Origin of the sequence: Streptomyces sp. NBC_01261, assembly GCF_036226385.1 — a bacterium.
Taxonomy (GTDB): Bacteria; Actinomycetota; Actinomycetes; order Streptomycetales; family Streptomycetaceae; genus Streptomyces.
Map to the genome: position 1 here is coordinate 11,532,754 of NZ_CP108463.1, position 53,084 is coordinate 11,585,837.

The following is a 53,084-nucleotide window of genomic DNA, read 5'->3' on the forward strand; positions in this document are numbered from 1 at the left end:
GACGTGGTGCTGTGCCGTACCAACGTCGGCGCCATGGCCCAGGTCATGGACCTGATGACTGCCGGATGCCGCGTTGCGCTGGTCGAGGTAGGAGACAGCCTGCGCGCCCTGGCCCTGGCCGCCCGCGACCTGAAAGACGGCCGCCGCACCACCCACCCCGAACTGATCCTGTTCCCCTCCTGGGGCGAACTGCAGGACTACGCCGCCCACGACCCCGCCGGCCGAGACCTGCAGCCCCTCGTTGACCTCGTCGACACCCACGGCACCGACGCCATCCTCGCCGCCGTCGCCCGGCTCGTGCCCGAACAGCACGCCCAGGTGACCGTATCGACCGCCCACAAAGCCAAAGGCCGCGAATGGCCCCGCGTGAAGATCGCGGACGATTTCACCCCGCCCAAGAACACCGACCAGCAAGACGCCGAAGGCCGGGCCGTACCCGGACCTATCCATGACACAGACGCCCGCCTCGCCTATGTCGCCGTCACGCGCACCCGCTCCCGACTCGACCTCGGAGGCCTGTCCTGGATCCACGACCATCCACACGGATCGCTATGACGTAGCCACGGCACGATCGGGCGCGACCAGTCCGTCTTCCGCAGAGCAGACACGTCTCGGCAGGCCGCCGCGGGAGTGCGTCGTTGAGCTGGGATGGTGTCCTTGGCCCGGTCAGCAGCGGGGGCTGGCCGCCTCGGTTACTCAGTGCTGGCTGGTGAAGCCAGCTGAAACTGGGGCAGGCCGCTGGCGACATCGCACTCGGCCACCGGTCCGTCGACATCCTCGCCCGCGTCCAGTCCTCCCGAGCCAAGGACTACGTCCGTGAGTTCATCCACCACACCCACACCGAACTCGGCATTTCTGCCTGAACTTGGCCAGCCGGTGTGTGACGTCACTCGATCGATCCGCCATCCGCGGCAACCCGGATGCAGAGATCACCCCGAGGACACCCGATGGGTCTGGGTAGACGTATCCAGATACCGCTTGCGCCACGTCCGAAGGCATAACCCACGCTGAGGCGGACGGCTGATGAGGAAGCCACGTCAAATTGGCGCATGCCCGACGGGGGCAACTCCGGGGCGTATCGCTCCCGATCTGCTGACGCCAGCGTCGTTGCCGACGGGTCTTCCCTGTTTGTCGGGGGATGCAGGTTGCCTAGAACACCGTCTTAGGGTGCAGATGCGGGAACATCGTTGCGCTCGCGGTGTTGGCGGCGGGGGAGCTTTTTGACGCTCCTAACGTCGGTGAGTGCAACGACCAGGGCAGCTGTGGCGGATCCGGCGGCGATGGCGATGACGAGGCTGAGGGCTCCTTGGGTCACGTGGGCAACTTTCGCCACGGCGATGGCCGCCCCGCCGGCAAACGCTCCGCGTGCCGCACCCAGAGTCCGGCGGCGAGAGACAGCAGTTGCCAACCGCGAGCGGCGTGACGGCCTGCGCTGTTCGGCACGCTGCTGGTCCTGTGCGTCCAGACGCGCCATGATCGCGTCGAATCGCTGGTCGAGGTCGTGTTCGTCGCTTGCCAGCCGCCGCTGCAGTGTGTGGTAGTGGCGGTAGAGCATGACTGCGAACCTATTCGTCGTAGTAGTACTCATTGTGCGTTCCTCCCCATTTGCATGAAAAAGGGCTTCAGTACGTCTAGGTTGACTTCTTCCGCAGCCAACTTGGCGAGCCCTTTTGCTTTTTGCACCCTTCTTGTCGAGGCCGCTCCGCCCACTGCCTGAGTCAGACCGTCCATGGTCAAGAGGTGAAGGCATTCAGCTTCCACTGCCCGCCGCTCGGCAAGACTGAGCCGGTCAATGGCCTGGAGCGCCCGACGTACCGGTTCAAGATCTTCAGTCAAGTACGGGTCGAAGACATCTTCGAGTCGGTACGTGGCATATGCGCGTGCGGCTCCACTCTCCCTGAGCGCACTGACGATTCCCTCTGCAGCCTTCCGCAGGTCACAGAAGCCGAATCCTTCGCCCTGCTGGTCGAACACCTGGAAGAACGCCTTGTCGGCGATGTCCAGCGGATCGATGGTCAGCGGCGCGCACTCCAGGAGGAGGAACAGGCGTAGCGGTCCCACATGAAGCTTGTACAGGCGACGCATTACCTCCTGTTGCTCGGCCGTCCTGCCGGCGACGCGCCGTGAACCGATCAAGGAGACCCCTCCTTTCAGAGGCATCCGCAGTCGGTGCCGGCAATCGGAGGCACCGTCACTTCGTGTTGCGGGTACGACAGTAGCGATGCCGGGTCCTTGGCGCGTTTACTTCTCTGCCATCCCACGCTCCTCGACAGTTGCGGCTCTTGGGACATACGCATGTCCAAAGCAGATGATTCAAAAGAAGATTCGATCAACGAAGATTAAGAGTGGCCTGTGCTTCCTTGAGGAATGGTTGTCCTGGTAGGGCAGCCATCTGGCTGCCCTGGTACGCAGAACACTGGTGACGAGGGGGAAACATGAGCATCGACGCGATCGCTGCGCTAGCGGCTGCAGGCGGTACCGCCGTCGTCCAGGCAGCCAGCACCGACACCTGGAACACAGTTAAAACGGCGCTGGCCCGCTTGCTCGCGCGCGGTGACTCCGCCGCCGAAACCGCTGAACTTGAGCGCCTCGACCGCACCCACGCGGCTCTGACGGGAGCTGCTCCCTCCGACCGGAACCGTATGGAAGGTGTCTGGCAGACCCGGCTCGAAGCGTTCTTGAGTGGCATTACCGACGTGGATGCCCGCACCACCGCCGCGCATCAGCTCGCAGCCATCCTCGATACCGTCCACGATGCTCACGGCCCGGTCGCCCATGTCGGGGGAGCAGCGGCCGGCGGCGACATCACTATCCGAGCCGATCACGGTGTGGCTGGCGCTGTCGTTAACGTTGAAGGCGGGGTGAACATCGGCTCCCCTTTACCCCCCCAGCGCCCCTGATGGCGCTTCCGGGTAGTGATCTTCCGCATCAGGCGCGAATCGTGGCGCAGAACGGGGCGCTGGCCGCCGGCCGCATCGATATTCAGCAGACCATCCTGCGTAGCGCCTCCGCCAGCCACCCCCTCACCCTGGCTGCGCCCCTGGGGCTGCGTGACCCTTCACTGCCGCTGCGAGGGAGAGAGGCACTTGTGGACTCCCTTACCCGCGTCCATCTCACCGGTTTGTCAGACGGCCGGGTACACGTCCTGCACGGTCTTAACGGATGCGGGAAGACGGCCATTGCTCTGGAAGCCGCCCACCGCGCGCAGCAGCACCTCGGCGAACGGCTTTCTCTGTGGTGGCTTAGTGCCCGCAGGCCGGAGCCCCTCGAAGAGAGTCTGCGCGCCTTGGCAGGCCGTCTGGGACTGCGCGGCCGTCAGACCCACGCTCACGAACTCGTCGATGTCCTGTGGCAGACGCTCAACCGTTCCCGAACCCCCTGGATGATGATCGTTGACGGTGCCGACGACCCCGCTGTCCTCGACGGCCCCGGACTCTTTGCCGCTGGCACGGGTTGGGCCCGTCCTCACACCTGCCCCTGCGGACTGGTCCTTGTCACCACCAGCGACGGCACCCCCAGTTTTTGGGGCGCCGTCTCCGCACTTCACCCTGTACACCCACTGAGTGATGACGACGCCTCCTGCATTTTGACGGATCATGCCGGCCCCTACGTCGGAACGCACTCCGCCGCCCGCAGTCTTGCTCGACGTCTGGGAGGGCTGCCTCTGGCTCTCAAGCTGGCGGGTGCCTACCTAGCCGAGGTGAATGCCATGCCCCGTGCCTTCCGTGAACCTGGCGCACCCGACGATTTCGCCGCCCTCAGACGAGCCCTGGACGGCCCTCAGGCGGATACCCTCAACCCGGCCCAAGCCATCGCTGGCACCTGGCGTCTCTCGCTCGACCTCCTTCACCACCGTGGCAGCGTCTATGCCCGCCCTCTGCTCGGTCTGCTGTCGGTTTTCGCCGAAGCGCCGATCCCGATTGCTCTGGTGCACCCTGCCACGCTGGCCGGGCACCCGGACTTCCAGGGCATCGACGGAAGGGTTCTGTGGCGCACCCTCAAAGCCCTCTCTGCTCTTCATCTGATCGATATGGCCACCGACACACCCGTCCATGACCCGCACACGACTGCCGGCTCCGAGACGCCTTCCGCACTGAGGGTCCACCCTCTTATCCGTGACGCGAGTCGCCAGATGCACTACTTAGCACTGGCCGTCGAACTCCTGCACCGGGCCTGCGACCTGCAACAAGCCGGACTGCCCGAGGAACCAGAAAACTGGCCGACCTGGCATCTCTTGGCGCCACACTCTCTCTTCCTCATCCGCCAGCAAGAAGCCCTGTCGGAGCTTCCCGGTGCCCTGCAGACAGCGGTTGCGAGAGGCTCGGAGAACGCCGCCCGCTACCTTCTGGCCCGTGGTCTTTTGCGACCCGCTCGCGATGAGTTCTCCCGTCTGCTCAAGTTCCATCGGCACCGGCACAGTCACGACAACGAGGACACCCTCTCCGTACGCCACAACCTTGCCGGCGTCCTGCACGAGCTCGGAGAGCTCGCCCAGGCGGAATCTGCCTACCGGCAGGTGGAACGCGGCTACCGGATCCTGCTGGGCGACCGTCATTCCCACACGCTGACCGCTCGCCACGAACTCGGGCGCGTTCTGCACGATCTGGGGCGCCTCGACGATGCGGAGGTCGAACTCACTGCCGTGGTCGCCCTACGTCGTGACACTCAGGGTGATGAGCATGCCCACACCCTGACCGCCCGCCATGAACTGGCGCGCGTCCTGCACGACTTAGGGCGTCTCGATGACGCGCACACTGAGTACCAGCACGTCCTCGCCTGGCGCCGTACGCATATGGGAGAAGAGCACCCTCGCACCCTGACCGCCCGCCACAACCTCGCGTGCTTAGTCCAGGACCGGGGACAACTGGGCGAGGCGCTGGCCGAGTACGAGCGCATCCACCGCGTCCGACAGCGTGTACTGGGCCCTCAGCACCCTCAGACACTGCACACCGCCTACCGGCTCGGATGCGCGATGCGCGACAGCGGCCAGATGGAACGGGCACATTCTCTGCTCACCGCCGTCCAGCAGGCGATGGCGGACACTCTTGGCCCGCATCACCCCCACAGCCAGCGGGTCGCTGCGGCTGTTGTCTCGTGCACGCCACCCGGTCAGACATCGACCGGCGGATAATCGAGTCCTCCGGTCATGGCTGGTGCATCGGCCGACCCCGATGCGCACAGCTGCACAGCTATGGCCAGCTCGGACAACGTAGCCACAAGGCGCGTTGCACCAGCATCCCGGAGCATGCGGGCCCTGCCGCGGGTGGCCGCGATCCCAATGAAGCTCACCCCGGCTGCGCGCGCAGCCAGCGCGTCCGCCACGGATTCTCCGATGAGGAGCGTTCGTGACCGCGTGCCTCCCAACTGACTGGCTGCGAGGGCGACCGCGTGCGGGTTCGGTTTCATCAGCCGGGGATCACGTGGCCGCCCGTACACTTCCAGGGTCCAAGTGGAGCGCTCCGTCTGTAGCGGAGACAAGAAGGCCTCTACCGCCGATCTGGCATGGTCAGTCACTACAGCCATACGCCACGGCCCTTTGGAGAGCGATTCCAGAAGCTGGACAACCCCAGGCAGAGGTACCGCACGCCGTGCTGCTTCCAGTTCGTAACCCGCCACTATCTCGTCCAGCTCACGGATTTGCTGGGCCGACCCCTGATCGACTACTGACCGGAGTAGGGCGACCGGGTCTGCAGGCGTTGCAGGGCTGGTGAACAGTTGTAGGTTGTGAGCTGCCTGCGCAATGTGACTCGTAATGGCACGGCCGTCACTGGTGAACAGGCGGCACAGGACTCCATCGAAACTGAACAGAATCGTCTCCGCCTCTGTGAACCGCTGTTGCAGCTGGGTCGTCAGCTCTGACCGGCCCGACAGCAATGACTGCTCGTAGGCTTCGTTCTCTTTTTGTATCCACGGATACTGCAGGTCGTACCATGACTTGAAGGATATGAAGTGCCGCTGTCCCTCCGCTGTAATGCCGACTGTCCGCTCGTCTTTTCCGGCAGCCTCTGCGAACGCGCCGATCTCCTGAGCAGCGGATGGACTGCAAAGCAGAGTCGGATTGGAAGATTTTCGGGACTGCCGCAGGTGAAGTTTCGCCAGCAGATGCCACGATTCTGCTGAGAGCTGAGAGCGGAAAAAAACATCCAGACGTTGCGCAAGGACGGTTTCCGCGTTGGCTAAGACTCGGTTTTCGGCGTTCATTCGCCGACTGGCGCGCGCCTGCTCTTCATGAGTTGTGCCATAGTGGGCGGTCGCCTTTTCGATCATGGCACGCCTGTGTGTCTCCCTGAGAGTGGAGATCTCATGCCCGAGAATCTTCGAAACGGCCAGTGCATGGCGACCTAGATGGGCACTTATTTGGCGGACGAGAGTCTCGTCGGCCTGGGGCATATTCAAGTTTCCGGGTCTCACGAAATTTTGCACCAGCTCGTATATTAGTGCAGAAATCTCTGTTATTCTGGAATGGTAGAGGGGCTCATTGGAGAGAGCGTTCTCCACGTCCTGCACCAGAACATTCATCATGGCAGCCAGGCGGGGAGTGACGCCATGGCAGTCTTGCCCTGTGAGTCCTGTGGACTCGATACGCCGGTAGACGTGTGGCTTTATTCTTAGTTCTTTGCACACGTCTGCAATGCGGAGACCGCTGGCGCGGCGTAATGAAGCCAGTGTCCATTCAGGCATCAGGGACTGGTCGGCCAGATCGAGAGGTGGAACTCCTAGTGCGGACGCCAGGTCCTTGATCCGGGGAGGCTCGGGAACCCGCAGGTCGTTCTCATAAGCGAGGATCTGGGACTTGCTGGTCCCGCTGAGACGGGCAAGCTCCTCGGCCGTCATCCCGCGGCCGGCGCGGGCGGCGATGCGCGCCTCCCGCAGTCGTCGGCCGCTGAACATCTGTGCCATGCCCCGCCCCACAACGTCCCCTCTCGCCGACGAGGTCCATTTTATATCCGCCGGACGGGTCACGTCAGAGGGAACTTCCCTCTGACGGATGCTTCTGACCAGGAGGGCCGTGCAAGCTGTATGGGTACCCTCTTCAATGCGGCAGCTGCGGCTGGCGGTATAGACCTGCGCAGAGCGGAAGCGACCTGCCGAGCGACGTGGAACCCCGCATCATCTTTTGAGTCTGTGACACGGGGCCCCACGTCAGGTGATCCACGTCAGGTGATCACTCCAGCACTGTTGTTCCCCCGTTGCAGCGGGGGCAGCGCCTAGAGCTGATCTCCGTCCTTGGGATCCGGAGGATCTCGGACAGACATGGCACCTCCCTCCGGTTGACGGCGGGCCGGGCCACACCGCAGAAGCGGTGTGGCCCGGCCCGCCGTCAACCGGTTTCAGCTGACAATACTCTGTCGTCACTCAGCCCCGTTTATGCCCACCCCTGTCGCGAAGAGCAGCGATAAGTAAGGCGTGGAGACGCCTATCTTTCGGTGGCGATCTTGAGACCGAACTGCCACCTTCTTTACTCTCGGTGCGCGTGCGCAGTGCCTCTTGCTACGTTCCGTGAGAGGGAGTGGGGGCGCAGGGGGCTCGCAAAGGGGCGTGCGTTGTGTGATGCGCCCCCGGAGTCCGCCTGCGCTTCGTGCGGCTGATTCGAATCGCTCCGGGAAGATCCCGGAGGAAGGCTGGCGCCAGCGTGTTGTGACGTTGGTGCCAGATGGGGATCCATGGAAGATCTTGTGGGATCTTGGTTGAAATTTCCGTTTCTGGAGAGAGTGGAGTCTCCGTTGGTGGAGTCTCAGAGACTCCACCAACGTTGAGCGGAGAGCTTCCACCGTAAAATAAGACGGACTTGCTGGGTGGCAGCGAGAGATCCGATCGACCTTCCGTCCGCATAATGGCCAAGCCGATAGCGCATTGTGTGAGGCTGGCGAGAATCTGTCCGTGTAGCTCGCTCTTTCGAAAGCGGAAAATTGAACTGTGCCACATTTGATCAGCGCCCCTGAGGGAAGCCTGAATGGTTGAGGTATTTAATCTCGCCGACGAATAATGCGAGTCCATTGCCTCAATGTGGTGTCGGAAGTCATGGGTGATCTGCGGAATCGAGCCCGTGCGCGCCTGTCGGAATTCAAACTCGTGTGCTTGAGTAGTAGCGGGTGGTGCACTGGGTGTGGGGGGAATGGGCCAAGCCTGTTTCAATGAAGTAGCAGTCATCGAATGCATTACCAGGAACTGCTATGTCGAAGTCGACGAAGGTGACCATCGCATCGGTGGAGACGGCCGTGCCGTTCGGACCGGGATCGTGACGGCAGATCGCAAGATGCTGACCGGCGAGGCGATTGCCGAAGGGCAGTCGCCTCGTGCATCGCTGGCGGCAGCAGTCTGGCAGCGTTGACATGGCCGTCAATTCCCTCTGGAAATGTGTAAGTACCCCGTTCAAGGGGGTAGTTGAGAACATTGAGCGCGACAGTGCCGGATCCTGGATAGCGCGATGCACCCGTGGACCCCTGGACTGCGAAGGTGGCAGAGGAGTTTCACAACTAAGGAGGAGGAACCGGTTGCAGGCCGTCGGGCCGTGTCGCGGACTTTGACGATACTTGGGTGAGACGACCGCCGGTCAACGCCTCTTCTTTCCCCAGCCTCCATCCCGTATGGTTCCGATGCTGTGCCGCCCGGCAGGTATGGGATGCGTACTCATGTGGGGTCTGTGAGATTGTGCAGGTCGTCGCGGACGAGGCGGTCGCGTTCGGGAGCGGTGAGCCAGCGTGCCTGGGAGCCGCGGTGGTCCTTTTCGACCCACAGCACGTCGTGCACCGTCTCGGCGACCGGACGCAGGTGGCTGATCACGGCCAGCAGTGTGTCGCTGCCGACGTGTGCGCGCAGGACCTGCAGGGCGCTGTCCAGGGTGGCGGAGTCCAGGGTGCCGAAACCTTCGTCGAGGAAGAGGCTTTCCATGCGCGTGCCGCTTCGGCCGTGCATCTCCATCAGCGCGAGGGAGAGGGCGAGCGAAGCCTGGAAGGTTTCCCCGCCGGAGAGCGTGCGTGAGCTGCGGCGGGTGTGGCTGGTGAGGCTGACGATGTCGAAGTCGTCGGCGAAACCCAGCCGTCCGCCGGAGAGTTGCTGCAGCAGCTCACTGCCGTGCGAGAGCAGAGCACGGGTGCGCAGGTCGGTGAGGTGGCCGAGGAACTTCCCGTCCGTCATGTGGGTGCTCACAGTCTGCCAGGCAGCCAGCTGGCGTTCGCCCGCGGCCAGAGCGTCTGCCAGTCGTTCCTTGTGGGGGATCTGAGACTCAGCCTTCTCCGCATCATCAAGGGCGTGCTCGGCTTCGCTGCGCAGTGTGCCGGCCTGGCTGCTCAGGCCGTCCAGGAGGGTGGGGTCCAGGGGATCCGTCTCATCGGTCATCTGCAGCATCGGGATGCCGGGGTAGGAGGCCGCCACCTCTTGGGCATGCGCGGCAAGCCGTGCGGTCAGCTCCGCCATGGCCGCGCGCGCCGCGGTGTCGTGTCCGTCCAGTGCCGCTAGCAGCAGGGCACTGGCGTTTTCCAGGGTTGTGGCGTGCTCCTCTGCGGCTGCAGGGTTGTTCGCCGTGGCCGAGGGTGGCAGTACGGGGCGTTCGGACTCCTCGACCAGCGCTGCTGCCCTGCTGATGCTGTCCGCCCAGCGCTGCAGCCGTACTTCGAGCTGGTGCAGGGGGTCGGCGACCTCGTACTGCTGGCGTTCGGCCAGTTCGCTCCGGTCGGTAAGCAGCTCCTGCACGCGTGTACGCAGTTGTTCTTGTCGTTCGGCCAGATTCTTCTGGCGGCTCTGTTCGCGTTGCACCGCCTCGGCCGTAGCTGCCAGGTGGTCGGCCGTGGGGAGTTGGGGAGGCCGGGGCAGCGCGACCTGTACGGGCTCGGGCACTGCGGACAGGCTTGCCAACAGGCTGCGCTGCTCGTTCGCCAGGCGCTCGGTCCGTTTTCCGGCCTGCTCGCGGGCCTTGCCTGAGGCCTGTGTGTCTTTTTCCAGCGAGATGTGCTCCGCGCCCAGCTGGGCTTCTGCCCGTGACAGCTCACTCCTGCTGGCGTCGGCCGCTTCCTGCAGCTGAACGACGCGACTGCGGGCGACCTGCAGGAGGTTAGCCGTCAGGACCTCCCGCTCGATGGCCGTCGGCTGTGTGCCGTCGGCCATGCGGGCAAGAGCTGTCGCGACCGTGGCTTCCAACTCCTCGGCGTACACCGCCGGTTGGGGGTGCTCCGTGCACGAGGCGAGTTTCAGCGCCTGCTCACGCACCGCAGGAAGGGACGCTCCGAACTGAGCGGCGGCTTCCTCGACCTGCTGCTCGTGTTCCTGCAGGGCCTGCTGAAGCCCTTCAGCCTCGTGCGCGTGGCGGGCGTGTTCCTGCTCGGCGCTGCTCAGCGCGGCGGAGGCCTTCTTCGCCGTGGTCGCGGCCTGGGCCAGAGCTTCGCCGTTCTGCGGCTGTGGCGGCTGGTAGTCCTCGGGCAGCGGCCGGGCGCAGACGGTGCAGCCGTCCCCGGGGCCCAGCCCACTGCCCGCCGTGTGTGCGGCCTCCCGGCGCCGGATGCCGTCCAGCACGCCCTGCGCCTCGGCCGCCGCGGTCCGCGCCTTCTCAGGGTCGCTGCCGGGAGGAGCCTGCATGAGGGCGCTGAGCTTGCTGCTGATGGTGGTGCGGTTGGCGCGCTGCTGGGCCAGCACGCCGGTCGCTTCGCCGGCGTGCCGGACGGCAGTCGTCAGTGCCTGCAGCACCTCGTCGGCAGCAGCAGCATCCGCGTCAGTGTCCTGCGCCTGCCCACGCAGCTCGACGATGTCTTTCTCGGCGTTCTCCAGTTCGTCGGCGCGCCGGGCCAGGACTTCTTCCTCGTTCGTGAGCTCGGCCAGGAACTGGGCGTGTGCCGCTTGTCCTTCCGCGAGGGCGCTGAGCCTGCCGGGCATGTCCCTGAGGACCTGGGCGGCTGCCGCAAGGGTGTCGGGGGCCAGGCCCGCTGCGACGGCCTTCTCCTGCTCGGCAGCTACAGCCGTGAGGCCGTCCTGGACGGCGCTCTCGGCTGCGGCGTTGGCCTCGTGCAACTGCAGTAGTTCGTCCTGGGCCTGCCGGACAGCGGCCGTGGTGCGGCCGTAGTCGGTCACGCGCCGCTCGGTGAGTTCGGCAGCGGCCTTCACACTGAGGCGGGCGTGCTGCGACGTCTGTGCGGCCTCGGTCTGCAGCCGACGCAGTTCGGCCAGCCGGTCGTTGAGGTCTGTGGCGCCGAGGGCGGCTCGTTCGTGCCGTTCCCGGTCCGCCTGGGCCTGCACGCCCGGGTCGGTGAGCAGCCGGGCGTCTTCCTGCCGGGCCTGGCTGATGAGGTCTTTGATCCGGCCGACGGCTCCGTCGGCGAGCTGGCGTACCCGCTGCAGTTCGTCGACGCCGAAGAGGGACTTCAGGATGCGGGCACGCTCGGCGTCGCGCGCGTTGAGCAGGTCGCCGAAGCGTCCTTGCGGGACCAGGACGGAGGATTTGAAGGTGATGTAGTCGATTCCCAGGAGCACCCGGATGACTGCGTCGACGGCTCGTGTGCCGTCGGTGTGCCTGCCGTCCGGGTCCGTCAACCGTGCCTGGGTGCCGCGGGTGGCGTGGAAGACGCGGTGCACCCGCCATTCCCGGCCGTCCACGCGGAACGCGAGGTCGACGGTCATGGCCTGGCAGTCGTCGGAGCGCAGCTGGGCGACCTGGTCGGTGAAGGAACACCTGCCGTACAGGGCGACGCTGATGGCTTCCAGGATGCTGGTCTTTCCCGCGCCGGTGTCGCCGAGGATGCCGACGAGGGTCTTGCCGGTGAAGTCGATCTCGCAGGTGCCGGGGTAGCTGCGGACCCCTGAGAAGGTCAGGCGGACGATCTTCATGGGGTCGTCTCCGTTCCGCTGTGTGCGGCACTGGTCCAGGGGGCGGCGATGGCTTGGGCGAGCAGATGCTCGGCGGGGGAGTGAGGCAGCACGGTGTCGGGGGTGTTCAGCAGGTCGGCGAAGGCGGCCACGACCTCGTCGGCGTGCTGCCCGGGGGTGCCGGTATCGGAGAGATAGGCGCTGAACGCGGCGGTGACGTCGAGTTGCCCGTCGCCGGCCGCGTCGGAGCCCGTCAGGACGGTGGCCCGGGTGGCCGCGCACTCTTCATCGACGTCCACCAGGACGGCGTCCGGCACCAGTTCGGCGACCCGCTCCCCGAGCCGGGGAATCGGGTCGTCGCTGTGGATGAGCACCTTGAGGTAGGCGTCGGTGTACTGGGCTGCTGCGGCGCCGAGTTCATCGAGGGTGCCGCGGAAGTGGGCCAGGCGCCGTCCGGAGTGCAGCGTGTGCGGAGTGGTGAGAGTGCGCCGGCCGGGGCTTGCCTCGATGACGGTGACGCTCTTGGTCTCCTCGCTCTCGCCGAAATCCATCTGCAGGGGGCTGCCGGCGTAGCCGGCCAAGCGCCGCCCGATGCCGACAGGCTGGGGTTTGTGAATGTGCCCCAGCGCGCAGTAGGCGACCTGCGGCAGGGCGTCGGCGGCGGTGGCGTAGGGCTCGCGCACCTCCCACATCCGCTCACTGTTCGCGGGCTCGGCGCCGGCCACGTACTGGTGGGCGGTGAACAGCAGCACGTCACGGCCGGCGTCGTAGCCGTCGCTGAGCCGGGTGAACAGCTGCTCCTGCAGATCGCGCAGACCGGTCGCATAGGCGCCTGCGGTGGTCCCGAAACCTGGGAACAGGTGCAGGTAGCGGTTGGGATGCACATATGGCAGAGCGGCCAGACGGATGCGCTCGTGTCCGTCTCGGCTGCCGAAGTCGAGCACGGTACCCGGTTCCGTGTCGCCCCGGCTGTGCACGAAGTGCAGGCGGCCCTGGTGGGCTTCCGGCCGCAGCGTGCACACGTAGCCCAGCAGGTCGAAGAGTTCGGGGGAGTCGTGGTTGCCGCCCAGCACCACGGTGGGCGCGATGCACGCGAGGCTGTCGAGGCAGCGCATCGCGCGCAGGATGTCCTTGTGCGCGGGCCGGTAGGTGTCGAACAGGTCGCCGCTGTGCACGATCAGATCCGGCTGCACCGTCTCGGCTATGGCGATGATCTCGGCCAGGACGGCGTCGAACTCTGCGTCCCGGGAGCGGCGCCCCAGAGTACGGCCCAGATGCCAGTCGGATGTGTGCAGGGCTTTCATGAACGGCTCTCCTCGGTAAGGCAGGACTGCCCGATTGCCTGATGCGCAGCGGCAGTTGGCGGAGTGCCGACGACTCTACAACAGCAATCACAGGAGAAAACTGGAAAACCTTGGAATGCGGTAGAGTGGTTGCCATGCACGAGCACCTGGACGCACTCGAACAACGCATGCAACAGCTGCAGCAGGCCATGCGGCGCGCCCAACTGGCCCGTGACAGCGAGCAGATCCAACAGCTCCGTGAAGACCTGCGGCGTACCCAGCGCGCCTGGGACGCCCTCTTCGAGCAGGCCGAAGAGGGCGAGGAGAGCAACGCTTTTGACGGTGGCGAGAACAGCGCTCCGGCGCAGGAGACTCCCGCAGAGCCGCAAACCCTGCTGCCCGCACGTGAACAGGTCCACCAGGTCCTGACCCTGCTCGCCGTGCCCGCCGCCCCCAAACTCATCAGCACCGTCCATGAAGCCTTCTTCGCCGGCGGACTGGCCCCCTCCCGGCTGACCAGCCTGCGCCGTGACGAAGAACGCTCCTACCGCAGCGCCCCCGGCGCCCGCCCCTACTACCTGTGCCCGGCGCTCACCTCCGACCTGCTCTCACCTGCGCGCGGCCTGCTCACCGTCAGCACCTGGTCCCTGGAACAGCGCATCGTCGGCCCGCTCAGCGCCCGCGTCCACTTCCTCACCAGCGCCCTGAACATCGCGGACGCCGCCGAACGCCTCGATGCGGCCACCCTGCCGCTGCCCGTCCGCCAACTCCTCGTGCGCTACGCCCAGAACATCCCCGGCGCCCAGCCCCCCATAGCGCACCCAGGCCCGGCCGGAGCACCCCTCGACCTGGCCCTGCTGCGCCGTGCCGCCGAGGACGAACTCACCCTCCACACCGCCAGCGACACCACCACCCGCACCCAGGCCGCCGCCCGGGCCCGCAGCCAACTCGACGCCGCGGCACTGCTGTTCGGAGGATCCTTCCAGTCCGCCCGCCGCCTGCGCTCCGTCCCCTGACCGCCTGCGCCCTGTCCCCGCAAGGAAGATCTGTGAGTCAGCTCAACGACCGGCTCGCCGCGCTGCGCGGCCCCGTCTCCGCCAAAGGGCACGACGCCCGCACGCTCGCGGCCCTGACCGCCAACCCCGGCTGCAACCGCCGGGCCCTGCTCGACGCCGCCGGTATCGACAAGGACGCCATCGCCGTCCATCTGGGCAAACCCCGCCCGCTCGCCAAGTCCTCCCTTGCTCTCAGGAGCGGAGCCACCTTCGAACAACAGGTCAAGGCCGACGGCTGCGCCGAACTGCTGCGCCTGCTGCGTGATGTCCTGAATCTGCCGCTGCCCGAAGCCGCCCACACCGACCTCGCGGTGGTCGGCACCCAGGATGCCTCCCCCCAAGTGCGCTACATCCACACCCGCAATGCCGTCCTGGAAGCGCTCCGTTCCACGAGCCCCGCCCGTACGCTGCTGGACCACCCCATCCTGCAGCTGACCGTCGCCGGCCACCCGGTCTACCTCGAGCCCGACGTCGTCGCCTTCCAGATCGACGGCGTGTTCCACATCATCGAGATCAAGTCCTTCGCCGTCGTCGACCAGCAGGCAAGCGGAACGAAAGTGGCCGCCGCCGTCACCCAGGCCGCCGCCTACGTCCTCGCCCTGCGCGAACTCCTCGCAAAAGAAGGCATCGACGGCGACAGAGTCGCCCACGACGTCATCCTCGTCACGCCCCGCAACTTCACCCGCCGCCCCACCGCCAGCGTGGTCGATGCCCGCAAGAAGATCGCCGCTCTCACCCGGCAACTCAACCGGCTCACCCGCGTCGAGCCGCTCCTCGACGCACTACCGGCCCGCATCACGTTCGACCTCGCCCTCGATCAGGACAAGCGGCCCACCCGCGACCCCAAAGAACTCACCGCCGCCCTGCAAGCCACCACCACCCGCTACACCCCTGCCTGCCGTCATTTCTGCGACCTGGCCTACGTCTGCCGAAGCGAAGCCCGCGATGACGGATCGATCGACGTCCTGGGCAGCGACATCAGCGACGACCTCGGCGGCATCGACCACATCGGCACCGCCCTGCGCCTCGCCGACAACACCCGCACCCCCGCCGCCGACCAGGCCGACCTGGCCGCCGCCCTCCGGCACGCCCACGCCGTCCGCACCCAACTGCGGGAGTCCGCATGAGCCGACTGTCCACCCTGCTGCGCCTTGAGGCAGCCGAGACCGAAACAGTGCAGGACGCCAGCATGGTCGGCCACTTCCACCTTGCCGAGCAGCCACTGATCTTCCTGCCGCTCAACCGCTCCGGTACCGAAGCAACCTTGCTGGCCGTCATGTTCGGCAACGAACCGAGCCGCCCCCAGCTCCTGATCGCACCGCCCCATGGGCGGCCCACCGCGTTCCTGGAAGAACTGGCCGGCCACATCCTCACCTACATCGAAGGCTTCCAGAACACCGAACACCTGCCCGCGAAAGGCAAGAAGCCTGGCCGCGAGCGTCACACCCACGCCCCCCAACTCCTGGTCGCCAACCGCAGGTCCCTTCCCTACGTCGGGCGGCTGGGCCGCGCCCTGCGCTTCACCGAACCGCCCGAAGACAGCGACCCAGCCCGCAGTGTCGGCCGCCTCGGCCAGTGGCTCACCTTCTTCGCCGACCACGCCGAACACCCCGGCTCCGCCCTCCTGCTCGCCCTGACCGACCTGCTCGCCATCCGCTGGATCACGGGCCAGAGCCGCCTGGAGGACGAGCATCTTGCCTCCCTCCTGGCCTGGATCGACCCACCCCCCGGCACCACAGGCCTGCGCGCCGCACTCGATGCCGAAAACCCCCAAGTCCCCGGCCCCGACGGCCAACTGCACCGGCCCGCCGGCCCGGCCACCGACCCCTCCTTCGACAGCCTCGAGCTCGACCCCCTGCTGACGGCCTACGACAACGCCGCCAAAGAAGGCAACACCGCCGCGATGATGAGGCTCACCGACCGGCTGCACACCCTCCTGCACAACTACCTCAAGCCGACCTGGGACGACGCCTGGCACGCCCTCGGCCTGCTACGCAACCTGCCCCAGACCCACGACGCGCAGCGCCGCTGGGCCGCCGACCGCGACCGCTTCACCGCCTACACCACCTACCTCGCGGCCGACGGACGCCCCCAGCCCATCAAGGACGATCCCGTCTCCGCCGCCCGCCGGCTCGCCCGCATGGAACTGGCCCAAGGAGCCTTCGACGCCCACCGCGCTTTGGAGGACCCCTACTTCATGGCCGAGCGGCGCACCACCGGAGAAGCCGTCGCCGGCACCGTCACCGAGGTCGACGCCCACCACACCGTCCCCGGCGCCCGAAGCCCCAAACTGCGCCCGCGCCTGACCCTGCACACCACCGACCCGGTACGCCTGGACATCGGGCACCTGCTCGCCGGACCCCACAACCCGCGCGTGCACATGGCCGTGCGTGCCATCACCCCTCAAGGCCAGGGCACGGATCTCCTGCTCGAAGTGAAGACGCTCACCGGAACCGTGAACAAGCCCAGGACCGACTCCGTCCCCGCCGTCGGCGATCTGCTCGAGCTGACCTTCGCCCCCGAGTTCTTCAGCCGGCCACCGTTCCCCAGCCGGGAGAACACTCCCTGGACCCACGGCGGCCCCCAGCACAACCACCCAGCCGCCGTCCTGGAGGAGACCGAGGAGCCCCAGCCGTGACCCAGCCACCGATCCCGCCCACGGAACTGGCCAGCCAAGCGGTCACCGCCGTCCTGACCGCACTGACCGGCACCACCACGCGGCCCCTCGTCGTCGACTCGCCCCCAGGCGCAGGAAAATCCACCCTGGTCGTGAGCGCAGCCCGTGCCCTTGCCGACGCCGGCGAACAGTGCATCATCATCGCCCAGACCAACCACCAGGTCGACGACCTCCTCGTCAGCCTCGCCGACCCAGAAGCACCCCGGCTGCGCCTGGGACGCCTCGCCGGGCACAACTACGAGGCACCCGAAGAAGTCCTGGCCCTGACCGACACCATCATCAGCAAAGACATCAAAGACGCCCTCGCCTGCGACGTGATCATCGCAACCGCCATGAAATGGGCGTACGTAGAGGGCCCCCGCTGGAAGTGGGCCATCATCGACGAGGCCTACCAGATGCGCTCCGACGCCCTCCTGCTGATCGCCAAGCTCTTCGACCGGGCCCTCCTCGTCGGCGACCCCGGGCAACTCGACCCGTTCTCCATCGTCAGCACCCCCCGGTGGACCGGACTGCCCCACGACCCCCTCAACAACGCCGTCACCGTCCTGACGAACCACAACGACACCAGCACCCACACCCTGCCCGTCTCCTGGCGGCTTCCCGCCTCAGCAGCCGGCATCGTCTCCCGGGCCTTCTACCCCTTCACCCCCTTCCAGCCCGCCACAACCCCCGCCACCCGCGCCCTCACCTTCACCATCGACGCCTTGCACACCCCCTTCGACCCAACTGTCGAGGAAGCCGCACGCACCGGCTGGGCCCTGCACGAACTCCCGCCCCGCCACACCGCACGCATCGACGCCGAAGCCGCCCACGCCACCGTCGCCCTGGCCTCCCGCCTCCTGGAGCGCGGAATCGAGGCCGTCTGCGAGAAATACCCCATGGGCCGGCGCCTGCAGCCCGCCGACATCGCCATCGGCACCGCTCACCGGGAACAGGCCCGTCACATCCAGCAACTCCTCAACCGCAGCCCCCACACCCGAGGAGTGCGTGCCGACACCGCCAACCGCCTGCAGGGCCGCGAGTTCGCCGTCACCATCGTCCTGCACCCCCTCTCCGGCCGCCGCGACGCCTCCGCCTTCCACCTCGAAGCCGGCCGCCTGTGCGTGTTGGCCTCACGCCACCGTCACGCCTGCATCATGGTCGCCCGCGCCGGCATCGCCGACCTCCTCGACCGCCACCCCTCCAATGAGCCCGTCGCCCTCGGCGTCCCCGCCAAGTTCCCCGACGGCTGGGAAGCCCACCAGCACATCCTCGACCACCTCTCCCAGCACCGCGTCCCCGCCGCCTGACCACCCCGCACCGGAAGCCGCATCCTGCCCATGGCACCCACCGAGCTGACGCTGCGCCCTCACCAAAAAGACGCGGTCGCCGCAGCCACCCAGACCCTGACCCGCCACCCCCGCGCGAGCGTGATCGCCGCCTGCGGCACCGGCAAGACCCTGATCGCCGCCCGCACCGCCGCCCGCGTCGCTTCACGCGGCCGTGTGCTGGTGCTGCTGCCGACACTGGACCTGCTGTCGCAGACGATCCACTCCTGGCACCTGGCCGGCCGCAAAGGGACCGCCGTGGCGGTGTGCTCGGCACGTCAGGCCCTCGACCACGAGCCGCTCGGCGCCGACATCCCGCTGACCACCGACCCCGCGGACCTGACCGCCCTCACCGCCACAACCGGCCCCGGGCCTCTCACTGTCTACGCCACCTACGCCTCCCTGCCTGCGGTGGTCGCCGCCCACAGCAACCACTGCCTGCCCCCCTGGGACCTCGTCGTCGTCGACGAGGCCCACCGCACCGCCGGCCGCCTGGGCAAGGCCTGGGCCGCCGTCCACCACGACGACCAGGTCCCCACCGCCCGGCGCCTCTACCTGACAGCCACCCCCCGCGTCTGGGACCCGGATGACAGCCCGGACGAGAACACGGAGGCGGTGGCCTCCATGGACGATGAAACCCTCTTCGGCCCCGTCGCCTACCGGCTCACCCTCTCCGACGCCATCGACCTCGGCCTGCTCGCCGATTACCAGATCCTCGTCCCCGTCGTCACCGACGAAGACCTGCGCGACTGGCTCGCCACCGGACCCGGCGCAGGCGTCGACGGACTGCGCCTGGCCGGCCGCCAGGTCGCCGCCCTGCGCGCCATCCACGACCACCGATTGCGCCGCGTCCTGACCTTCCACCACCGCGTCGCCGACGCCCGCGCTTTTGCCGCCACCCTGCACGACACCGCCGCCACCCTGCCCAGCCACCTGCGCCCCGAAGGGTTGTGGGCGGACTGGATCAGTGGACGCCACGCCCCCCAGGTCCGTCGCCGCCTCCTCCTGGAGTTCGCCTCCCACGCCGGCCCCCACGCCCCGGCCGTGCTGTCCAACGCACGCGTGCTGGGCGAGGGCATCGATGTGCCCGCCATCGACGCCGTCGTCTTCGCCGACCCCAAGAACAGCCCGGTCGACACCGTCCAGGCCGTCGGCCGTGCCCTGCGCCAGCAGCCGGGCGCAGGCAAGAAGGCCACCCTCGTCGTCCCCGTCTACCTCACCCCGGGCGAAGACCCCGACGACCTCCTCGGCGCCGACGCCTACACCCCGCTGTGGCACACCATCCAGGCCCTGCGCGCCCACGACGACCGCCTGGAGGCCCGCCTGGCCGACCCCCGCACGCACCGCCCCACCATGCCTGCGGACGATCCTGAGGCATGGCTGCACTTCGATCGTCCCGCCCAGGCCGAAGAAGTTGCCCTCGCTCTGTCCCTGAGGGTCCTGGCCCCCAAGAGCGCCGAGTGGCGCCGCGGGCTGAAAGCCGCCCGCAGCTACCACCGCACCCACCACCATCTCGACGTCCCCCAGACCTACGAGGACGCCGCCGGCTACCCCCTGGGCCGCTGGCTGAGCTGGCAACGCCACCTCTACTCCCTCGGCACCCTCGATCCCGCACGTGGCCAGGCACTCGAACGCCTCGGTGTTATCTGGGACCCCCGTCAGAAGGCATTCGAGCGGGGCCTGGCCCACGCAGCCCTGTACGCCTCCCGCCACGGCCATCTCGCCGTCCCGGTCGACGAGTTCCATGACGACTTTCCCCTCGGCCGGTGGCTCGCCACCCAGCGCACCCGTGCCGACCGTCTCACCGCCGAGCGCACGGCCGCCCTCACCGCCCTGGACCAGTGGTGGAACCCGCCCTGGCCGATCACCTGGCAACGCGCCTACCACGCCGCCCACCAGGAGCACCACGCCGCGGGCGCCCCAGCGGGGGAGTGGCTCACCGTCCAGCGCACCCGCAGCGACGACCTCCACCCGGAGCAACGCCGCCTCCTGAAGGAACTCGGACTCCACATGCCGGATGTGCCTGCCGCTCGCTCCCGGGACGGCCGGCTGCCAGCACGCGAGCGGGCCTTCCAGCTCGGGCTGGCCGCCGCACGGGCCTTCCAGGACAGGGAGGGACACCTCGATGTCCCACAACGGCACGTCGAGAACCTCGGGGACGAACCCGTGCGGCTGGGGCAGTGGCTGAGCAACCTGCGCCGACGCCGCTCCCGCCTCAGCCCCCAGCGCCAGGCGATGCTCACCGAACTCGGCCTGTTGTAACCGCCTCGCCGCGCCTGCAATTCGGAGAAAAGTGTCGTGCCGCGGCAGCGTGCGGCGCACCGTCCCCTTTACTGTCCGCATGTGGCGAGGACACTACGGCTGGCGGTGGCTTACAGCACCGTTCCACAGGACCCGACCGATCCGCAGAACCTCCGCGTGAGCGGAACGGAGATCCGCAGTCTGATCCGTGCGGCGAGCCGGGGCCGGTGCCCGCCTGGTGCAGTTCCCGGAAGGGGCGATCACCTACCCCGGCAAATACGTGATGTCCTCAGCAGGACCCGACACGGTCGCTGAATCGGACTGGACCCGAGTCGACTGGAACATCCTGCGCCAGGAGGCGGAGGAGATCGCCGCTCTCGCCGGTGAGCTCGGGCTGTGGGTCGCGTTCGGCTCGATCCATCCGCTCACGCCGCCTAACCGCCCGCACAACAGCCTCTACGTCGTCTCCGACACCGGACAGCTCGTAACCCGCTACGACAAGCGGCTGCTGTCACACACCGAAGCCACCTACATGCACACGCCGGGCACCGACCCCACGGTTTTCGAGATCGACAGCATCCGCTTCGGGGCAGCACTGTGCATCGAGGCGCACTTCCCCGAGCTGTTCGCGGAGTACGAACGCCTCGACATCGACTGCCTCCTGCTGTCGGTGATGGTCGACGACCCCATGCGCGCCGTCATCGCCCAGGCCTACGCCGCCCTCTACGACTACTGGATCGGCTACGCCATCCCCGCCCAGTACAGCGCCACCGTCCCCTCGGGGATCGTGGCACCCGGAGGGCGCTGGCTCGCACGCTGCCCCGACGACAACCGCCCCGCTCTGGCCGTCACGGACATCGAACTCGACGCAACCGACCACGACATCCACGTCGCACTGCGCTACGCCCGCCCCTGGCGCCGCAAAGCACGAGCGAGCCTTGCTGAGCACGCACCGGCCCACGTTGATTCCCGCAGCTCCACGAAGACTGCCTTCTGAGGAAGTCCGTTGCCTCGGGGCGAACCGTCGTGGCGCCGGGATGCGCTCAGTCAGCGGCCCGAGGAGGTGGGCCCGTCAGGAATATCGAACAAATCCTCGAATTTTGAGACGCGGTATGCGTGTTCGGATTTCCTGAGGGGCGGGAATGGGCGAACTCCTGGCGAAAGTGACTTGTTTTTATCAGGTGACGGTCGGCTGGCCAGGCGGTTTCGTGGCCTGGTGACAGCCCTGCGCGAAGCGGCTTGGTCAGCCAGCCCGGCTCTCATTTGCCCAGTACAGAGCCCTCTTTGAATGATCATTCGGAGAAGTGGACGCCTTCTTCTGTGCGAGAGCTGGGGAAGGTCTCGCCGATTCCGGAAGAGACGTTTTCGAGTCAGGTGAACCGGCTGCTTTCTCCCTGAATTCTGCAGCCCTCGGCCGGATTGTCAGAGGCTGCGTCTAGCTTTTCCAGGCAATGCAGTGCGGCTTCCAGCAGGCTGCCGCACTGGCATGTCCTGCTGTCTTCAAGGGGGTTGGTGTTGCGTTCACGGTTGTGGTGGAAGGAAGTCGTACCGGACGACTGGCACGTGTTCGGGATGTCCGACGGCCTTGTGAAGGAGCGGTACCTGGCGCTGCTGGCGGCCTTGGAGGAGCTGTCAACCCGGGGGCCGATGGCGACGCTGTCGGACATCACCACTCAGCTGAAGACAGTCGGGTACCACGATCCCCTGCCTGAGGCCGAACTGCGCGAGCGCCTCGACCAGTTGGAGCACTGGGGGTTCGCCGAGCCGTTCCGCGACTACGCGGCACCACTGCGCACCCTGCAAGGCCTGTCCGCACGCGAGGAGACCTGGGCGCTGACGCGACGCGGGAGGGGCATCGTCGCCGCAGTCCGCAGCGCCGTCGTCGACATGGTGCGCGCCCTGCAACTGCCCAGCCGCCTTCTGGACCAGGTGACGGACACGCTGCGGGAGATCCTCGACCACCTCAAGAACGATCACGGGCGCCTGCCCGGCGATCTGGAAGACGTACGTACGCGCATCGACGAACTGCAACGGGTGACAGCCGACTTCTACGCGGCACTCGCGAAAATGGTGCAGTCCGACGTGACCGACGACGACGTGTTCGGCGAGAACCGCGACCGCGTCGTCGAAGCACTGCGCCAGTTCCCCCGCGAGTACGGGCGCGGCCTGCCGCGGGTCGAAGCGGCGCTCGCCGAACTGCGCACCGCCGGACTCGCCCGCACGGTGGAAGCCGCCGCCGAGCACGCCGGACTGCTGAACGCCGCCGACCAGCAACACTGGATCGACGAGCGGGTCCGCCGCCTCGCCGACCTGGAGGCCTGGTTCAAGCCTGACGGCACCGTCCACAGGCTGATCGACTCGGCCAGCGGCGCCGTACACACCCTGCTGGTCGCCATCGACCGCCGCTACATGGCCCGTCGCCGCGGCAGCGACCTGGGTGTCGACTTCCGCAGCCTGGCCCACAGCCTGCACCGGCAGCCGGACGGCGCCGAGGCCCGCCGCGTGTACGCGGCTGCGTTCGGCGACTGGCCGTCCTGGCACGCCGTCACCGGCACGGGAGAGGAGGACGTCGCCCACGGCACTCCCGCCCGGGCAGGCGCCAGCCGCTACCAGGTCGAGGTCACCCTCAGGGAGCACGAGCGGCACGGGGCCTCCACCGGACGGCCCCGCAAAGTGCCCGACACCACCGCCGACCGGGCGGCCGCGCACGCGGATGCACAGGCCGCCGCCCAGCGCCGCCGCCGCCTCGCCGCCCTGCTCGCCACCGACGGTGAAGTTGGCCTCGACTACCTCGCCCGACTGCCGTTCGACGCGGCGCTCATCCTGCTCAACGCCATCGAGGTCGCGCTCAGCCAGTACCGTCCCGAGGACGGAAGCGGATGCGCCACCGTCGACGAGGCCGGCCTCGAAGTCATCGTCAGGCCCGGCGAATCCCACGCCACTGTCACCGTCCACCTCGCCGAAGGACGCCTCTCAGGGCCCGACCTCCGGCTGACCGTCACAGCACAGAGCATCACGCCCGCAGTACCCAGGGCCGCCCCCGCCCAGGCAGCAGATCCCGATCGGAGCGTGGCATGAACGATCCCCTGCTGCTCGACCCCGATCTACGAGAGAGCGCCCGTCTGCTCGCGTCGACCGGGCGCCTAGCGATCGAGAAGGACGCCGAGCACTACCGGGCGGCCGTGCAGCACCGCCACGCCCTGGCTGAGTACTTCCGCAGCGAACTGGGCTGGACGGTGGAGTTCCACGAAGTCGCCGGTCTGATCCGCCTGCACAAGCGGCGAACCGACGTCCCCTGCGACCGCGGTCCTCTACTGGCACGGGACCGGCAGCCGCTCGTCGGCACCCTGGTCATGATCCTCGTCTGCCTTGCCTGCGAACAACTGTGGCGCCGCCCCCGGATGAGCGTGCGTGAGCTCCTGCAAGCCATCGCCCAGGTCTGTGCCGCCGACAGCGCGGACGGACACCTGCCGCCCTTTCCCGTTGTCGCCGCCGGCAGCGTCAGCAAGCAAGAAGCACACCACAACCGTTACAGCCTGGGCGACGCCCTCAAAATCCTCGTCGCCGAAGGCACTGTCACTGTCGACGCCGACCTCGACCGAGCCCTGGCCGACGACAACGGCGACCTCGTCGTCACCGCCTCCCGCGACCGCCTCGCCGCCAAGTTCTCCTCACTTCCCCCCACCCTCCTCGAACTCGACAGCCTGCCGGCCAACCAGCACGCCGCCGCCCTGTCCGCGGAATCCCTTCTCGACCACACCACCCGCACCCCGGACAGCGCCCCCACCCTGGAACAGCGGCGCCTCAACGCCATGCGGCGACTCGTCGACGACCCTGCCACCAACCCCCTCGGCGACGCTGGCGACACCACCCCCTACCTGCACACTCTGACCGGACGCGAACGTGCCCTCAACGTCGTCGCCGCCCTCGGACTGTCCGCGACCGTGCGCCGCGACTGGTGGCAGATCACCGATCCCAGCGGCCAAGCCACCGGACTCGACTTCCCCAACGGCCGCCGCACCGAACGCCAGGCCGCCCTCGCCCTCCTGGCCGCCCTCCCCGACCGCGACGACCCCAGCGCCCCGCTGACCCTCACCGACATCACAGAACTGTTCACCCAGCTACGCGCCCGCCAGCCCCGCTGGGCCGCTTCCTATGCACGCATGCCCGCACTGGCCCGGGCCGCCACCGCCGAACTCACTCATGTCGGGCTGCTCATCCCGCAGCCGGACATCCCCGACACATGGCTGCCCACATCCGGAGTGCACCTGTGGCGCGTCCGCGTCCGCCAGCCCACCCCGCCGCCCGGCACCGCCTCACCGGAATCCGACGCTGCCGCCCACCGGACGACCGGAACCACTCCCGCCCTCGACACCGTGCAGCAGGCCAGCCAAGGAGACGACCGATGAAGTCCGTCGAGCAGACCACCCCGGACCCAGTTCTGACAGGCGCCGGCATTCCAGACATCGGCACCCCCGGCGCCGAAGGCCGCTGGCAGCCCACACGCGCCGGAATCGTCAACTCCTGGGCCTGGGCAAGCGAAGAGCTGTACTTCTGCGACGGCTGGCTCGCCCTCGTCGGCCCCAACGGATCCGGCAAGTCCCTCACCGCCTCCATGTTGATCACCGTCCTGCTGGACGCCGATACCTCCCAGACCGCCCTGTCGGTATCCGGCAAAGCCGCAGGCACCCTCACCAGCCGGCACACCGACTTCAACGACCGCGAGGACCGCACCGGCATCTGGTGGCTCGAGTACGGCCTACACGATCCCGCCAGTGACACCACCCGGCACATGACAACAGGTCTGTGGCTGCGCGCCACCGCAGGCAACCTGCATCGAGCGTTCTTCCTCACCCCCGGCCGGGTCGGCACCGACCTGATGCTGGAACACGACCGCGAACCCGTCCGCCTGGACGCCCTCGCCGGTCAACTCGCCGCCTGCCACGGCGAGATCTTCACCGACTCCCGAACACTGCGCGGCTCTCTCACCCAACTCGCCCCACAGGACGAGAGCGCCTACCGCCAAGCCGTCCGCACCCGACTGTTCGCCCCGCTCAACGAGGTCCAGTTCGAGGCGCTGCTCGCCGTCCTGCGATCCCTGCGCAGCGTCCGCACCGCGGAGAACATCACCCTCGCCCGCATGAGGCAAGTCCTCACCGATGCCCTCCCCGCGCTCGACACCGACAACCTCATCCAGGTCGCCGAGGCGATGGAACGCATCTCCGAACTCGAGACCAAACTCGACCGCACCCACCAGGAAGCCAAACTCCTGGAAGGAACCGACCGCAGCTACCGCCGCTACCTGCGCACCGTCGCCCAGATGGAAGCCGCCGCCCTCACCGCTGCCAACACCGAGTTCGACGATCTTGCCCGCGACCTCAAGAAGGCCAACGACCAACTCGACACCGCCCGCGAAGAATCCCGGGAAGCAGCCGGCGAGTACACCCGCGCCCAGAGCGACATCGCCCGCGCCCGGGGACAACTGACCGCAGACGACACCCTGCTGACAGAACACGCCGGCGCCGAACTACCCCACCGCGAGGAACGCGCCCGCGATCTCGCCTCCCAGGCCGAAGCCGCACAGGAACGAGCTCAGACATCTGAGACCGACGTCGAGGAGGCACTCGAAAAAGCTACCGGCAGCCGCAAGGACGCCGAGGCGTCGCAGGCCCAGCTCCGCCGGATCTGCGACGACCTACGCGCCAGTGCCAGCGCCGTGGGAGCCCACATCGCCTGCGAACGCCTCCTGACAGCCTCCGACACCCTTGCCGCAGCCGACCACAGCACCGCACCCGTGCCGGACACCGCATCCCTGCGCGGCCACCCACTCGCGTGGGCGGAAGACCATCTACGCCAGATCCAGACCATCGACAGGGCCCTCAGCGCCTACCAGGGCGCACAGGACAACCAGCGCGCCGCCGCAGACGAACAACGCGCCGCCGCCGACACGGAGCACACCCGCCGAGAGGAAGCCGACCAGACCACGAGCCGACGCCGGCACACCGAGAACGAACTCTTCGCCCAGCTCCACACCTGGCAGGACAGCGCACTGCACCTCGGCCCGCTCCCGAAGGAGCTGACCGATCCGGCCCTCAGCGACGAGCGCACCGACACCGGCCAGCTCATCACCTGGCTCTCGGCCACCGCCGCCAGCGCCCGCGCACGCATCGACCTGGCCGGCCACCAGGCGAGGGCGACCGCCGACGCCGCCCTCGCCCGCGCCGCAGCCGCCACCGCAGAGCAGGCCCGCCATCGGCACACCGCAGCCCAGACCACCGCCGACAAGGCGGCCGCCGCACACCAGGCCGCCCTCCGCCAGGCACAGACCGAGACACAGGCCGACGAAGCGCGCCAGACCCAGGCCCACCACGACCATCACGAAACCCGCAGCCGCGCCCGGACTGAGCTCGATGCAGCCGAGCAGGCCCTCGCCAAAGCCGACACGACCGTCCTCCGGACGATTCGTGACTGGCTGAGCCTCCTCCACACCTGGCGTGCCAGCCTGGTCCACCTGGCCCCCGACGACATCACCCTGCCCGACACCACCACAACCGCAGCCGACCTGAACGCTCTGCGCCCCACCGACCTCACCCTGGCAGCGGTGCGCGCCCACGCCCGCGTCGCAACACGCCTCCAGGGCCACGCCGAAACCGCCGCCCGACAGGTCCACACCGCCACCGCCACCGTCACCGAGCTGACTGACAAACTGCACGTGGCCCAGCAGGCAGCGTCCCTGCCTCCGTCACCCTCATGGCGCACCCGCACACCCGAGGACGGCGTCCCCCTCTGCGAACTCGTCGACTTCGCCCCCGGCCTCCCCGCCGCCGACGCAGACCGCCTCGAAGGAGCACTCCTGGTGGCCGGCCTCCTCGATGCCCTGGTCACCCCCGGCGGTCAGGTGCGCGACGGCGACCTCACCCTCACCCCTGCCACCCCGGCCCCGGGCCGCACCCTGGCCGACCTGCTGGTCGTCGACGACCACCCGGCCATCGAGGCCACCCGGATCCGGGAGATCCTCGCCGCCATCCCCGTCGACACCCCCGGCAGCGACCCTGCCGCCGGCCGGCTGGCCCACGGCGTCCTCACCGCCAGCGCCCCCACCGGATACCAGTCCGCCTTCATCGGCCGCACCACCCGCGAGAAGATCCGCCGCCAGAGGGTCAAACGCATCGAAGACGACCTGGCCGCCGCACGTCTCACCCTCCAAGTGGCCGAGGAACACCTGGCACGCTGCCACCAGGACATCACCGACGCCGCCGAGGAACGCGACACTCTCCCGCCCGCCACACAGGTCGACGAAGCCCGCTCCCACGCTGCCGACCAGCTCACCACTGTGCAAACACTCCAGCAGCGCACCGCGACGGCCCTGGCCCAAGCCGACCAGGCCCTGGAGCGTGTACTCGCCGAACTCGGAGCCGCAGCAGCCACCCGCGCCGCCACCGTCGCCACTGCCGCACTCACCCACGACCACGCCCGCAGCAACGCGCAGCAAGCCGCCGAAGACGCCCAAGCCGCCGCAGAGACAGCGGCTGAACAGGCCGCCACCGCCCAATCCAGTGCCGATGCCCGCACCCGCGCCGCCGACGCACAGCAGGCAGCCGACACCGAACAGACAGCCTTTCCCCGTCAGGAGATCGAGACCGTCGACGCAGCCCACAGCGCCGAGGACACAGCCGAACAACACCTCAACCAGGCCCGCGCCGACGCCGTAAAAGCCACCACCCGTCACGAAGACGCAGGCAAGGCCGTCACCCAGGCCCTACGCGCACTCAACCGCGCCGCAACGCTGCCCGGAGGCGACCTGCTGCGCACCGAAACGAAATACCTCGACGACCGCAGGGAAGCAGTCGCCCGACTCGTCGGCCACGTCCAGGCCTGGGCACCGGCCTCCCACCGAGTGAGCGACCTGCTCAAACGGGCGGACAGCGACCGCAAGGCGCTCGACGAGCGCCACACCCGCCACACCCAAGCTGAGCAGGAAACCTCCCGGATCCAGCGACGTGCCGAGGAAGAAGCCGCCCACGTCGCTGAAATGCGCACCCTGTACGGCGCGCAGTACGAAGAACTGCGCGCCCGCCGGGACACCACCGCCGAACAACTCCACCAGGCCGAAGAACACGCAGAGCGGTGCCTCACCCGCCGACAGGAAGCAGACAGGCAGGCCAGCTCCGCCCAGACCGCCCGGGAAATGGTGGCTCCACGCCGGACGGCCGCCGAACACAACCGGGACGTGTGCCTGGGCCGCCTCGGACGCCTGGCCGACGAACGCCTCGCCGTCCTTCCCGACGACCTGCCCGCCGACAACGGCCGCCCGGCCAACCTCACCGCAGGCCTGGCCTGGGCCCGACACCTGCTCACCGACACGTCCGCCGGCACCGACCGACACCAAGCCCTGGAACGGCAGCGCGACCGCGACCTGAACACACTGGAAACCGCCGCCCGCAAGGCCAGCGCCGGTCTGGCAGGATTCGACCGCCAGGTCACCGTGGTGGGCATCGGCGACACCCCATGGCGACGCGCCGTCGTCGCCGATCCCGCAGCCGTGCGCGGCGAAGACGTCTCCACCACCGTCCACGACCTCAAAGCCACCGCCGCGCAACTTGAGAACGACCTGCGCGCCGACGTCAAGCAGGTTCTCAAGACCAGCCTGTTCACCCGGCTCCAACGCGACATCCAGACGCGCCGCGAGGCAGCCGTCGAACTCGTCAACAAGATCCGCCACACCCTCAAGGACGTCCGCACCGGCGTCGCCCAGGTCGGCGTCCAGGTCGCATGGGACGTCCGGCCCAACGACCCCGAAGCCCAGCACATGGTGGAACTCATCGCCCGTCCGCCCGCCGACGACACCTTCGAAGCGATGTACGAAGCACTGCGCCGACGCATGAAGGAAAAGACCGGCGAACCCTGGGCCGAACGCGTCGCCCACACCTTCGACTACCGCACCTGGTACGAGTGGACGATCTCCGTCACCCACTCCTCCTTCGAGGCCGCCGGCAAAGAAAAATTCCGCGAGATCTCCGTGCGCTCCAACCCCCTGGAAGGCCTCTCCACCGGCGAGCGGCGTCTGGCCACCATGCTGCCCCTCCTGGCAGCCGCATGGTCGATGTACTCCACCAGCGGCTACACAGGTCCCCGCCTGCTCTCCATCGACGAAATCGACGCCGCCTTCGACGAAGCCAACCTGCGCAAGGTCCTGGCCCTGCTGCGCTCCTGGAACTTCGACGTCCTGGCCACCGCCCCAGACATGACCCCCTTGATCAAACGCGAAACCGAGCGCGCCATGATCCACCAGGTCCTCACCAGCGGACGCCGCCGCATCACCGTGCCCTGGCTGTGGCACGGCCACGGCGAACCTCAGCCTCTCACCCTCGACCTCACCCCGGCCCAGCCCGAGGACGCGCCGTGACCGCCGACCGCAGACTCCTCGCCGCCGACCCCGAACTCGCCCCGCTGTGGCAAGCCATCCACAACCGCCTCAGCGCCGGCACCGAGCCCACACACATCGTCGCCGTCACCGTGCCCGGCCTCACCCCCGGTGCCGTGGCCGCCCTGCGATCCTGGCTCGACACCTCCGAACAGCGCCGCCGCGGACGCACCAGCGCACCCCACACCGACCGCGGCACCAAAGTCCCCCTGCAGCCCCTCCTCCAAGCCCTCGGCCTGCCCACCGACGACCTGCAGGCCCTGGTCGAAAACGCAGTCGGCCGCCCCGTCGTCAACCGCAAGCAAGGCCGCCGTGACGTCGACACACTGCGCCAAGACCTCGACCACTATGCGGCCACCCACCTGCCCCACCTGCCCCGGCTGCGAGCCAGACTCCTCATCGGAACAGACCAGAACACCGAGCCCGAGACACGCCGACTCATCGACGCACTCGCCTCCCTCACACGCCACCTGCCCCACACCCCACCCCGGGCCCTGGCCAAACTCGCCCACGACCACGCCGGCGACCCGCACTACTTCGACCCCGTCACCCTGCCCGGGCAACGCCTCATCTCCGCCGTTGCCGAACTGACCGGCCGACCCGAACCCACCCGTCCCGACCACATCCGCGCCTTGCTCGCCGACCACGGCATCCTCGCCGACAGGCTCTCCGCGACCGTTCTGCTCCACCACGTCCGAGCTCTCGGCGACGGACCCATCGACCGGCGGCTCAACGAGGCCACCACCCCCGTCGCCCTCAACCTCCTCGACCTCACCGACACCCCGCCCCGGCTGGCCCCGCAGACCCTCACCGTCGTCGAGAACCCCTCCGTCCTGGAAGCGGCGATGGAACACGCCAGCACTCGGCCGATCGCCTGCACCAGCGGCCAGCTCCGCGCCGTCGACCACGCCCTCCTCCAACTTGCAACAGACCAGGGACTGCAACTCCGCTACGCAGGCGACCTGGACGGCGCCGGCCTGCACATTGCCGCGGCGGTGCAACAGATCTACGGAGCAGAACTCGTCGCCATGGACGCCACCCTTGTCAGGGAGGCAGGCGACCTGCCATCCAGCGTCCCTCTCGGACTCCTGCCGAGCAGTTGTGCCCCCGCGCTGGCCGCCCAACTGCGTGCGTCAGGGCGCGTCCTCTATCAAGAACACGACACTGTGCTCACGCACCTCCTTGACCTGATGCCCCCGGAATCGGGCACGCCACGCTCACCTTCGTAGCGGGTGGATAGGCGATGCGGTGCTGGGGGATTTTGCCGGTTGTCGCTGACGCTGACGTATGGTGCTCACCCGTTGCCGGCATGAGTGACGAGTGGGAATTCGTCAGGCCGTGTCGCCTCCTGCGGGTGAATTCGGCTCCGTCCCGGTGGCTTTGCGTGCTGCGTCGACGAACGCCTCGATGGCTTCGGCTGCCCCCTGGTGGTTGTTGTCGCTGTCGACGATTATCTGCACCGTGCCGTCGGTCTGTTGGGTGAGACTGAGGCGCAGGCGGCTGCGCCGTGCTTGTACCCAGGTGGCTACCGCGCTGACAAGGGCGGTGAGCGCCTCGGGGGCGACCTGGACCAGCAGTCCGGTGAGTTCGCCGCCCAGTGCACCTTCTGCTACGTCCGAGCTGACCTCTTTGAGTCCATCGACGGAAGGTTCCGCGTCCAGTTCGGCCCGGAGGTTCCGCAGGTCGTCCGAATCTTCGGTCATGTGCTCGATGAGGAATTCCATGTTGCCTCTTTCCAAGTGGTGGATTCGGTCATGTTCAGGGGGCGTCGGGGCAGGCGGTCTTTGCCTTGCTGGCGAGGTCCACGGGCCAATGGGCGGCGTCTTGGGCGGTGAACGGGGTGGCGCAGATCTGGCCGATGAGAGCGGACGGGCCCACCGTGGACAGCAGGACCGTGCCGTCCGCCGAGCCGACGAGGAGCCGGTCTTTCGCTCCGAACGCCACGGAGGTGATGGCGGCGGAGCGCGCCGGCAGGCTGGCCACCGCGGTGACGGTCGCGTGGTCGCCTACTTTCACGAGTGCGATGTCGCCCTGGTCGTCTCCGACAGCCAGCAGGGTGCCGTCGCCGTTGAACGCCAGAGCGGTCACCTCCCCACCGTTGGCGGCGGGAATCACGGCGCGATCGTCCTGCCCGACCTCGTCTCCTTCGGCGAGTCGCACGGCGGAGCCGTCTGCCTCTGCCTGTATGCGGCGATGGACCGCCGAGGCCTCGGCCGGACCGGAGAGGACGGGGGTGGGAGGATTGGGCACCTCTTCGGCCGCTGGCCCACCGAGATCCCAGGTGCGGCGTTGGCCGTCCCGGTAGGTGATGCTGAGCCTTGTCGTGCCGGGGGCGAAGTCCAGTCGTGACACGGCTCGTTCCTTGCCCGGAGCGGGAGCCTCGGGCAGGCGGTGGAGGCCGCCATGGCCGTCGAGGCGCCACACGGCCACCGTCCCGCCCGCCATGGCGACGGCGACAACCGTTCCCGAGGAGTCGACCGCGGTGGGACCGGCGGCAGTGGCAGGCCGGATCGCGGTCAGCAGGCCCGGTTGGAACAGGCCGGAGACATTCCACAGCCGCGGCGGGTTGCCCGGGACGGCCAGCAGCGAACCGTCCGGACCGAACTGCCCCACGTCCGCAGTGAGCTCGTCGTGGGGACGGTCAAGGACGGTGACCCGCACGGGTGGCAGGGCCGTACGCAGACGCCAGATCTCCGTAGTGGCCGAGAAGATCGCGAGCATTCTTCCGTCCGGGGAGAAGGAGCAGGAACCACCCTGTGCTGTGAAGCCGCCGACGGGACGGGCGCCACCGTCGGCCAGTCGCCACAGCCGGGGCGCTCCTCCCACCTGCGCGGCTGCGCTGCCGTCAGGGCTGAAGCAGGTGGCGCGCGCCGGTCTGCGCGCCAGCGGTAGCGCGACGGGAGCCTGGGGACGGGCGGCGTCGGAAAGGTGCCAGTTGCCGGCCCGGTCCGCCTCCGCGAGAGTGGTGCCCGATCCAGTGAACACGGCGTAGTCGTCCGGCAACATCCTCTTCCGTGTCGGCCGGGCATCGTGAGGGATCCGCCAGATTTCGGTGGCGAAGGGGGTTGTGGCCCCTGCGTCTTCTTCCTCACCGGCAGTGACGGCGAGGAACGTGTCGTCGGCGCTGAAGGTCAGGCTGGTGGTCACTGCCCCGGCTTCTCCGCTCGGCACGCCGGTGGAGAAAACCTGGGGCGGATGCCGGGGCCGGTCGGTGTCCCAGATCCTGACGGATCCATGGGCGTCGACCCCGGCCAAGATCGTTCCGCGGTGACCGAAAGTGATCTCGCTGACACCGATGCTCGCGGGCAGGACGGCCACACGGTGCCCGTCGGCCGTGGCGTCGAGGGCGATGCCCCTAGCCGTCACTGTGGCGGCTGTTCCCGCTCCTACGGTGAGCCGGGTGCCGCTCAGGTGGCTGGTCACTGCGTTCGAGAGCGGAGTGGGGCGTACTCGTGCCGCGTTCTCCAGCAATGCGGTCCAGGCGGTGGGGGTGCGGGCGGCACGGTAGGCAGCAACAGCGAGTCGGGCCGCCAGATCGGGCTGGCGCGCCGCGGTCACTTGCGCGGCCGCTGCCAGCTGGGAGGCTGTCCGCTCGTGGCGCGCCGAAGCGGAGGAGTGGTGCTCGCCGATGCCGAACCAGATTCCCGCAGTAGCTGCCATGCAGCCCAGGACGGCGATCGTGGCGGTGATCCGTTGCCGCTGTCTGCCCTGACGTCGTTGTTGTATCTCCTGGTCGCGCGAGGCCATTGTGACGTTGAGGTAGTCCCAATCCCGCTGGGTGAGCCCGCTTGTGCCTCCTCGGCGGGCCGCTGCGGCGAAGTCATCGGCGAGGAAGGGGCTCAGGAGGGTGGAGCGGTCAACGCGGCCGTCTCTTTCCCAGCGGAGGGCCTCGGTCTGGATACGCTCGCGGATCGTCAGCCAGGTACGGTCGTCGCGGATCCAGCGCCCCATGCGGGGCCAGGCGTGTACCAGGGCTCGGTGCACGAGGGTGATGCCGCCGACGGTCTCGACGATCAGACGGCGCTCGCGCAGTCGGTCGAGTACCTTCTCCGCTCTGAGGCGGCTGTGCGGATCGCCGCTGTCGGAGACTTCCAGCAGGAGGGTTTCCCGGGGGATGGTCTTCAGCTCGCTGGACACCTCCTGGTCGTTGTGGGCGACGAGATGGAGCAGCAGGACTTGGGCGATGTCACGGTCGGTGGCGTCGAGCTGCAGGAAGCACTGCTCGGCGGTTTCCTTGATGGCGCCCTGAAGTCTGCCGCTGTCCTGATAGGCCCGTAGCGTGAGGCGATCGCGCGGTGAGTGTTCCCAGGTGGCCCGCAATGCCTGGGCCAGGTACGGCAGGAGCCGTGCGGGAGGCAGGTTGGTGCGGGCGTCGCCGTACTGCGGAGCGGTCGCGGAGGCGAACTCGGCACACACGCCGGCCACGAAGTCCTCGTCGGGCACGATGCCTTCCAGCAGCGCGGGTTCGATGATTGCTCGGCGCACCTCGTCCTCGCTGAGCGGGGCCAGGATGTGCTGCGTCGTGGTGAGGGCACGACGCAGGCGGTCGTCGGACTCCTCGAGACGGCCCGAGGATTCCGACGGCACGACGAGCAGCACACGGACTCGGACGGTGTTCTCCGCCCGGTCGTCGTTGAGCAGATGCCAGGGGGCGGGGGCCTCGGCCGCGGCCAGGGCACAGACGGCCGAAACGAAGGCCGTCCGCTCGGGGGCTTCGATGTCGGGACCGTAGATCTTCTCGAACTGGTCGACGATTAGGACGAATTCGGCGGGTACGCCATCGGCCGTGGCGTGCGCGGTCTGTATCTCGCGGGCCACGGCCTGTGCGCCGTCCTCGCTCTCGCGCAGGCGTGACTCGAACACGAGGGGGTCCGCGCCGGGCACGAGCGAGGCAAGATGCCGTGCCAGGTCGTGGACAAGCCGTGGTGATCCGGGGCGCAGCAGGGTGGTGCGGCGGCGGCCTGCGGGGCCTTCGGGGGCTACGGTGGCGAGCCGCGGCCGCAGCGAGGCTTGGACGAACGAGGTCTTGCCCGCCCCGCTGGCTCCGGAGAGAACGACGGGAAGAGGGGGTGACTGCACCGAGGTGAGACTGACGGCGAGGACGTCAGTGTCGTACTCGCGGCCGCGAAACCACTGCCGTTCCTGTTCGGTGAAGGCCGCCAACCCCGGATAGGGGCATCGGCCGGTGGACAGCATGCGGGTGCTCTGGGGTCTGGCTCGGTCGAACGCCTCGGGGTGCGGATTGGGAGCCAGCACGAGACGCCCGGCAGACCCGGAGGCTTTGGGTATGGGTGCCCCTTCCGGCATGGTTTGGCACAGTAGCTCTGCCAGATCTGCGAGTCTGATGTCCGGCCCGAACTCGGGTGCGCCCTTCTCCAGGAGTTCGATGAGGCGGCCGGTGAACAGGGGGAAGTCGGCGCCGGGCGGGGCCATGGCTTGTCGGTCCCGGGTCGCGGCGGCGAGAAAGAAGTAGGACTTCAGGTTCGTCATGTCCGCTGCCCCCCGGTCGGCCATGCAGCAGTCGAGGATGGCCACCACGGCAGCCGGCTGAGGGCGGGATTCCTTGCCGTTGCGGACGATGTCCAGGATGCCGTGAAAGCTGACCTGAGAGTTGGACGAGTAGGCGCCTGGTGCGGTCGGCGGCGCCGAGTGACGCGTCATCAGCCGTAGGCCTTGGCCTTGGCGATCGAAGTCGGGGGCCCCATGGCCGATGAAGTACAGCAGCAGAAGGCCTCCGTCGGCGCGTGATGCAGCGGCATCGACGTAGTCGAGCACCTGCCGGGAGTCCTTGGGGTCATAGAGCTCGCTGACACTGTCCGCAGGCAGGCCGCAGCGTTCGACGAGGATGTCACGTAGGCGTTCCACGGCGCGGCGAGCGGACTTCACCGGAGGCCAGCCTCTGACTCCCGGGCCGTAGGTGCCGTCGGGATCGTATGTTCCGGAGCCGATGAGCAGCGCCTGCGCGCGCCCCGATCCGAGCACACCCTTCGAGCTGGTCATGAGGGTCCTCCTCGTGGCCCGGACGGCGTCTCACGCACGAGAGCGGGCCGCCGCCATCGGCGCAGGCGGTCTGCGCGAGAGCGCCTCGCTACGGTCCGGCAACGGTGGGCGATCTCGGCCTCCAGCTGCCATGCGCGGTGGGCGTCGGCATCTGCGAGCCGGGGCCAGGCAGGGTGCAGCACCGCTTGTTCCTCGTCGGGATCTCCGTAGCGTGCCTGGGTGGCCAGGGAGCCGAGGGCCTGGAGCTGCGGGGCCAGCACGTCCCGAGCCTGGGAGGGCAGGCCCGCGATGAGTTGGTCGGGGCTGCGGGGCGAGCGCCGGCCCAGCAGCCGGTGCCGTACCAGCCGGTCCGCGGCTGTCTCCCAGGCGCCCGTGATCCGTCCGGCCGCCGTGGGATGCAGGCGTGCCTTGCGGCGGCGCAGCCGTGGCGCGACCAGGCGCGCCCAGACGGCGGCGAGCAGGGCCAGGAGGGGAAGGACAAGAAAGACCTGGTAGGGAAAGCGCGGTGCCCCTATGCCACGCGTGGAGCCGGTCGCGGTAGGCGCTGGGGCGGCGGACTGCGCGGTGGGAGAGCGGCTCGGCTGGATGGCGGCTGTCGCAGTGGGCGTCGGCGTGGGACGGATGGAACGCTCGGCGGATGGTGCCAGCCCGGCTTCGGGACCCGTGGTGGCTCGTGGGAGGAAATGGAAAGCCGCCCAGCCGCCGTCTGGTGAGGGGATCTCGGCCCACACCTGTACGTCGCCGCCGCCGACGGCTCGCCATCCGTTGTTGAGCCGGTGGCCGGAGGAGAAACCGACGACCAGCCGACACGGCATGCCCAACTCCCGTGCGGCCAGGGCGAACGAGGTTGCGAACGCCGCAGCCGGGCCCTGCTTGGTCGTCAGGAATCGCTGGACGGAGCCGAGCGACTGACCACCGCCCTCCGCAGGCCGGTACGCGTAATGGGTGCGCAGATGACGGGCGAGCGCCGAAGCCTTCTGGAACGGGGTAGCCGAGGAGGGCAGGCCGGCCGTCGCCGCAGTGAGCCATGGGAAGAGGGCGTCCGGGAGACTCTCCGGCAAGACGTCCGCGTGATCTGGGACCTGTGCCCCGCGGCTCACGCCCACGGAAGGATGCCGCAGTGCACCTGCCCGGTAAGCGGTACCCCGAGTCAGAGCGTGCTGTACCAGGACTGTCCCGTCGCGACGACTGGCTCGAACGGGCAGCCCGGCCACGGAGACCGCATCCGCAGGGACAGGCAGATACGGCCCGGTCAGCGACTCCACGCGGACCCGCGTCATGGCGACGTCCCCCGCCGCAGGCCGGCCAGAGGACAGATAGGCCAAGGACGCGGCCGGCAGATAGCGGGCCGAGGGCCACCACCGGACACCGTCGTAGACGTCGAGACGGGACACGACCCATTCCGAGGGGACGTCACCGGTGGTGTGGAACAGCGTCCGGCCAGGCTGTGAAGCCCACAAAGAGGCCTGCGCCAAAGGATCGAGACCACTGGTTCGCGCGATGGCGGTGCTGCGGTCGAAATCGTACGGCAGCCGTCCACCGAGCCAGCCCGTGCCCGAGGCGACCGCCGCCGCCACACAGGCGAGGGCCAACAGGACGAAGACGCCGCGGTGCCGTGACCCGAGACGGACGGTTTCCCGCCCGCGCACCGTGAGATCGCACGCGGCCGCGACCGTGAACAGGCACGCAGGCAGGACACCCGCTGCGGTTTGGGGCGCGCACAACAGGACTGCCACGGCCATTGCGCCCGTCGCCGGCAGGAGTGCCGCCGGCCCGACAGCGGCCCGCAACCGCAGTTCCGCCGCCGTGGTGGATGCCGCCCACGTCAAAGCGAAGGGCGCGGTCAGTGCCTCCGGACTGCCGGAAGCGGGCAGCGTGACTCCCAGCCGGGACCACACATGCCCGGCGGCCGACGTTGCTGTGCGCAGCGCCTCCCACGGTCCCTGGGTCAGCACAGTCCGGTGGAACAGCAGAGCCGTGCCCACGACGAGCCCGATTGCGGCGAGGACAGGCACATCGGCCTCCGGCCCCCAGGCCGGCCTGACGCGTCGCAGCGCGGCCACCGCGGTGGCCGATACGGTGACTGCCACGAGGACGGGTGCCACCAGATCTCTGTAGTCGAAGGCGTTACCGAAGACGAATCCCGCCGCCGCAGTGGCAGTGGTGAGCCAGACCAACTGCACGAACGCGGCCTTCACCGGGGAGCTCCGGCCCACGCTGTCCACTGTGCCGCCACGGCGCGGGCGTCCCCGCCGTCCACGAGAACAACCCCGCGTCCCCGTGCCCAGCCGGTGACCTCCGTGCGTGTCCGCTGAGGCCCAAGACAGACCACGCGCAATCTCATGGGCGGTACCACCGCCGTCAGAGCGTCCAGCAGGTCCGTCGAGGGCGCACCGGTGACCAGAACTGCGGTAGTTCCCCGGCCCAGCGTCTCGCGGGCGGCGCGGTCGAGTGGGCTCACGTGCCCAGGCGCGCGGTGAGGCGGCGGATCCTCCAACGCGATCGGAGCGAACGCCTGACTGATGTCGTACGGTGCGGAGCGGTCACCTGCCGGAAGCGACCAGACACGCTCTCCCTGTGTGGCCACCAGGTGCACCCCGATGCCCCGTTCTCCGGCGCTGCGGACGAGCGAGGCGGCGAAGTCGACGGCACGCTCGAAATACTCCGCGTCCTCGAATGAGGACACGGCCGTGTCCTGAAGCACGACCAATTCCCTTACCGGGGAATCGCTATGGAGACAGACCAGGACTTCACCGGTACGGGCGCTGTTGGGCCAGTGGATCCGCCGGATGTCGTCTCCCGGCTCGTACCGGCGCACGGTGTCGAACTCGTCGCCGTCGCCCGAGGGCCCCCGCCCCGATGAGACGGCATGTGCAAAGCTGGCCAGAGCCGTCCTAGCCAGAGGCACCTCGGCCGGCCGGACCAGGAGGCGACCCGCAGAAGTCACCGCCACCCGACTCCGGCACAGCCCGAACGGGTCGGTGCGCACCAGTGGCGGCGGTACGACAGAGAACACGCCGTGTTGCATTGCGCGCAACGGCAGACTCCACCGGCCCCCGTCATGCCGCTCGGGCGGTCCCATCACCTCGATGCCGGGCCCCAGAGCGGCTCCCAACTCCCACTCCGCCTCCAGGAACGGACCCAGCGCCGTGGTCTCGACGAGAGCGGTGAGGTGGTCGCCGCGCCGAACCACAGTCACGTCCAGGCACAGGGACACGGCAGCCTGGGGCGCCGTCGCCACCAGCACAGCCGCAGCCAGCGACGCCAGGGCCGCCACACCGGCGACGACACCGAGTGCTGGCGCGGCCAGGAGCACGGCGGCGATCCCGCTGAGCACGGCGGTGGCGAGGACGCCGGCACCGGTTCGGGTGAGGCTCATCGGCTCGGCCTGACCGCCCCGACTGCGCGCTGCACGACCCGCTCCGCCGTCACCCCGCTGAACTCCGAAGCATGGTCGAGGACGAGACGGTGCGCCAGCACGGGGACGGCGAGTGCCTCGATGTCCGCCGGAATCACGTAATGCCGCGCGAGGCTTGCCGCACGAACCCGTGCCGCGCGAATCAGCGCGATGCCGGCTCTTGGGCTGGCTCCCAGGCGCACCGCGTCGTCGGCGCGGGTGCGGCCGAGCATGTGCACCACGAAGTCGTAGAGCTCGTCCTTCACCAGCACCTGCCGGGCTGTCTCGATCATTTCCTCAAGCCGGGCAGCGAGCAGGATGCGCTCCAGCGTGGGCGCCGAGCGCCCCGAACTCTCCTGCCTGAGAACATCCCGCTCGGCCTCGGCGTCCGGGTAGCCGATGCGCATACAGATCAGGAATCGGTCCAGCTGAGACTCGGGCAGTGGATACGTGCCGGCGAAGTCGACCGGGTTCTGCGTGGCCACGACCATGAACGGGCGCGGCACGTCCATGGCGATACCCGCCACTGTGACCTGCCGCTCCTCCATGACCTCGAGCAGAGCCGACTGGGCCTTCGGTGAGGCCCGGTTGACTTCGTCGCACAGCACTACGTTTGCGAAGACGGGCCCTCGGCGGAACGTGAACCCGGTTCTGCTCTCGTCGAGGATCTGGGTGCCGGTGATGTCCGAGGGAAGGATGTCCGGGGTGAACTGGATCCGGTGGAAGGTGCCCTCGACTGCGCGGGCCATCGCCTGGGCCAAAGAAGTCTTACCGAGTCCTGGATAGTCGTCGATTAGGAGATGGCCCTCGGCGAACAGGGCGGTGAGGGCGAGTTCGATCTCCTTGCGCTTGCCGAGGATCACCCGGCCGATGTGATCGGCCAGCATGCCGAAGTCCGCGGCGAAACGTCCGCAGTCGTCGGAACCTCGGCCGTACGGCAGTGTCATGCGTCCCCCTGAGTGCTGGTGCGCCCTCGTGGCGCGGTGATCCGCCGGGTCACCCGAGCTTCCACAGCTGTACGGTCATGGCGTCGGCCACGCCCAGAAGCCCGGTGCGCGGGTCGAAGGCGAGCTGGTGGATGGCGTTCGGCCGACGGGTGAGCGTGCGGATGAGGGTTGGTGCACGTCCAGCGGCGGTGTCCCACAGCTTCACAGTGCCGTTGCCCTCACCCGTGGCCAGCACCGCGCCGGACGGGCTGAACGCGGCAGCAATGACCTTGACGGAAGCGGGCAGCTCTCCGACAACTCCACCTCCCACCGTCCGTATCGCCGCTGACGGACCTTCGCCCGGAGCCAGCAGGTACCGGCCGTCCGGGTTGAACACCACAGGGGAGATCCCGCTGCCCACACGGACCGTCGAGGTGACGGCCGGAGCCTGGACGTCGGTGACGTCGACGAGGTGCAAGTAGCTCGCATCCGTCGTGGTGTGGTAGCTGAGGACGGCCATAGTCCGGTTGTCAGGGCTGAAGCCGATATCCAGGATCTTGACCAGATGCCCGGTGATGCCCTCCACCCAGGCGGCACGCTCGGGGGCGACCGGGTTGGATGTGTCCCACAGAGTGACGACGCCGCCCCCGGCACCGCCGGTCTCCGCCGCGAGGGCCTTCCCGTCGGGTCGGACGGCGGCGATAGAGCCGATGCCGCGGTCCTGGCTGCCCTCGATCGTGGTGGCGGACAGCAGCCGGGGAGGGCCAAAGTCCCCAGCCGCGTAGATGCTGAAATCCTGATAGTGGTTGTCGGAACGACGGCCTGCGACGAACAACAGGCTTCCACGTGCGGCGTAAACGGTTCCGCGGGTGTCGCCTGCGTCGCTGTCGGACACGGGGTACATGCGCCGGGGGTGTCGTGGGTCGGAGACATCCCACAACTGACCCGAGCTTGGGCCGTGTGCGGTCATCAGGCGGGCCGAAGCCGGATCCCACGCCAAGCTGGTGAGGCGGTAGTCATTCTGCGGGGCGATGGCCAGTGTTTTGAGCAGCGTGGGACCCGAGCCGCCGGGAGAGGGCGTCGGGGCCGGACCTGACGCACTGTTTCCGGCAGAGGGAGCGGGGCTTCCGGTGGGGGAGAGGGAGGGCGACGGACGCGCGCTGGCGGTGGGTGAGGAGATGGAGGGAGCAGGGCTTGGTGTGACCGTGGGGCTGGGGCTCCGCGACGAGTTGGTGTGCACGGCCGGTCCGCCGGAGTACGTGGGTGCCGTGGCGGGTGTGCGCGGATACTTCGTCAGCACACGGATCGTGCCCTGGCATTCCACCATGGCTTGTGGTCCGGCCTCGTCGTTGCCCCACACGAGTCCGTTCTGCACGAATACACTGATCCGCGCGTGCCCGCCAGGATGCGCCAGCTTGACGGTCCGCACAGTCCGGCCGGTGCGCGTGTCCACCACGAGCACGGTGCCGGAGCTATCGTCGGGAACGTAGACGCGCGCCCCGGCGGCGACAGGCCGTCCGAGTCGGGCGGAGCGGGCTACCGGAAGGTGGAACGTAGCCGTTTTGCCTGTCCCGGTGTCCACAACGGCGAGCACCTGGGCCTGGCGGAGGACGAGGGGCACTAGCGACGAGGCTGAGGGTACGCCGAGTCCAACATCGGAGGCGGTCTCGACGCGGTCTGCGAGTGACACAGTCCGCCGGGTTCCCGTCGTATCCAGGACGGTCAACCGCAGGGACTGGGCGTCGAGCGCGACCACGGCGGTGTGCGCCGCGGTTGTCAGTTGGAGGGGGCCTTCGACGCTCTTCAGATGTACACGCTGGATGATGCGGCCGCCGTCGATGTGTAAAAGGGTCGCGGACGAGGCCTGAGCGACCCACAGAGAACCCTTCTCTCCGGCGGTGGACGCCACCACGGGGCCGTCGAGATGCACCTTCGCTCCCCTATCGACAGTGTCATCAATGACAGGAGAGGAGACGACATCGACGCCAGTGGGCGCCGTCCGGGAACTCCCGTGCCGTTCAACGCCGTAGACCGTGGAACCCGACACGACGAGCAACTCGGCGCCCACGGGTCGGGAGTTTGCCCGGAAGCGTTCCTGGGCGTCGTCCACGCTCCACACTGTGCCCCCGGAACGCAGTACGACGTTACTGCCCTGCTGCACGACCGCGACGGGGCCCACGGTCGTGCGGTCAGGTAAAGGTAACTGTGCCTGAGGCCGGCCTGTCGCTCCGTCCACTTTGGTGAGCAGTCCCGCTGGGCGTGACAGCAACCACGCCTGTCCCGCCTCAAACTGAGGCCCCGAGTCGCCGGATACCTGGTGGAGGACCACGGGTCCCGCGACACACACCAGACCCAGGCATCCCGCGACGACGGCGTTGCGCCGTGACCGTCCCAGAAGCATCGTGTGTCTCGTCACGACCCCACCCCTCTTGCACCGTCAGACCGCGACGGAGACATGCCCCCGCGGCAGGACACAGACCGTCCACGCACCCATGGGCCGGGCCTGCGTCGGCAAGGTATAGCCGTGACCGGCTGACCACCGACAGATGACAGAAAAGTGTCGATATTGCTCATTCATGGCTGAGTGGCGACCGGTTAATCAGAGTGGCGCCCTCTTGGGCTCCCCTGATGGTCTGCGGGGCAGTGTCAGTCGAACGGAAAAGGTAAGAATCCGGCGATGGCAGTTGAGCGGGCGGAAGGACCGAACTCACGCCCGCGGTCCTACAGCGGATGGCCTACTCTCCCCCTCCAAGACCACAGGGGGGCATGATGCGGTTGAATCGCGGGAGGACTTCGGGCCCTGAACGGCCGTGACCGGTGCACGCGAGGGGCCGGCAGGGGATTCGAAAAGCCCTCGGGCCTTGCTTGCCCGGGTTCGCTCCAGTCGTACGTCTTCCGGAGGGCGCTGGGCGGCCCGTGAAGTCGACGTGGTCCGGCTCGACCACTACCATCTCGGCCCCGATGTCGGATGCGATCCGGGCCGCGATCTGCGACTCGTCGAGCCGGTCTTGTCCCGGGTAGCGGACGGTGACGCAGACCGGCGGCCGCAGCAGATAGGCGAGCACCGACGAATCGAGGCCGCCCGAGAGTAAGAGCGCGAAGTCGCAGGCCGGGGCTCGCAGCGGGACCTGCTCGGCCAGGACGACGGAGAACTTCGCCAGGGCCTCGCTGTAGGTGCCGGTGAAGGGCTGCTGGTCCTGAAGGTTCCAGTAGGTGTGCTGGTCCAGGGAGCCGCTCGCGATGTCGAAGGCCAGCAGAGTGGCCGGGGCCAGCAGTTGGATGCCCTGGAACGGGGTGTCGACGCCGACCGGTGTCTCGATCGCGATCATTTCGGGCCGCAGGACGAGCGGGGCGGTGCCGTAGCCGGTGAGGGTGGTGATCTCGGAGGCGAACGCGAGGCGGCCGCCGTCCAGGCGCCAGTAGGGGGGCTTCTCCCCGAGCCGGTCCCGGGCGAGGAACAGCTTGCCGACGCGTGGGTCATAGACGGCGAGGGCGAACATGCCGTCCAGCCCGTCCAGGCAGGACGGCCCGATCTTCGCCCAGGCCCGCACCACGAAGTGCGCGTCGCTCTCCCCGGCGGCCAGCGGGATGCCCCAAGCGGCGGCCTGCTGCCGGTAGTTGTAGATCTCGCCGTTGAAGGCCAGCAGCACCCCCGACTCGCGCTCCAAGTAAGGGCCGGGCATCGCCTGCGGGTCGACGATCAGCAGCGTGTTCATGGCCAGCACCGCCCGCCCGTCCGAGCTGGCGGTGTGCAGGGTGCCGTCCGGTCCGCGGTGGGCCTGCGAGGCGCCCATCGCGTCGACTGTGCTCTCGTGCCAGACGGCGTCGGCTCCGGCCAGGCCTGCGATTCCGCACATATCTGGTTCACCCCCGAGTCAGTGGTGGCGCCTTAACGGCGACCGCCGCCGGAAGGAGATCCGTGCCGGTTCCGGTGGCGGCCTGGGCTCTCATCACAGCCGCCCGGCAGATGTGCGGGGAGGGCTCGCAGGGGGGCTCACAACTTGCAGATGCGGTTCACACGGGCCCGGAAGGCAATACCCTCGGTGACCCAACACGCAGAACGCGTACGGCTCTTCGCCCCGGGCGAGTACAGACTTACGTGCTCAGCTGTCTGTTCGAGTCGGCCGTGATCCCGGAGACCGGCAAGGGAGAGGTCGTGGCATCGACCACCCGCCGGACCCGTCCGCCGAATGCGGACCTGGCCCGGCTCATCGAAGCCAGCGGCGCGAGCCACAAATCCCTGGCTCTGCGCGTCAACCAGCTTGCCCATGCCGCCGGGATAGAGACGGACTACTCACATACCTCGGTGGCGAACTGGTGCAGGCGTGGGATGACGCCGAAATGGCCGGTCCCGAAGCTGTTGTCGCAGGCCATCGGCGAGAGGCTCGGCCGGCCGGTCAACCTGGGTGAGATCGGTATGGGCGAGGCGGAGACAATCGACGCGTCGGTGGGGTTGGATTTCCCGCGAGACCCCGCCGACGCCGTCCGCGTCGCCACCATGTTCTGGAGCTCCGTGAACCGCCGCGACTTCCTGGCCGGATCCGGCTTCGCCGCCTCCGCCTTCAGCACCCCCGTCACCCGATGGCTCGTCACCCCTGCGGACGAGACCGCCGACCACAGCAGCGGCCAGCAGGTCGGCCGGGCCGACCTCGACGAACTGCGCGAGGCCGCCGACGGCGCGAGGCGGTGGGACTCCAAATACGGCGGCGGGAACTGGAAGGCCAACTCCGTCACCGACTGCCTCGACCACAAGGCCGGACCGCTGCTGCAAGGATCGTTCTCCGACGAGATCGGCCGTGAACTCTTCTCCGTGACAGCCGAGTTGTCCCGGCTCGCCGGCTGGACGGCCTTCGACGTCGGCCAGCACGATGCCGCCCAGCGGCACTTCATTCAGGCCCTCCGTCTCGCCCGCGCGGGCGGTGATGTACAGCTGGGCTGCTATGTGCTGACCACCATGGCCATGCAGACCCTGATGCGGGGCTTCGCGTCGGAGGCCGTGGACATGGCCCAGGGCGCCTTCAACCGGGCCAAGGGCCAAGCCGTTCCCAGGGTGCTGGCGTTCACCAAGCTGATCGAGGCCCGCGCCCACGCCCGCAAAAACGACCCCCGGGCCGCCTCCCTGGCCCTGGAAGCCTCCGAGGACCTCCTGGGCCAGGCGAAGGACGACAGCGGCGACGAGCCCGCATGGATCGACTTCTATGCGCACTCCCGCTTGTCGGCGGACGCCGCCGAGGTCTTCCGGGACCTGAAGAACCCCAAGGCCGCCCTCGGCTGGAACAAGCAGGCCGCCGCGATGCCGACCGGGGCCTCCACCCGCTCCGTCGGTATGCGGCTCGCCATCGTCGCAACCGCCCACCTCCAGGCCCGCGACCTCGACCACGGCCTCGAACTCGGCAACCGGTCCGTCGACATCCTCGCCCGCGTCCAGTCCACCCGTGCCAAGGACTACGTCCGCGAGTTCAATACCGCCCTCGCCCCCTGGCGGCGCGAGCCGGCCGTCCGCGAGTTCATCCACCGCACCCACACCGAACTCGGCATCGCCGCCTGAACGCGGCCAGCCGGTGTGACGCACTCGATCGATCTGCCGCCAGCCGCCTGCGCGGTGCTGCGAGCCCCGCGGCAGGCCATTGAGTCGGCGGCTGCGGGCAGGCCCCGCCCGTAGGCGCGCTGCTGGCCTACGTGATGATTCGGCTCGGTTGGGAGGACCCGTCGGTCCGACCATTTGCCGAGTACTTCAGACTCTCCCGGCTCCTCTTGCGCGCCTCGGGTGGCGCCGCCAATCTCTTTCCCACCGGCCTCGCACCGGATACGGAATAAGGAAGCGCTGAACAAATCAACGGACTTTCTCGAAGAGCAGCCCTGGTCGTGGGACGAGAAGTCACTCAGTCTTGAATAAGGGGCGTCACCAGGCGGTGCTGTTCGGGGGCACAGATTGCTGGCTTGCGCGCTCCGGTCAGTGGGGAAAGGTCACTGCGCGCTCCAGCCAGCCGACCGCCTGCAGGTCCTGGGCGAGCCAGCGGTATGCGAGGTTCGTGGCCTGGCGGTCATGGTAGGGAAGCAGCGTCTCTTGATGGACGATGCCGGGGAGGCGGAAGGCTGAGGAACGGTCCTCGCGCAGCCTCGCCCAGAGAGAGTCGGTGAAATCATGAGGCTCATCGGTGAGATGGAGGTCGACGACAGGCTGGTCGTGTGGGGTAGGTGCCGCATCGGGGCGCAGGGCGTACATGACTGTGGCGGGCTGGGGCTGCGACGCGTCGGGGGGCATGGTCACGATGCCTTCGGCGCGGACGGGGAAGATGCTGTACAGGCCGAGCGCGGCCCCGAACCGGGGGAAGTTGAGCTCGACCAGGTCGCGGTAGCCGATGAGCGCGTCGCGCAGCACGTCGGCGTTGATGGACCGGGTGAGCTCGGGGGAGTAGGCCTGCCAGAAAAAGCGGTGTGAGCCGTGCGCCCGGTCGCCCGGCGGGCGGGGGTCGGCGAGTGCGTCCCCCTGCACGTGCTCCACGTGTGCACTGAGCCAGCGGACATCATCAGAGTTGATCTTGTAACTGGAGCCGCCCCATTGCCACGATGCCCAGACGGTGTTGGCGACCTCATCCATCAGGATGTCCAGCTCGGGCTGCAAGTCGCTGAGAGAGATGTGCCGGCCGACCCGGGAGGGGCGGCCCTTGGCCATGATCTGCCGCGCGAGGAACCATGTGCGTTCGGTGGCCAGAGGCGAGGTAGGCGCAACGGGCAGGGTGCGTTGCTGCATCCGGCTGGCCAGGGCGGGGCGCAGCCGGGAACGTGCCTTGTCCCAGCAGGCCAGGCGTCCGTGCGGGGCGGGGAAGCTCCGCAGGTCGTGAAACTTCGTCAGGGGCGCGGGCATGTCCGCGAGACCGGCCCACACAACGAGGTCTTCGTCCAGGACGCCGGGGCGTGCCTGCGCGACGGTCAGCCAGTCATGGTCGAGTTGGACGGCCCACGGAACGAGCCTGCCCCGCTCGTGCGGGGCGAGAAGAGGGCCGATGCTCTCAAGGCCGGCAAGCCAGCCCAAGGTGGCGTGCCGCAGCCGGCGCGCCACCTTCGGCACGCGGCCCTGGCCGCCGTCGGACGCTTCGTGTGCCGACACGGCCGGGGAGAGGCTTCTGCCTCTGGGGGCCGCCGCGATCTCGTCCAGGACCCAGGAGGCCGCTGCCGGGTTGGTTCGTGCCAGGGTGTCCAGGTGTGTCTCGGCGTCCCCGTCCTCCGCCGTCGCCACGGCGAAGGCGATGGCGTATCGCCAGTGGGGGAAGGACGTGGGTGCGGCGGCGGACCTGAGCGGTGTCTGTCCTTCCCGCAGTGCCTGGGCGGCGAAGTGCTGCTCGAACAGGGGGAGCGCGAAGCGCAGCAGACCGTCGTCGTGGACGACGAGGCCGGTTTCCTCCAGCTCCCAGACCAGATGCTGCTGGGCAAACGAACTGGCCTGGACGGGGCCTTGCTGATCCAGGATCCGCGCGGCGAGGCGGGGCAGCGCTTCCCATACGTCCCGTGAGGCCTGCGGGTGCTCGCGCTGGAGGATGTGGGTGGCGAGCTCGGAGAGCAACTCGCGCGCGGTGACGTGCGGGTCGCCGCCGACGCGCAGGCGGCTGGCGAGGGCGTGAACCTGCAGGGGACTGGTCAGCAGCTGCCGCGTCTCGTGCCGTTCCAGAATCCTGGGAGGTTCCTCGCCGAGCACGGTGCGCAAAAGGTCCAGACCCCGTCGCACCGGCCAGGGCGGCACGGGCAGACGTTCGCCGTCCTCCACGCTTCCCGCCCCCGGCCGGGTGGTCGCCAGCACACTCACGTGAGGCCAGACCAGCACCAACTGCCGCGCATCACACAGAAGTTGGTCGGCCTGCCGAGGACTGACCGCGTCGAGGTTGTCGAGAACCACCCGGCACGTGCGCACCGGGTCGCCTCCCAGGGTTTCCTGGACAGCCTGGGCCAGCGTGGAGGTGATCTCCCGGGCCTCCAGCCACAGCGGAATGTCGATCTCCGAATCGGCCCACGCCTGGGTCAGCCCCTGACTCCACCAGCGTTCGGTTTCCTCACTCTTGCCCGCCCCCATGGGCGCGGCCAGGACCCGGAGGGCGCCCTCGGGCACTGTCACCACCGGACCGGCGTGCTCTGCCTTCCAGGCCAGGACGGCACTCACACGGTCGACAGGGGTGCTGCGCAGGCGTACGAGGCTGCGCGCCCGGCAGCTGCGTGAGGCCAAGTCGAGCGCGTCCTGGCGAGAGCGAAGGCGCGGCGTGAACGGCAGCACGGCGCTCAGGTGCTCCACGAGGTCGTCCAGGCTGAAGGAGACGGCAGCGACCTGGGCCGCCTCGTCGTCGCTCAGCAGCAGGCCCACCGCGCGGGAGCGCGTCTCGATCTGCGTCTTCTTCCAGGCGCGCAGGAGATCTGCCGGATAGTCCTCGGGTGTGGCGTCGATCTCGGAAGCGTGCCGCTCGCACAGCAGGATGAGGTTGCCGAAGCTGCGGTTGTCCTGCTTGCTCATCTCCGGATCCCACCGCGGCCCTCCTTCACTGCGGGCGTGGATGTGCGCGATCCGGCTGTTGAGCAGGCGCTGGCCGGTCGTTGGGTTCTCCCGGTACAGCGGCTCCCCGCAGTCCGGGATCCCGCAGGCCAGCGCGGTGGCGTACAGCTCCTTCACGGTGCTTTCGGTCGGTGGGGCATGCCGAACGGGCACACGGCTGGCAGATGGGATGTCGGCACCCATGAGCACAGTGTGGCGGGCCGCCGCCACCAGCGCAGACAGACCCTCCGCTCAGCCCGGTCTTACCGCAGGTTGGTCCGGTCAGGATCCGGTCCGTGGTCTTCTCTGCCAGCTTCGTAAGCGGCCACGTCGGGCTCATGATCGAGCCAGTGCTGGCACACGGTCCAGTGGATGCGCGGGCTGCCCGCGTCGCGGAGGAAGGCATCGGCGACAAGGTCCCGGGTGCACGTCTTCGTGCCGTGTGCGCTGCACACGGTGTCATCGCGCTGCGGCCGCGCGGTGCTCCACCGCACGATCTGCACAATGTGCGACTTCATCCCGACACCGTAGCCCGGACGGGTGCACACAGCGTCAGGCGGGCTCAACTCCCCTGCGCCGGGGCGGTCATGGGCCGGTAGGGGAGTCTTTGTAGGCCGCCTCGATCGCACCGGCATTGATCAGCGCGATCCGCAGCTGTTCATGCTCGGCCGTGCCCTCCGCGCTGCTGCGGGCGAACAGCCGGGCGGCGTGTCCTTGGATCTCCTGCCGCTCGAACGGGTCCACGGGGGCGTTGAGCAGTGCCGCGGCGATGCGCAGGGCGTCAGCTGAGTCGGGGTGGCGCGCTGCACGTTCGGCGACCGCGTAGGGCGCCTCCACCTCCGGCTGCCGGGCCACGGTACGGGCGGTCAGCTCCAGCCAGGTGACGTCGTCGAGGGGGTCGGCGTAGGCGAACCGCCCTGTGCCGGTGAGAGCAGCGGGTACCAGCTGAGCTTCGAGCGCGCCGCGCCACAGTGCTGCGGCGTGCTCGGGCCACGGGCTTGCTTCCTCGCAGCCAATCACGGCTCCGGCGAGGCGGGACAGCATCTCGGACACCGCTGGGGGCCCGCCGTCCTGCGCTGCGAGCTCTGCCAGCAGTGCCGGGGGCGGGCCCAGGGCCTCGGAGCCGTCGAGAAACACCAGAATGATCTTGTCGAGGACTGGGATGCCCTCCGGGCCGGCGGCTGCCTGCAACAGCGCCACACGGTTCAGCCGTGCCAGAACGCCCGCGTATGGGTGTCCGTGCCGTAGCCAGGCGGCGGCGGCACGCCAGGGGGCGTCGAGCGCGTAGAGCCGGTCGGCGTGTTCCTCGGCCCATGCCGCATCGACGTGTGCCAGCTGGCCAAGACAGAAGCCTATGACCGCCAGGGCCTGGTCGTCAGGCTCCTCCTCCAGCAGCCCGGTCAGCACAGTGCGGACCGGGTCGACCAGAGCCTGGCCAGTGCGCTGAGCCTGCTTAAGGCCCCAGGCGATCAGTGACAGCAGCGCCGCCCCGCCCGGCTGGTCGATGGCCGTCAGCAGCGGCTGCGGGGTATCGGTACGAGGCTGCGCCCAGCCGGTGACCAGGCTCTCCAGCCACTCGACGGCACCATCTGCCTCGCCTGATGCTGCATCCAGCAGCAGACCGCTCTCCCACGCCCGGTGCAGCAGATTGCAGATCACCCGCTGCAACTGCCCTGTGCCCGGCCCATCGTGCCCGGCACCCGGGCGGGCAGCGAAGGCAGCTAGGACGATCGGAGCAAGCTCGCCGTCCGCGAGCTTTCCCTCACGGGCGGCCCGGTGCAGGGAGGTGAAGTAAGCGGCCAGCGCAGTCGGGTCACCGGCCACGGCCCTTGCCACGCCGTCCGGGTCGCGGGCCCACGGCTGCGGATCCTCGGCCACCAGAGCGCTCAGCAGACCGGCACGAGCGCCACTGGCGTCCACGTCGGTGCGCTCCACGGGCGCGGCGACCAGCCGGCCGGCCGCGGCCGCCGGCCCCTCTTCCACGGCACAGGCAGCGAACGCCTCAGCTGACAGACCGCCATGGCTCTCAATCCAGGAGGTGACCCGCATGACCGGTTCCGGGCGCGTGGGCACAGGCTGCCCCGTCAGCGCGGCGAGCGTCTCCAACAGCGGCTGCCAGGCCTCGAGCACGTCCTGGGTCAGGACCGGGGACAGCTCCCAGACGGTGTGCCAGGCAGGCGGCAGCGGTTCGGACGCCGTCTCATAGGCGTCCTTCCAGGCGGCGATCTCCTGCGCGGACGGCGCCTGTCCGAGACTGCGGGCCAGCACATCGTGCAACCCGGCCCGGTGCTCGTCGGGGCAGGCCTCCTCGATCAGCGCGAGGAAGTCCGCGACATCCGCCCGCGGGGATCCGGAAGCCGCAAGCCGACCCGCCAGCGGGAGGGCCTGCTCCCACCAGGTGCCGGACGACGCCGGGTCTGCCCGGTCATCGCCGTAACTCTCCAAAAGAACGACCGCGCGCAGCCGGTCGGCCGCAGCACCGGCTGACAGCTTGTTGTCCAGCACCCGCAACCGTTCGGATAGCGGGACGCCCAACCGGGTATCGTCCCCGGCCAGATCGAGCACGGCACGCATCAGCGTGAACAGCACGCTGCGCGGCGGATCGGCCAGAGCAATCTCCCGCAGGTCGTTGACCAAACTGAGCTCCCACTCCTGAGCCTGCGCCAGATGCACGGCGAGCACAGAGGCAAGAGCGGACCGGGTAATCACCCCCAACCGATCCCCAGCAGCGCGCAGTCGGCCCTCCGGGTGAGCGGTCTCGACCAGGCTGCGCGCCAGCTGCGCCGCCTCCCACGACTCATGGACGCCGAAAGGCGGCTTACGCAGCACGGCTTCGACGACCCGCACCCACGGCCCAGTACGGTCCGACACCGCAACACCCCTGGCCCAGTAACCGACGCGCAGCAGCACATGACGGTCCTGCTGCGCGTCGGCGATCTGCAGCATCACCTCACACGCCGTCATACCGCCCTCGGCCACCAGGCCCACCGCCATGCCGACCGCTCCCGGGCCAGGCGCCTCGATCACGGCAAGATGCTGCTCCACCCACGCGCACACCTGCGCTGCATCGGCCTCCAACTGCCCCCGCAGGTAAGGAAGAGCTGGCCACCGAGATGCCTCCGGGAGCAGCCGGTCCAGCGGCAACAGACCAAGCCAGCGCGGGCTCACTGCCGCGCGGAAGAAGTAGTCGCCGGCGCGAGGATCCGACATCGACGCGATCTCAGCGGCATCCTGCGGCGACGGCTGCTCGCTCAGCGCCAGCTGGCGCAGCCGTTCGGCACGCTCCGGCAGCCCCAGAAACAGCTGCTCGAAGGCCGCCACCACGCCCTCGAACCGCTCGCGGGACTCCTCGGGCGTGGCGCCCGAACCGTGCAGGACACCAGAGGTGTCTCGATAGAACCGGGTCCAGGACTTGCGGACGGCCTCCACCTCGGCCAGCCCCATCTCCTGCCGCGTCAACTCCTGCACCAAGTACCCGATCTGACGGATACGCCGACCGCCCGGATTGCCTTCCTCCGCACGCAGCACATCGACCGCGGCTGCGAGTTCGTTCAGCAGCCCCTCGGGAACCTGGCCGCCCGCACGCCAGGCATCGACGGCAGACTTGGCAACATCGGTGACGGCCTTCGTCACCGCCTCAATACCTGTGATGTCCCTCGGGGCCAGATTGAGGATGCTGTCGATCGCCCCTCGGCAGCACGACTGAGCCACCTCGTACGGCGCGCTCCACCGGCCAGGATCGGACAAGACCGCCGAAGCATCCCGCAGGAGGTTCAACGCCCGCTCACCGTGAGGCCCTTGAGCAGCCAAGGCCATCGACAGTTCAGCGGACACGGTGAAACCGGCGCGGTCGGCATCGCCGCCCGCAGAGTCCTTCGTGGCAGTCACCCGGCCACCGTAACGGCCCCATGGCCGTGACAACGGCCAGCCTCCAGAGGCGAACGCCAAGACTCGCACGGGCCGACAAAACGGCGGCATACCACGGCACTTGCCGACGCACGCTCAGCGAGTCAGCACGGTGCGGTCCCGCCGGCAGGCGGGACACAAGCCTCTTGCTGCAAGCGGGCCGCCAGGCCCGCTCAACTCCCTCAGAAACCAACCAAGTTGGCCCGCCAGGGCCAACCCGATCCCCGACAGGCAACTGCAAAGGCAGGACAGACAACCTAACGAGGCACAAGCCGAAGTGACATGAAAGCCAAGCAGAGCTCCCCGCCAAGGGGAGCGGAGCCAACTCAAATAACTGTGCAACCCCCAGCTATGACATCGGTTCCGCCGGCAGGCGGGACACAAGCCTCTTGCTGCAAGCGGGCCGCCAGGCCCGCTCAACTCCCTCAGAAACCAACCAAGTTGGCCCGCCAGGGCCAACCCGATACCTGACACACAGTCGTGCCGTCAGGCACGACGACGGCACCTAACGGGCCGTCAGGCCCGTAGTTGGCCGCCAGGCCAACTAAAGAGCCGCC

General features: G+C 68.6%; 30 protein-coding genes and 1 pseudogene (1 of these 31 running past the window's edge). 16 read left to right on the forward strand and 15 right to left on the reverse strand.

Features of this window, described 5'->3' with window-relative positions:
- Together OG226_RS51270 and OG226_RS51810 are read left to right on the forward strand one after the other, a co-directional pair.
- Window positions 1-555 carry the 3' portion of a UvrD-helicase domain-containing protein gene (locus tag OG226_RS51270; protein WP_329347183.1) on the forward strand. It extends 906 nt beyond the left edge of the window, so 555 of the gene's 1,461 nt are visible here — the last part of the coding sequence; the start codon falls outside the window, past its left edge; its stop codon occupies window positions 553-555.
- A 197-nt stretch (window positions 556-752) separates the two neighbouring features.
- Window positions 753-863, forward strand: a pseudogene (locus OG226_RS51810) (sporulation protein); the annotation flags it as partial.
- Between the two features lie 299 nt (window positions 864-1,162).
- Here OG226_RS51810 and OG226_RS51275 read toward each other — a convergent pair.
- The gene (locus tag OG226_RS51275) at window positions 1,163-1,555 is read right to left on the reverse strand and encodes a hypothetical protein (RefSeq protein WP_329347182.1); all 393 of its coding nucleotides are present in this window, start codon (window positions 1,553-1,555) and stop codon (window positions 1,163-1,165) included.
- 29 nt (window positions 1,556-1,584) lie between these two features.
- Entirely contained in the window at window positions 1,585-2,136 is a 552-nt protein-coding gene (locus OG226_RS51280) for a hypothetical protein (RefSeq protein WP_329347181.1), read from the reverse strand.
- Between the two features lie 299 nt (window positions 2,137-2,435).
- Here OG226_RS51280 and OG226_RS51285 point away from each other — a divergent pair, with 299 nt between their 5' ends.
- Together OG226_RS51285 and OG226_RS51290 are read left to right on the forward strand one after the other, a co-directional pair.
- Window positions 2,436-2,900: a hypothetical protein gene (locus tag OG226_RS51285; RefSeq protein WP_329347180.1), complete on the forward strand. Its 465-nt coding sequence runs from the start codon at window positions 2,436-2,438 to the stop codon at window positions 2,898-2,900.
- A 41-nt stretch (window positions 2,901-2,941) separates the two neighbouring features.
- Window positions 2,942-5,131 carry a tetratricopeptide repeat protein gene (locus OG226_RS51290; protein WP_329347179.1) on the forward strand — a complete coding sequence of 730 codons (2,190 nt, stop codon included), beginning with the start codon at window positions 2,942-2,944 and terminating at the stop codon, window positions 5,129-5,131.
- Here the strand turns inward: OG226_RS51290 and OG226_RS51295 are convergent.
- Window positions 5,110-6,900: a helix-turn-helix domain-containing protein gene (locus OG226_RS51295; RefSeq protein ID WP_329347178.1), complete on the reverse strand. Its 1,791-nt coding sequence runs from the start codon at window positions 6,898-6,900 to the stop codon at window positions 5,110-5,112. The two genes, OG226_RS51290 and OG226_RS51295, sit on opposite strands and share 22 nt — an antisense overlap.
- Before the next feature lie 1,216 nt (window positions 6,901-8,116).
- On the opposite strand from OG226_RS51295, the gene OG226_RS51300 reads away from it, so the two are divergent.
- Window positions 8,117-8,332 carry a hypothetical protein gene (locus tag OG226_RS51300; RefSeq protein ID WP_329347177.1) on the forward strand — a complete coding sequence of 72 codons (216 nt, stop codon included), beginning with the start codon at window positions 8,117-8,119 and terminating at the stop codon, window positions 8,330-8,332.
- Between the two features lie 299 nt (window positions 8,333-8,631).
- Here OG226_RS51300 and OG226_RS51305 read toward each other — a convergent pair whose 3' ends face one another.
- Both OG226_RS51305 and OG226_RS51310 read right to left on the reverse strand, forming a co-directional pair.
- Window positions 8,632-11,814, reverse strand: a complete 3,183-nt coding sequence (locus OG226_RS51305; protein ID WP_329347176.1) for an SMC family ATPase — start codon at window positions 11,812-11,814, stop codon at window positions 8,632-8,634.
- Window positions 11,811-13,097, reverse strand: a complete 1,287-nt coding sequence (locus OG226_RS51310; protein WP_329347175.1) for an exonuclease SbcCD subunit D — start codon at window positions 13,095-13,097, stop codon at window positions 11,811-11,813. The genes OG226_RS51305 and OG226_RS51310 overlap by 4 nt, the downstream gene beginning before the upstream one ends.
- Before the next feature lie 134 nt (window positions 13,098-13,231).
- Here OG226_RS51310 and OG226_RS51315 point away from each other — a divergent pair, with 134 nt between their 5' ends.
- From OG226_RS51315 to OG226_RS51360, 10 genes are all read left to right on the forward strand, one after another.
- A complete protein-coding gene (locus OG226_RS51315) occupies window positions 13,232-14,092 on the forward strand; it encodes a hypothetical protein (RefSeq protein WP_329347174.1) in 861 nt (286 codons plus the stop codon).
- 32 nt (window positions 14,093-14,124) lie between these two features.
- Entirely contained in the window at window positions 14,125-15,258 is a 1,134-nt protein-coding gene (locus OG226_RS51320; protein WP_329347173.1) for a hypothetical protein, read from the forward strand.
- A complete protein-coding gene (locus tag OG226_RS51325; protein ID WP_329347172.1) occupies window positions 15,255-16,769 on the forward strand; it encodes a hypothetical protein in 1,515 nt (504 codons plus the stop codon). The genes OG226_RS51320 and OG226_RS51325 overlap by 4 nt, the downstream gene beginning before the upstream one ends.
- The gene (locus OG226_RS51330) at window positions 16,766-18,097 is read left to right on the forward strand and encodes an AAA domain-containing protein (protein WP_329347171.1); all 1,332 of its coding nucleotides are present in this window, start codon (window positions 16,766-16,768) and stop codon (window positions 18,095-18,097) included. The genes OG226_RS51325 and OG226_RS51330 overlap by 4 nt, the downstream gene beginning before the upstream one ends.
- Window positions 18,098-18,127: 30 nt before the next feature.
- Window positions 18,128-20,377: a DEAD/DEAH box helicase gene (locus OG226_RS51335; RefSeq protein ID WP_329347170.1), complete on the forward strand. Its 2,250-nt coding sequence runs from the start codon at window positions 18,128-18,130 to the stop codon at window positions 20,375-20,377.
- Window positions 20,378-20,564: 187 nt separating this feature from the next.
- A complete protein-coding gene (locus OG226_RS51340) occupies window positions 20,565-21,353 on the forward strand; it encodes a carbon-nitrogen hydrolase family protein (protein WP_329347169.1) in 789 nt (262 codons plus the stop codon).
- A gap of 518 nt (window positions 21,354-21,871) precedes the next feature.
- Entirely contained in the window at window positions 21,872-23,434 is a 1,563-nt protein-coding gene (locus OG226_RS51345; RefSeq protein ID WP_329347168.1) for a DUF2397 family protein, read from the forward strand.
- On the forward strand, window positions 23,431-24,765 hold the full coding sequence (locus OG226_RS51350; protein WP_329347167.1) for a DUF2398 family protein: 1,335 nt from the start codon (window positions 23,431-23,433) through the stop codon (window positions 24,763-24,765). Before OG226_RS51345 ends, OG226_RS51350 begins: the two co-directional genes overlap by 4 nt.
- A complete protein-coding gene (locus OG226_RS51355; protein WP_329347166.1) occupies window positions 24,762-29,762 on the forward strand; it encodes an SbcC/MukB-like Walker B domain-containing protein in 5,001 nt (1,666 codons plus the stop codon). The genes OG226_RS51350 and OG226_RS51355 overlap by 4 nt, the downstream gene beginning before the upstream one ends.
- Window positions 29,759-31,009: a DUF2399 domain-containing protein gene (locus OG226_RS51360; protein ID WP_329347165.1), complete on the forward strand. Its 1,251-nt coding sequence runs from the start codon at window positions 29,759-29,761 to the stop codon at window positions 31,007-31,009. Before OG226_RS51355 ends, OG226_RS51360 begins: the two co-directional genes overlap by 4 nt.
- A gap of 102 nt (window positions 31,010-31,111) precedes the next feature.
- On the opposite strand, the gene OG226_RS51365 is transcribed toward OG226_RS51360, so the two are convergent.
- From OG226_RS51365 to OG226_RS51395, 7 genes are all read right to left on the reverse strand, one after another.
- Window positions 31,112-31,504 carry an effector-associated constant component EACC1 gene (locus OG226_RS51365; protein WP_329347164.1) on the reverse strand — a complete coding sequence of 131 codons (393 nt, stop codon included), beginning with the start codon at window positions 31,502-31,504 and terminating at the stop codon, window positions 31,112-31,114.
- Between the two features lie 34 nt (window positions 31,505-31,538).
- Window positions 31,539-35,780: an nSTAND1 domain-containing NTPase gene (locus OG226_RS51370; RefSeq protein ID WP_329347163.1), complete on the reverse strand. Its 4,242-nt coding sequence runs from the start codon at window positions 35,778-35,780 to the stop codon at window positions 31,539-31,541.
- Entirely contained in the window at window positions 35,777-37,996 is a 2,220-nt protein-coding gene (locus OG226_RS51375) for a DUF3488 and transglutaminase-like domain-containing protein (RefSeq protein WP_329347162.1), read from the reverse strand. The genes OG226_RS51370 and OG226_RS51375 overlap by 4 nt, the downstream gene beginning before the upstream one ends.
- Complete coding sequence (locus OG226_RS51380; RefSeq protein WP_329347161.1) at window positions 37,975-39,159, reverse strand: DUF58 domain-containing protein; 1,185 nt, start codon at window positions 39,157-39,159, stop codon at window positions 37,975-37,977. Before OG226_RS51380 ends, OG226_RS51375 begins: the two co-directional genes overlap by 22 nt.
- Window positions 39,156-40,124: an AAA family ATPase gene (locus OG226_RS51385; RefSeq protein WP_329347160.1), complete on the reverse strand. Its 969-nt coding sequence runs from the start codon at window positions 40,122-40,124 to the stop codon at window positions 39,156-39,158. Before OG226_RS51385 ends, OG226_RS51380 begins: the two co-directional genes overlap by 4 nt.
- Before the next feature lie 49 nt (window positions 40,125-40,173).
- Window positions 40,174-40,938 (reverse strand): WD40 repeat domain-containing protein, encoded by a 765-nt coding sequence (locus tag OG226_RS51390; RefSeq protein ID WP_329347159.1) that lies wholly within the window; start codon window positions 40,936-40,938, stop codon window positions 40,174-40,176.
- Between the two features lie 1,900 nt (window positions 40,939-42,838).
- Window positions 42,839-43,960 (reverse strand): asparagine synthetase B family protein, encoded by a 1,122-nt coding sequence (locus OG226_RS51395; RefSeq protein ID WP_329347158.1) that lies wholly within the window; start codon window positions 43,958-43,960, stop codon window positions 42,839-42,841.
- Between the two features lie 299 nt (window positions 43,961-44,259).
- Between OG226_RS51395 and OG226_RS51400 the strand changes: the two genes are divergently transcribed.
- Window positions 44,260-45,651, forward strand: coding sequence for a sporulation protein (locus tag OG226_RS51400; protein WP_329347157.1), 1,392 nt, complete (start codon window positions 44,260-44,262; stop codon window positions 45,649-45,651).
- Window positions 45,652-46,056: 405 nt separating this feature from the next.
- On the opposite strand, the gene OG226_RS51405 is transcribed toward OG226_RS51400, so the two are convergent.
- The 3 genes from OG226_RS51405 to OG226_RS51415 form a co-directional block, all read right to left on the reverse strand.
- Entirely contained in the window at window positions 46,057-48,759 is a 2,703-nt protein-coding gene (locus OG226_RS51405) for a hypothetical protein (RefSeq protein ID WP_329347156.1), read from the reverse strand.
- A gap of 125 nt (window positions 48,760-48,884) precedes the next feature.
- Window positions 48,885-49,139 carry a hypothetical protein gene (locus OG226_RS51410; RefSeq protein WP_329347155.1) on the reverse strand — a complete coding sequence of 85 codons (255 nt, stop codon included), beginning with the start codon at window positions 49,137-49,139 and terminating at the stop codon, window positions 48,885-48,887.
- Window positions 49,140-49,206: 67 nt separating this feature from the next.
- Complete coding sequence (locus tag OG226_RS51415; RefSeq protein ID WP_329347154.1) at window positions 49,207-52,509, reverse strand: hypothetical protein; 3,303 nt, start codon at window positions 52,507-52,509, stop codon at window positions 49,207-49,209.
- Window positions 52,510-53,084: the final 575 nt, after the last annotated feature.

Excerpts from the sequence above, each read along its gene's own strand:
- OG226_RS51275 (WP_329347182.1), bottom strand. The coding sequence starts at position 1,555 with ATGCTCTACCGCCACTACCACACACTGCAGCGGCGGCTGGCAAGCGAC.
- OG226_RS51285 (WP_329347180.1), top strand. The coding sequence starts at position 2,436 with ATGAGCATCGACGCGATCGCTGCGCTAGCGGCTGCAGGCGGTACCGCC.
- OG226_RS51295 (WP_329347178.1), bottom strand. The coding sequence starts at position 6,900 with ATGGCACAGATGTTCAGCGGCCGACGACTGCGGGAGGCGCGCATCGCC.
- OG226_RS51300 (WP_329347177.1), top strand. The coding sequence starts at position 8,117 with ATGGGCCAAGCCTGTTTCAATGAAGTAGCAGTCATCGAATGCATTACC.
- OG226_RS51305 (WP_329347176.1), bottom strand. The coding sequence starts at position 11,814 with ATGAAGATCGTCCGCCTGACCTTCTCAGGGGTCCGCAGCTACCCCGGC.
- OG226_RS51310 (WP_329347175.1), bottom strand. The coding sequence starts at position 13,097 with ATGAAAGCCCTGCACACATCCGACTGGCATCTGGGCCGTACTCTGGGG.
- OG226_RS51315 (WP_329347174.1), top strand. The coding sequence starts at position 13,232 with ATGCACGAGCACCTGGACGCACTCGAACAACGCATGCAACAGCTGCAG.
- OG226_RS51325 (WP_329347172.1), top strand. The coding sequence starts at position 15,255 with ATGAGCCGACTGTCCACCCTGCTGCGCCTTGAGGCAGCCGAGACCGAA.
- OG226_RS51335 (WP_329347170.1), top strand. The coding sequence starts at position 18,128 with ATGGCACCCACCGAGCTGACGCTGCGCCCTCACCAAAAAGACGCGGTC.
- OG226_RS51350 (WP_329347167.1), top strand. The coding sequence starts at position 23,431 with ATGAACGATCCCCTGCTGCTCGACCCCGATCTACGAGAGAGCGCCCGT.
- OG226_RS51355 (WP_329347166.1), top strand. The coding sequence starts at position 24,762 with ATGAAGTCCGTCGAGCAGACCACCCCGGACCCAGTTCTGACAGGCGCC.
- OG226_RS51365 (WP_329347164.1), bottom strand. The coding sequence starts at position 31,504 with ATGGAATTCCTCATCGAGCACATGACCGAAGATTCGGACGACCTGCGG.
- OG226_RS51370 (WP_329347163.1), bottom strand. The coding sequence starts at position 35,780 with ATGACCAGCTCGAAGGGTGTGCTCGGATCGGGGCGCGCGCAGGCGCTG.
- OG226_RS51380 (WP_329347161.1), bottom strand. The coding sequence starts at position 39,159 with ATGAGCCTCACCCGAACCGGTGCCGGCGTCCTCGCCACCGCCGTGCTC.
- OG226_RS51385 (WP_329347160.1), bottom strand. The coding sequence starts at position 40,124 with ATGACACTGCCGTACGGCCGAGGTTCCGACGACTGCGGACGTTTCGCC.
- OG226_RS51395 (WP_329347158.1), bottom strand. The coding sequence starts at position 43,960 with ATGTGCGGAATCGCAGGCCTGGCCGGAGCCGACGCCGTCTGGCACGAG.
- OG226_RS51410 (WP_329347155.1), bottom strand. The coding sequence starts at position 49,139 with ATGAAGTCGCACATTGTGCAGATCGTGCGGTGGAGCACCGCGCGGCCG.